Consider the following 48,124-nt stretch of genomic DNA (forward strand, 5'->3'; position numbering starts at 1 on the left):
GCAGGCACTAACGCAAGTCGAAATAAAGATCCAGCCCACCTTCACTCAAGGCCTGCAGCAGCCCATTCAGGACTGGCAGAAATCGGTCACGCAGGCCGTAGGCCAGGCAGATGCGATATTGCCGTTCCAGGATATTTTCAAGCAATGGGGAGCGGTGTGGGCCAAGGCACAGGACAAGGACGCACCAGCCAAGACAGGTGGTCGCAATGCCGGCTGAGCAACGCACCGCCCTGGTCACGGGCGGCAACGGTGGCCTGGGCGAGGCCATCGCCCGGGCCTTACACGATGCTGGCCATACCGTGATCGTCGTCCACTCGCCAGGCGGGCCACTGTCGGCTTATTGTGCGCAGCGCACTCGGCCGTGGCAATTTCCCGTCACTCCTTGTGTGCAAGTGACTAGGTTGCGCCCGCCCTTCTTCGACTCGTAGAGCGCCTTGTCGGCACGTGCGACAAGGCTTGCCTCGGTATCCCCAAGCATCCAGGCGGCCACGCCAAAGCTGCACGTCACCTTGCCCACGGAAGGAATGTCCGAACTTGCAATCAGGTTTCTGAGCTTCTCCGCAGCGGCCATGGCAGCCTCGCAATCGTCGTCCCTGAGAAGCAGAACGAACTCTTCGCCACCCCAGCGGCCGAAGAAGTCTGTGACGCGAACCTCAGTGCTGACGAGATTAGCCAATGCCTTCAGCACCTCGTCGCCAACATTGTGTCCGTAGGTATCATTGATGCGTTTGAAATGGTCGACATCGAACATGACCAGCGCCATCGGCGTGTTGGTCCGGCGCTTCCTTTCTGCCTCATCCCCGAGCACCTTGGCGAACCGCAACCGGTTGTTGACGCCGGTCAGAGGGTCGGTAGTCGCCAAGTAGTCCTTCTCCTTCAACAATCGCTCTGCGATGTCGAGCAACTGATTGAAGCTCCGTGAGATGCGACCGATTTCATCCGGCGTGTCGGCAGGGATGCGAATTTGAAAATCCTGGCTGGCAGCGATGAGCTCCATGCTTCCCAGTGCGCGATCCAGTGCGCGTAGCAAGGCAACGGTCGCCGATATGGCCATGATGACGACGGCAAGACCAATCCCCAGCGTAATGATCACTCCTAAACGCATGGAGCTTCGAAGTTGCGTGAGTTCGAGTTCCGCTTTTTTCTCGATTAACTCTAGCGAATAGTCCTCGACGACCTTCAGACGATCAACCGCCACGGTTGCCATTGACCACCAGGCTTGCACATCGAGCGTCTGCGGAAGCTTGCCAGCGGCGGCGATTTGCGCCAGTGTCTCCAGCGTCTGTGCAACTTCCAGTCCCGAGAACTCCTGGGCAAGCCTTTCGCGTAGTTCAGGCGACGCATCCAGTCCGAACTTGCGCAGTTCCTCCTCTTGGAGACTCTTGAGACGGAATAGTCTATTGAGCACGACGGAATCGTCGCTCTTGTGTTCGGTCCAGTAGCCCAGAGTTGCCCGAATCTGTCCGAGATTCTCCTTTACTGCCATTAGGTGCGTATGCGCAACCATGTCGGTCTTGGCAACGGCTGCTTCGGGCTCACTGGTAAGTCGATCCATTTCGTCGGCGAGACGCTGGAGCAGCTTGCTGTAGCTGTCTAGGATCGCCAGGGGCGTTATCCTCCCCGTCGCCGCTTCCGTCCGCAGTTGGGTAAGAGCCATGCCAAGACTGGCGATGTCGCCACGGATTCCGGCTAGAGCCGCATCGGTATGCCGAACTTGTTCGGCGAGCGCTTGGGCATTTGTTTTGGAATGGTTGATGGCCGTCATGCCGCGCTCTCTCTGCAACTCGTGCGCAGCATGGGAAAGAGCGACGACAGCGCTGACGTTTCGCACCACTGCCTCGATAGCTTGGGACTGCGTTAGGTAAGCCTTGTATTGGAGCCACAGGGCGAGGAACATGCCCGAGACGGCCACTAACCCAAGCAGCAGGATTTTTTGTCGCAGTGTCATTCTATGCCCGTAACTGCCCTAGGCAGGGTCTGAAAGCAGGGCATTTTATGTCGAAACCAAGCGGACGGCTGGCTGCTTGTGGCCGGTAGCACCCACCAGTCTCTGCGTCACAATGCGGAGCTTCAAAAATAACGGATGGTTGGAGCATCTATCTAGGAATATCTACCTCTTGACAAACAACTCTCGCCGGCAAAACTGTTTAGAACTTCTACCAAAATGCCATGCCGCGACCCCGATCCCCACAGAGCGACCACGATTTCCTGGCCCGCGAAATTGCCGCCTTGACCCAAGGCCAATCCCGCTCGTGGGCGCACATCGGTTATTTACTGGATCGTATCGACCAAACTGATTACTGGCGAAATGAGGCCAAGTCCTTCACCGAATGGCTGAAAGGCCACGCTGAAAGCCTGGGACTCAAGGAATCAACGCTCTGGCGCTACCTGACCGCTGGCCGCTACTACATCAAGTTACGCGAGGCGCTCACAGGGCGCGGCGTTTCCTGCCCCCCACTGGGGGAACTTCCTGACAAGGTAAGCCCTGAGAACCTCGAACTTCTTTCCAAGTTGGCTCGGGTCGCCCCGGATAACGCCCTGCAACGCCTGGCTGAACAGGTAATCTCGGGTGGCATTACCCGTGCGGAACTACGCACGGTATGGCAAGCCTATCGTCCTGCGCTTGGCGGGCGGACCGCCCGCGGCCTTGGTGTTCCGCCACCACGTATCAACTTGCGCAACCGTGAGCAGTTCGAGAGCCTAACCGAAGCCATGGTCTTGACGTCGTTGGCTTCAGGAGATCCAAGTTGGTCCGGGATTCGGAATCCCGATCTCTACGAACTCTTTATGCACATTAGCCCAGAAAGTGATGGTGCAACCCCTCGCCGCTACATATTCGACGCCGTTGCCGTTATTAGGGATCGCAAGAGTGATCCACTACAAATCCACGGCATCGAGATAGCGGGTGGATTTCATGTGAACTGGTCAGGGAAACTGGAAGGGATGGCGCCGTATTTCAATTTCCTCTGGATTGCCGTTCCAGAGCAGGCGGAGCGGATTGAGAAACTGACCGTCCCCGACTTCGTGGGCATCCTGCGGGTGATGAGCGGTCATGTCGTTGTTGAACGCCCGCCACGGCAATCCGATCTGCTAGGAGGCCGTGTTCTGGAAATGACCAAGGGGCTGCTGCTGAAATCCCTCAAGCGGTGATTTTTTTGAGAACAATAATCTAGCCGGCTAATCCTATGCCGAACAGGAGATTGCCCATGAAACAGATTCGTGACGTGCTGCGGCTTGCCCTCGAGAACGGGTTGAGCCAGCGGCAAATCAGCGCCTGCCTCGGAATCGCCCGCGGTTCCGTCAAGGATTACCTGACCCGTTCTGCGGCGGCAGGACTATCTTGGCCGCTACCCATCGACATTGATGACGCAGCCCTGGAGCGGCGACTGTTTCCGCCATTGTCGGTCTTGGAGAATGGCCGTAAGCCCGAACCGGACTGGGCCGAGATTCACGAAGCCATGAAACTCAAGGGTGCAACCCTGCAAGGGGTTCACTTGGAATATCTGGCCTGCCACCCTGATGGGCTTGCTTACAGTTCGTTCTGTCAGGTTTACCGAGACTTCAAGCAGACCCTCAAACGCTACATGCGCCAGACGCACGCTGCCGGCGACAAGGTATTTGTCGATTATGCCGGGCCGACGCTACCCGTCATTGATCCCAAGACCGATGAGAAAAGGATGGCGCAAATATTTGTCGGCGTGCTGGGAGCATCCAGCTACATCTATGCCGAAGCGGTTTGGAGCCAGCAACTGCCCAACTGGATCGCATCCCATGTCCGAATGTTCGAGCATTTCGGCGGCGTGCCGCAGGTCGTCGTCTGCGACAACCTGAAATCGGCAGTAACCAGGGCCAGCCGGACGGATCCTGATGTTCATCCGACCTACCTGGATATGGCATCCCATTACGGCACCGTAATCTTCCCCGCGCGGCCCTACAAGCCAAAGGACAAGTCCAAGGCGGAAAACGGTGTGCTGATCGTTGAACGCTGGATCATGTTCCGTCTGCGCAAACGGGTCTTTACCAGCCTGGCGGAACTCAACCGGGCGATTTCGGATTTGCTGACCGATGCAAACAGCCGCCCTTTCCAGAAACTCAAGGGCTGTCGCCGTGAGGCATTTGAGAAGCTGGATCGCCCGGCATTAAAGCCGTTGCCGCAGACGCGCTACGCCTTCACCGAGTTCCTGCGACTACGAGTCGGACTCGATTACCACATCGAAATTGCCGCCCACCATTACAGTGTCCCGTGTGTCCTGGTTCGTCAGGCGGTGGATGTCCGGCTGACGGCTGACACGGTGGAGGTGCTGCACGGCGGCCGGCGAGTGGCCAGCCATGCTCGCGGCCATGGCCCCGGAAGGACCACGGACCCCCTGCACATGGATCCTGCTCACCGACATCTGGAGACCTGGACCATCGAGGACGAATTGGACTGGGCCATTTCAGTCGGGCCGAACACCCACATGTTCCTGCAAGGAATGTTCGCTCGGAAGGTGCGCCGGGACATGGCCTACCGTTCGGTGGCGGCCCTGAAATCCGTGGCGCGGGAGGTGGGGCCGGAACGTCTGGAAGCCGCCTGCACGCGCGCCCTGCAAATCGGTGCGACGGAGATCCACAACGTGAAATCCATCCTGCGCACGAACATGGATCGCATGGCGTTGCCGGAGCCAGCCCATGAGGAGGCGACCTTCGATCATCCCAACGTGCGCGGCGCCGGCTATTACTGCCATTGATCCAAGACGACTTTTTTAGGAGACGACGATGTTGATTCAGCAAACCTTGACCAAGCTTCACTCCCTCAAACTCTCCGGCATGGCGCAAGGGTTTGAGGAGCAATTGTCCAACGCCGCCGCCCATAGCCTAGCCTTCGAGGATAGGTTTGCCATGCTAGTCGACCACGAGGCGACTCATCGGGAGAACCAGCGGCTGCGGCGCTTGCTCAAGACGGCGAAGTTGAAGGTGGCGGCCTGCGTCGAGGACATCGACTATCGTCACAACCGTGGTCTGGACAAAAGCATGATGGCGTCCCTCCTGACCTGTCAGTGGATCGAGCGTGGTCTGAATATGATTCTGACAGGGCCGACCGGTTGCGGGAAGACTTGGCTGGCCTGCGCCTTCGGCAATCAGGCGTGCCGAATCGGCAAAACAGTCTTGTTTCATCGCCTGCCGCTGCTGCTGGAGGACTTGCAGATCGGCCATGCCGACGGCAGTTTCCATAGGCGCTTGGCGTTGCTGGCCAAGGCAGATTTGCTGGTTCTTGACGATTTCGGGCTGGCGGCACTGAATGCTCAGGGGCGAACGGATCTGCTTGAAGTGGTCGACGCGCGAAGTGGTGGGCGCTCGACGATCATCACGAGCCAGTTGCCGGTGGATAAATGGCATGACTACTTGGGTAGCGCAAATCCGACCGTCGCCGATGCCATTCTGGATCGGCTGACAAGCGGTGCGGTGCGTCTGCCGATGCGTGGCGAGTCGATGCGAAAAGTGCGGGCGCGAGAAACTGGGACGGCCTGATGTTCTGGCCTACTTTGACCCATTACGGGTGGGCAGTTTCAATCAGAACAGCCGGCCAGTTTGTGGCATTACAGGTGGACAGTTTCCATCATAACGGGTGGCGATATTGGGTCAGAATACGCAGTTCTCTGCCGCCACGGCGGCGGCCACCGGGTGGCCGGAATAGGTAAAGCCGTGGTTGAAATCGCCGGCTTCGATCAGCACCTTGGCCACCTGGTCGTGCACCAGCACGCCGCCAATCGGCAGATAGCCCGAGGACAAGCCCTTGGCGATGGTCATCAGGTGCGGGCGGATGCCAAAGTATTGGCTGCCAAACCATTCGCCAGTGCGGCCAAAGCCGCAAATCACTTCATCGGCCACCAGCAAAATGCCGTATTGGTCACAGATGCGCTGGATTTCCGGCCAGTAGGTGGACGGCGGAATAATAATGCCGCCAGCGCCCTGAATCGGCTCGCCAATAAACGCCGCGACATTCTCGGCGCCCAGCTCGAGGATTTTGGCTTCCAGCGCACGCGCGGCTTTCAGTCCGTATTCTTCCGGGCTCAAGTCGCCGCCATTGGCGTACCAATACGGCTGTTCGATATGGGCAATGCCGGGAATCGGCAAATCACCCTGCTCGTGCATATAAGTCATGCCGCCCAGCGAGGCGCCGCCGATGGTGGAGCCGTGGTAGCCGTTTTCGCGGGCAATGATGGTTTTGCGCTGCGGCTGACCCTGGCTGGCCCAGTAGTGGCGCACCATGCGGATCACCGTGTCGTTCCCCTCCGAGCCGGAGTTGGTGTAGAACACATGGTTAAAGCCTTCCGGCGCGACCTCGGCCAGCAGCGCCGACAGCTCAGCCACTTGCGGGTGGGTGGTCTTGAAGAAGGTGTTGTAATAGGCCAGCTCGTTCATCTGGCGGGCGGCGGTCTCGGCCAGCTCCTTGCGGCCATAGCCGATGTTCACGCACCACAGGCCGGACATGCCGTCAAAAATCTTGTTGCCGTCGCTGTCCCACAGATACACGCCTTCGGCGTGGCTGATCACCCGCGCGCCTTGCGCATTCAGCGCGGCGGCGTCAGAAAACGGGTGCAGATGATGGGCGGCGTCCAGCGCCTGCCATTCGCGCGTGCTGCGGCGGCTGGCGGTGCGTTGCACGGCTTGACGGGCTTCGATCACCATCGGGGCTAAAGACATGACACTCTCCTTGTCTGGCGCCGGACGCGGCGGGCGTCCGGCAAAAATTCAGGGCTTGGCGCACTGGGCTGCGCCGGGCAATCCTGGCCTGTCGCCGCCTTGCGGCGGCAGGCCAGTTAAGTGCTGCTTACACGTGCAGTAACAAGTAGCGGCGCTCCCACGGACTGATCACCCGCGCGTATTCCACGTATTCCGCTTCTTTCACCGCGCAGAAGGCGCTGACAAAGCGCTCGCCCAGCACGCTGGCCACCGGCGTGCACTGGCGCAGCAGGCCAATTGCTTCGTCCAGGCCACGGGCAAAGGCAAACGGCAGGCCGTAGGCGTCGCCGGTTTGCGGCTCGCTGGGCTGGCATTTTTCCGTCAGGCCCAGGTAGGCGCAGGCCAGGGTGGCGGCCAGGGCGATATACGGGTTGCAGTCCACGCCTGGCAGACGGTTTTCAATGCGGCGGGCTTCGGGTTTGGAGTAGGGCACGCGGATGCCGCAGGTGCGGTTGTCGTAGCCCCATTGCACATTGATCGGCGCGGCGTTAAAGCGCACCAGGCGGCGGTAGCTGTTCACAAACGGGGCAAACAGGGCAATCACCTGCGGCAGGTATTTCTGCATGCCGCCGATGGCGTGCAAAAACGCCTCGCTGGGGCTGCCGTCCGGGTTGGAAAACACATTCTTGCCGGTTTGCCGGTCTTTCAGGCTCATGTGGATGTGCATGGCCGAGCCCGGCTCGTTTTCCATCGGCTTGGCCATGAAGGTGGCGTACATATTGTGGCGGATGGCCGCCTCGCGCACCGTGCGCTTGAACAAGAACACCTGGTCGGCCAGATCCAGCGCGTCGCCATGCAGGAAGTTGATTTCCATCTGGCAGGCGCCCACTTCGTGAATCAGCGTGTCGATGGCCAGATTTTGTGCGTCGCAGTAGTCGTAGATGTCCTCGAACATATCGTCGTACTCGTTCACCGCGTCGATCGAGTAGGCCTTGCGTCCGGTTTCCGGGCGGCCGGTGCGGCCCAGCGGCGGTTGCAGCGGCAGGTCGGGGTCGCGGTTGACGTCAACGATGTAGAACTCCATCTCCGGCGCCACCACCGGCTCCCAGCCCATGTCCTCGTACAGCTTGAGCACGCGGCGCAGCACATAGCGCGGCGACAAGTCCACCGGCGTGCCGTCGCTGTTGTAGCAATCGTGAATCACCTGCGCCACCGGGTCTTTCGCCCAGGGCACCAGGCGGATGCTGTTGGGGTCGGGCAGCAGAATCATGTCCGGGTCGGTGGCCGGGGTGACGTTGTCGGCAAATTCGCCGGTCACGGTTTGCACCAGCACCGCCTCGGGCAGGCGCATGCCTTCATCGGCGCTGAATTTTTCGCGCGGCACGATCTTGCCGCGGGCAATGCCGGTGAAATCCGGCGTCACGCATTCCACTTCGGTGATTTGATGCTGTTTCAGCCATTCGCTCAGTTGGGTCATGGTGCGTCCTCGTGGGTGGGTTTTCTGTCAGAAACCCTCACAGAATGCGACTGCTGTATTGCGCCGCATTGTGTGAGCGCTTCTCCGCCCTGACCCTGGTGGAGTCAGGGCGCGGGGTTTACGCCGCCAAGCGGGCGGCGCGACGCTGGCGACAGGCGTCGCCAAAGGCGGTGAACAGTGCGCGCGACAGCGGATGCGCGTCGATGCGCCATTCCGGATGCCATTGCACCGCCACAGCAAAACTCTTGGCCTCGGCCACGCTAAAGGCCTCGATCAGCCCATCCGGCGCCCAGGCTTCGGCGCGTAGGCCAGCGCCCAGGGTGCGGATGCCCTGGCCATGCAGGGAATTCACTTCGGCGTGGGTGGCGCCCAGCGCCTGGTGCAACACACCGCCTTCGGCCAGGGTCAGCGGGTGGGCCAGGCCATATTGCGCGTCCAGCGTGTCGCCTTGCTCGCGGTGGTCGCGCATGCCGGGCAGGGCATGCACTTGGCCGTGCAGGCTGCCGCCGAGAGCGACGTTGATTTCTTGCAGGCCGCGACAAATGCCCAGCAGCGGCACGCCGGCGTCCAGCGCGGCGCGCACCAGCGGCAGGGTGGTGGCGTCGCGCTCGGGGTCGTTGAAATCGCCTTCACGGCGGGCTTCGCCGTAGTGGTGCGGCTCGATATTGGATGGGCTGCCGGTGAACAGCAGGCCGTCCACCATGTCCAGCCACTGCGCCAGCGGCGCCTCTTCGCCCAAGGCCGGCAAGAGGATGGGCGCGCCGCCGGCCCAGGTGGCAGCGCGCAGGTATTTCTCGCCCACCAGGTGGAAAAACTGGCTGTCTTTCAGCCACCAGCGGCAGCAGGGCAAACCGATTACAGGAAGCGTCATCGCAGGTCTCTCACAATCACATCCGCGCCATCATGCATATGGAGTGTTGCATGGCATGGCTTAAGTTCGTGTATCCAGTCTAGCAACGTTAAAAATAATTGATAACAGGCGTTAAAAATATTTTGATATGGGCTGTGGCGACCAGAGACACTCGCTCGAAAATAGTGCCGCACTGCAACATAATGGTGCGGAAATACAGGGAATCCCGGGAAATCGGGTATACTCAAGCGACGGCGGCAGCCCCGCTGATTTCGTCAACTATTCTTTACAGCGAGCGTCAATTATTATGAACACACAAGGGTTGCCATGGACATAGGTGTACGCCTCAAACTGGTGCGCGAGCGCTTTGGCCTGTCGCAGCGCGAGCTGGCCAAGCGCGCTGGCGTGACCAATGCCTCGATCTCTTTGATCGAGCAAAATCGGGTCAGCCCGTCGGTGAGCTCGCTCACCAAACTGCTGGAAAGCATCCCGATCACCTTGTCCGAGTTTTTTGCTTTTGATGAACCGCCCAGGGTGAATCCGCACATTTTCCGTCCGGACAATCAGCCGGCGTTTCTGAGCAGCGATGGCTTGCGCTTTCTGGTGATTGGCGCTTCAGCGCCCAACCGGCAAATGCGCATGCTGCGCGAGTTGTACGCCCCCGGCGCGCACACTGGCGACGAGCCTATCGTGCACAAAGAGGGCGAAGAATGCGGGTTTGTGGTGCGCGGCACCATTGAACTCACCATTGATGGCCAGGCCAATATCCTGAGCGCGGGGGACGGGTATTACTTTCCCAGCACCCTGCCGCACCGCTTTCGCAATATTGGCCCGGAAGAAGCGGAAATTATCAGCGCCAACACCCCGGCCAGCTTCTAGCTGGCTGCGCCGCCCGGCAAACCGGGCTGGCGCGCTGGCCGGCAGCCGGGGGATGGCCGCCCACACAGGAGATTCGCCATGACTCAACCGACTCTTGCCGACTGGCAAGCGCGCGCCGCCGCCCTGACCTTGGAAGGGCGCGCCTTCATCAACGGCCAGTACGTCAGCGCCGCCAGCGGTCGGGTGTTCGCCACCCGCAACCCGGCCACCCGCCAGGTGCTGTGCCAGGTGGCCGAATGCGGCGCCGATGAAGTCAACGCCGCCGTCAGCGCCGCCCGCGCCGCCTTTACTGCTGGCGTCTGGGCCGAGATGGCGCCGATGCTGCGCAAGCGCACCCTGCTGCGCTTTGCTGATCTATTGCGCGCCAACCGCGACGAACTGGCCCTGCTGGAAACCCTGGACACCGGCAAGCCCATCAGCGACGCCCGCGCGGTGGACGTGGCCGGCGCGGCGTATTGCGTGCAGTGGTTTGCCGAAACAGTAGACAAAATCGGCGGCGAAGTGGCCCCGCTGGCCAGCAATCTGCTGGGCACCGTCACCCGCGAGCCGCTGGGCGTGGTGGCCGCCGTGGTGCCGTGGAACTTTCCGCTGTTGATGGCCAGCTGGAAATTCGCCCCGGCGCTGGCCGCCGGCAACTCGGTGATCCTGAAACCTTCCGAAAAATCCCCGCTCACCGCCATCCGCATCGCCGCGCTGGCGCACGAGGCCGGCATCCCGGCCGGGGTGTTCCAGGTGCTGCCGGGCGATGGTGAAGTGGGCAAGCTGTTGAGCCTGCACATGGACGTGGACTGCCTGGCCTTTACCGGCTCCACCGCCGTGGGCAAGCGCATCATGGGCTACGCGGCAGAATCCAACCTCAAGCGCGTCTGGCTGGAGCTGGGCGGCAAATCGCCCAATATCGTGCTGGCCGACTGCCCGGACATCACCGCCGCCGCCCGCGCCGCCGCCGGCGGGATTTATTTCAATCAGGGCGAAATGTGCTCGGCCGGCTCGCGCGTACTGGTGCACAACAGCATTTACAACGAATTTGTCGCCGCCTTCAAAGAAGCCGCCCGCGCCTACGCGCCGGGCAACCCGCTGGACCCGGCCACCCGCATGGGCGCGATTGTGGATGAAGTGCAGTACGAGCGCGTGCTGGGCTATATCCAGCAAGGCCGCAACGAAGGCCGCTGCCTGATGGGCGGCAACGGTGTGATGACCGAGCAGGGTTATTTCATCACCCCGACGCTGTTCGAGGCCAGCCCGCACAGCCGCATTGCCCGCGAAGAAATCTTTGGCCCGGTGTGCACGCTGATCGGCTTTGACGACGACGACGAAGCCATCGCCATCGCCAACGACAGCGAATACGGCCTGGCCGCCGCGCTGTGGACCCGCGACGTCAGCCGCGCCCACCGCCTGTCGCGCCGCCTGCGCGCCGGCACGGTGTGGGTGAACTGCTACGACGAAGGCGGCGACATGAGCCTGCCGTTTGGCGGCTACAAACAATCCGGCAACGGCCGCGATAAATCGCTGCACGCGCTGGAAAAATATACCGAGCTGAAAACCACGCTGCTGAAACTGGGCTGAGAGCGGCGAACAAAACCCTCCTGGCGTTGTTGCACGACCTTGCCGTACGACTCGTACTGTCTGCGGTCGCGCGCCTGGCCAGGACCGTTGCGCTGGGTTTTGTTAGCCGTTCTACAACTTACCGCAGCGCAGCAGATCAAGTTAGGGGATTGCCCGTCACGCGCCAGGGAGGCCGTGACGGGTTTTTTTGCGTCAATATACCCATCACCAATTCCTCCGCGCACCGCGCACGCAGGTAAAACGCGTCACCCAATCCCTCCACGCAAGCAGCGGTTCTGCACAAGAAATACGTATTATTACCATGGTATTTTCACGAATTGATATGGATTGCCCAAGTTAGTAGCATGATCCACTCAAATCAAGCCAAATTAGGAAAGAACATGACAAGTAAAGTGGGTTCTGAAGGTAATGATATTTTTAATATGGGTTCTCTGCAGATGAGCCCCGGTGAAACCGCACACAGCTACGACGCCCTCGGTGGCGACGACATCGTGTACGGCAGCAGCTATGTGGACTTCATCCATGGCGGTGCGGGCAATGATCAGTTGTTTGGCTATGGTGGCGATGACGCACTGTTGGGTTGGTCTGGCAATGACACCCTGCAAGGCGGTGACGGCAACGATCTGCTGCATGGCGGCGATGGTGATGATGTGCTGTACGGTGGGGCCGGCGCCGATGCCTTGCTGGGCGGCTTTGGTGATGATTTTTATGTGCAATACATCGGCTATGGCAATGGCCGGGACACCATCAATGATGGCGTGACTGCCAGCTACACCCCTGGCTATGGCGGCGGCAATGGCGACACTCTGTACCTGCCCAATGTGCTGCTTAGCCAGGTTTATGTGGCACGACAAGCCGACAATCTGTGGCTCTCCAGTATGGCCGATGCCAGCGATGGTCAGATCACCGAGGGGGTTGTCATCACCAATTTCTTCCAGGGTGGCATTTACACCATTGAATACCTGAGAACCCAAGATGCTGTCATCAGCCTGTCGGGCGCTTTCGGTGTAGTTTGACCTTGCTGCGGGCAAGCTCGCGCTTACCTTGGCCTTGCCCGCACGTTTGTACACACCCGCTCATGTTTAACCTCATGGAGGTCATATGCAAGTCAATACCAGCGCTTCGGCCATGCTGCCCACCATCAAAAAAGCCACTCATGCAGAGGATGATGGCAAACTTGTTGCCAATTCTCGTGGTGAATTTGGCATGGCATTCACTTTTGATCCTGAGTTGGCAGATACCGTACATAACGGAGTTCGTTATTTTATGCCGCCATCGCATCTCGTAGAAAAAGGAGATGCAGAAACTTTATTGAAAAAACATCTTAGCCCAGAGGCTTGGGCTGGTGTTAAAAGGATGTTGGACGATGTAGCAACAGGGCGAGATAAGCTTTCGCCAGAAGAATATGATCCTGTAAACTATGAAAAGCAACTGCAAACGCAGGTTGACAGTATCTTCCGTGGCCCGGCGGGCAATATTTTGGCCGTGGTGTACAAGGATGGCTCGGCTGAGACACACGCCAATATCGATTTGTCGGCTTTGGCCGCATCAGCCAAAGGCTTGAGTGAGCATGAATACCGTGCAGCCATGCGCAATGGTGTGGCTGCTGCTTTGGGTAGTCGTGCCGTAGCCAGTTACTACGACTACCATAAGCCTGCCCCCACCATGAAAGACATCATTCGAGAAGAGCAGGCTTTTAATAGCCGTGTTGCGAGCCGTTAACAAAACGCAAGGAAGCGCGCCTGGCTGGTAGGCGTGCGGCCGCAGGCTGTACCGGTGGTACGGCAAGACCGCACAACAACGCCAGGGGCTTGGTCGTTTTTCACTGTATTCTGCATGATTTTCCCACCGCGCAGGCAAGATAGCGCCTCGACTATCTGATTGTGTGCGTCACTTGGCAATTTTGCGGGCAGCCCACACGCTTCGGTGGCGCTGCCCGTCTCCCCGCATGCCGTTACAATATTTCGTTACGCTCGCCGTTTGGTCATGTGCGTCAGTGTCTCGCTGGTGAGCCGCTCTTATTCCGGCGCGCCAACAATCACCCCGCCGCCCAGGCACAGGCTGCCGTCGTACAGCACGGCGGATTGGCCGGGGGTGATGGCCCATTGTGGCTGGTCGAAGGTCAGCACGGCGCGGCCGTTGGCGTCGTAGTCCAGCGTGCAGGCGGCGTCTTGCATGCGGTAGCGGTTTTTGGCGGCGTAGCGGCCGGGCGCCGGCGGCTCGCCCAGCGTCCAGGACAATTGGTCGGCGCACAGCGCCGGGCTGTAAAGCAACGGGTGGTCGTGGCCTTGCACCACCAGCAGCTGGTTGGCGTCGCGCTGCTTGCCAGCCACAAACCACGGCTCGCCCGGCCCGCCGATGCCCAGGCCCTGACGCTGGCCGAGGGTGTAATACATCAGGCCCTGATGCTGACCCACCACCTTGCCTTCCGGGGTGACCATCTCACCGGGCTGGGTGGGCAGGTAGCGCTGCAAGAATTCGCGGAACGGCCGCTCGCCGATAAAGCAGATGCCGGTGCTGTCTTTTTTGCGGGCGTTGGGCAGCTTGATCTGGCTGGCGATCTCGCGCACCTGCGGCTTGTGCAGTTCGCCCAGCGGAAACAGCGCCGGGCGCAGCTGGTGCGGTTGCAGCCGGTATAAAAAATAGCTTTGGTCTTTGTTGGGGTCTGCGCCTTTGTGCAGTTCGGCGCCGCGCGGGCTGTCCACCCGGCAGGCGTAGTGGCCGGTGGCGATGGCTTCGGCGCCCAGGCTGACGGCGTAATCCAGAAACGCCTTGAACTTGATTTCGGCATTGCACAGCACGTCCGGGTTGGGGGTGCGGCCGGCGGCGTATTCTTCCAGAAAATAGCGAAACACCCGGTCTTTGTATTCGCCGGCAAAGTTCACCACTTCCATGTCGATGCCGATGATGTCGGCCACCGCCATGGCGTCCAGCGCGTCCTGCTTGATCGAGCAGTATTCGTCGTTGTTGTCGTCTTCCCAGTTTTGCATGAACACCCCGATCACTTCATGGCCTTGCTGCTTGAGCAGCCAGGCGGTGACCGAAGAATCCACGCCGCCGGATAAACCGACGACAATGCGTTGCGGGCGGGTCATTGCGGAGAAAATCCTTTGTTCCAATCCGGCAGCGGCAGCACCGCCGCCGGGTGGCCGTGATCAAAAAACCAGGCGTCTACGGCATAGCGCAGGCCGTCTTTCAGGTCTTCAATCACGGCGGCGTAATGTAAGTCCACCAGCCACGGCGCGCGCCAGGCGGGCTCCAGCACCCGATGAAAGCGCAGCCAGCCGTGCTCCAGCAGATAGTGCAGATAGGTGGTGGCGTTGCGGCTGTGGTCAATGCAATCCTGGCTGCCGTCGCCGCTGTCCTGAACATTGCCGCCCCGGTCGGCGGCAATCGGCGTGGTGCGCGCGGCGATCTGGTTCATCAGCCCGATGGCCTGGCCCACGGCGGCGCGTTCGCCTTCGGCGTCGGGTTGGTCCAGCAGGCTGGCCAGTTGGTCATTGTCCAGCGGGCCCAGCACCGCTTCGCCACGCTGCTTGCAGCCGTAGTTGTAGCAGATGGGCAGAGTTTCGCTGTGCGCCGGCCATTCGGCGGCCAGCGGCAGCAGCAGAGCAAGACACAGGCCAAGATGGCGCAAGGCAGGCATGACATTCTCCGGCGCTCAGCGCCGGGCAGGGTCAGCCCGCCGGCACGGCGCGAATCAAGTCCAGCGGGTAACGCTGGCCAGACAGATAATCTTCAATACAGCGAGACACCATGGGGCTGCGCAGCCGGGCTGGATCGGCCAGCGCCGCATCGCGGCTGAGCCACCGGGCAGCGATAATACCGGCATCCAGCGCGCGCTGGCTATCGTGGCCGGTGATCTGGCCGACAAAGGCAAAGCGCAGGTAAACCACTTCGCTGTCCGGGCGCGGGCTGACATACACGCCCAGCAGCGCGGTGGGCTCAAAGTGATAGCCGGTTTCTTCCAGGGTTTCCCGCCGCACGGCGTCCAGGATGGATTCGCCGTGTTCCCAATGGCCGGCTGGCTGATTCAGCCGCACGCCGGCTTCGGTGTGCTCTTCCACCAGCAAAAACTCGCCGTCGCGCTCGACAACGGCGGCGACGGTGGCGTTGGGCTTCCATTGCAATTCTCGGACCATCTGTCTTGTATCCTTCTGGGGGGCGGCGCGTGGCAAATCCGACACACTGCCGTCAGGCGCCAGGCATGGGCGGGCTTGCCTGTAAATTAAATAAATCAAATCAGTATCTTGGCAAAAATCCTGGTTCAGCAGCATCTGGCGTGATTTATGCTGGATGGCGAGTGAAGGCTGCGTAGGTTTGTCTACGCACAGAAATATTGACAACTATTCTCGTTTATTGGATAGTTGCGATACGTTCTCATTCACCAAGTGGGCCAGCGCGCCCGCCCCGCTTCAGGAGCCATGCCGTGTACGTCTGCGTTTGCCATGCCGTGACCGATAGCCAGGTTCGTCAAGCCGTGCACAACGGCGTTACCCTGATGCGCGAGCTGCGCGAAGAGCTGAATGTCGCCAGTAGCTGCGGCCGTTGCGCCTGCTGCGCCCGCGACATTCTGCGCAACACCCTGAAAGAAATCGGCGAGCGCGAAGACTTCGCCCAGGCTGCCTGATCGGGTTTTGATGGTTTTTTGGGCAAGGCGCTCAGGCGGCGCCGGGCCGCCTGAGCTGGCGCCGGCGCTTAACGCTTGCCGGTGCTGCCAAATCCCCCCTCGCCGCGCTCACTGGCGGCAAACTCTTCCACCACATTGAACTGTGCCTGCACCACCGGCACGATCACCAGCTGCGCCATGCGCTCCAGCGGCGCCAGATTAAACGGCGCGTCACTGCGGTTCCACACGGACACGAACAGCTGCCCCTGGTAGTCCGAATCAATCAGCCCCACCAGATTGCCCAGCACAATGCCGTGCTTATGCCCCAGCCCCGAGCGCGGCAGGATGATGGCCGCGTAGCCGGGGTCGGCCAGGTGAATGGCCAGGCCGGTGGGCACCAGATGGGTTTCGCCTGGCTGAATCAGCAAATCGGCGTCGATGGCGGCGCGCAGGTCCAGACCGGCCGAGCCGGGGGTGGCGTAGGCCGGCGGGTGGTCGTGCAGGCGGGGGTCGAGAATTTTAACGTCAACGTTCATGACAAAGTCCGGGTCAAGCAGAATGGGGGATGCGTTGCGCCAGGCGCAACGCGAGGGCGCCAGCGGGGCAAGGTAGCCCGCGCCAGGCAAGACAGCGCGCCCGCATCGGGCGCGCGGGGTTCAGCGGATCGGCAGCATGCCAGCCAGGTGGGCCACAATGGCCCGCGCCGCGCCAGTTTTGTCCATGCGCGGCAGCGGGTGCTGGCCGTGGTCGTCCAGCAGCACGATTTCATTGTCATCGGCGCCCATGGCGTGTTGCGCCAGGTTGGCCACCAGCAGCGGCACGCGCTTGCGCTCGCGCTTAGCCTGGGCGTGCGCCAGCAGATTATGGCTTTCGGCGGCAAAGCCCACGCAGAACGGCGCGCGGGGCAGGGCGGCCACGCTGGCCAGGATGTCGGGGTTTTCCGTCAGGGTCAGCGTTGGCGCCTGGCCGGGGGTTTTTTTGAGTTTTTCGGCGCTGGCGTTGGCCACCCGATAATCGGCCACCGCCGCCACGGCGATAAACACATCATGGTGCGGTACGGCTTCCATCACCGCCGCGTGCATGGATAGCGCACTGCCGGCAGCAATAAAGTGCACCTCAGCCGGGCGCGGCAGCGCGGTGGGGCCAGAAATCAGCGTGACCTCGGCGCCTGCGTCGCGGCAGGCGCGCGCCAGCGCGTAGCCCATCTTGCCACTGGACAGATTGGTGATGCCACGCACCGGGTCGATTGGCTCAAAGGTGGGGCCGGCGGTCAGCAGCACGCGGCGGCCGACCAGCGTTTTGGCTTGGGTCAGTCCGGTCAGCAGGTCGAATAGTTGCTCGGGCTCCAGCATGCGGCCGTCGCCCACCTCGCCGCAGGCTTGCTCGCCATGGCCGGGGCCAAACACCGTCACGCCATCGGCGCGCAGCTGGGCGATATTGCGCTGATTGGGCGGGTTGTCCCACATCTGTTTATTCATGGCCGGCGCCACCGCCAGCGGGCAGGTGCGCGCAGCGGCCAGGGTGGTGATCAGGTCGTCACAGTGGCCATGCGCCAGCCGCGCCAGCACATCGGCAGTGGCCGGCGCAATCAGAAAGCAATCGGCCCGGCGAGTGAGCTCGATATGCGCCATATTGTTGTCAGGACGTGCATCCCACAAATCCACATACACCGGCCGGCCAGACAGCGCCTGGAAGGTGACCGGGGTGACAAAGCGGGTGGCAGATTCGCTCATCGCCACGTCCACGGTGTGGCCCGCCTTGACCAGCAGGCGAACGAGTTCGGCGGATTTATAGGCGGCCACGCCGCCCGTGATGCCAAGCAGGATGTGCTGAGCGGTCATGGTCTTGTCTTATCAATCGGTAAAAATACGCGGTGTTAGCGCCGCTTACAAAACCCTCCTGGCATCGTTGCGTGGCCTGGCCATACTGCTTGTACTGTCTGCGGCCGCACGCCTAGCCAGGACCACTGCGCTGGGTTTTGTGAGTGACTCTGTAAAGCACAGTATTGTGCCACGACTTCACGCGTGCACCGCAATCACTGTGCGTGTGCGCGACATTGCTGGTCGCATCAGCGACATCACACTGTAGTTTGTCTGGGTATGCTCCGAAACAGGGTGCTATCACCATAAAGTTGCCGAAATCACCGAGTGTCCGCTTGGTGTGAGGCTGGTGCGACACAGTGTGCCAAACCTTCAGGCGGATTCGCGCTGAGTGCGCATAGGCAGAGCTTCACAACGATTCATAGTTTGCTATATTTATCTAGGTAGTTCTACGAATTGACAAGCGCAACATATAAATAATTTGCACTGTTTGGCCGCTTCAATCCGCACACCCTACCGGGTGGATGGCGGTTGCCCCCTAAATAAAAAAGCGCACCAACAGTGCGCACGAGAAAGCGACTCATCATGATGAATTCACTGCGCCATCGTCTGGTGTTTTTTGTATTGCTGGTGGTGACTGTATTGGCCGCCGTGTTGACCACGGTGGCCTATCAGCACACCTATGCCGGCGCCGAAGCCGGCGTGCGGCAAAATATTGCCGCCACCACCGCCAACAAGGTGGCCTTCATCAACGAGTGGGTGCATTCGCGCCAGCGCGTGGTCGGCTCGGTGCTGCCGCGCTTTGGCCATGGTGAGCTCAAGCCGGTGCTGGATCAGGCGCTGGAAGCCGGTGGTTTTGACGATATGTATGTCGGCCAGCCGGACAAGACCATGACCCAGTTCAGCAAGGCCACCCTGGTGCCGGCCGGCTACGACCCCACCGTGCGGCCCTGGTATGTGGCCGCTGCCGCCACCGAAGGCTCGATTGCCTCGCCGCCGTATATTGACGCCTCCACCAAGCAACCGATCATCACCTTTGCCCAGGGCCTGCGCCGCAATGGCCAACTGGTGGCGGTGGCTGGCGGCGATGTCACCCTCAAGCGCGTGGTGGAAGAAGTCACCGCCGCCCAACTGCCGGGCAACGGCTATGCTTTTCTGATTACCCAGGACGGTGCGGTGATTGCCCACCCGGCGGCGGATTCGGCACTGAAAAAAATCAGCGAGGTGGTGCCCGGCCTGACGCCAGACAGCGTGCCGCGCGATGGCGCCATCCACAACACCACACTGAATGGCGTGAAATATTTCATGGTACTGCAACCCGTGGGCAAAACCGGCTGGCTGATGGGCGCGCTGGTGCCGCATGACGCCGCGCTGGCGCCGGTGCAGCATATGCTTTACACCCTGCTGGGTGTGCTGGCCGCCTGTATCGCCCTGGCCTCGGTGGCCGCCTGGCTGGGCATTGCCCAACTGATGCGCGGCCTGGCCAGCATGCGCGACGCCATGCGCAGCGTGGCCAGCGGCAGCGGCGACCTGACCCTGCGCCTGCCGGTGAAGGGCAACGATGAGCTGGCGGAAATCGCCCAGGCGTTTAACCAGTTTGTTGCCGCCTTGCAGCAGATGTTCACCCAGGTGCGCCAATACGCCGAATCGCTGGCCGACACCGCCGAACAGCTGGACCGCACCGCCGGCCAGATTGCCGAGGATTCACGCAGCCAGGCCAGCGAGCTGGCCAACACCGCCGCCACCATCGAGCAGGTGACGGTCAGCATCAACCATATTGCCGAGCACGTGGGCGAAACCGAAGCACTGGTCACCCGCTCGCGCCAGGGCTCGATCAGCTCGCAAGACGGTATGGAAGCCGTCGCCCAGGAAATGCACGCCGTGGTGGGCGCCATTGCCTCGCTGCGCTCGGTGATGGATGGGCTGTCCAGCAAGTCGGAAGAAATTCGCGGCATCGTCAACACCATTCATGACATTGCCGACCAGACCAATCTGCTGGCGCTGAACGCCGCCATCGAAGCCGCCCGCGCGGGCGAGCAAGGCCGTGGCTTTGCCGTGGTGGCGGACGAAGTGCGCAAGCTGGCCGAGCGCACCTCGTCGGCCACCGTGCAGATTGCCGGCATCATGGATCAGGTGATCGACCAGACCGGCGACGCCGCCGAGCACGTGGGCGCTACCCAGCAACGGGTGACGCAAAGCATGCGCCACACCGAAGAAGCCGCCGGCCGGGTGGCGCGCGTGCGCGAGCACACCGACGACATCGCCCAGCGCATGGCCAATATCAAGATGGCCACCACCGAGCAAGGCAGCGCCACCCACGATATGGCGCGCAGCGCTGAGCGGGTGAACGCCAAAACCCAGCAAACCGATGGCAATCTGCAACAGGTGCTGGGCACGCTGCACGGCCTGGCGCAGTGCGGTGAAGCGCTCAAGGCGCTGGTGTCGCGCTTCAAGCTCTGAGGCGGTTCTCACCGACGCAAAAAAGCCGATGCATCTGCATGCATCGGCTTTTTTGTGGTCTGACACTTGGCGCTGAGGCTTATTCCACCTTGGCTTGCTGCTTGAGCTTGCTCAGGTAAGCGTCCAGTTGTGCGCCCTGGATGCGCTGCGCCAGTTGCGGCTTGAGCTCGTCAAACGACGGGCCTTGCTGGGTGCGGGCATCCACCAGCTGGATGATGTGCCAGCCAAACTGGGTTTTCACCGGATTGGCAGTGACCTGGCCCGGGGTGAGCTTGGTCAGCGCTTCGCTGAATTCCTTCACGTAGGCTTCGGCCGGAGCCCAGCCCAGTTCGCCGCCCTTGTCCTTGCTGCCGGTATCCTTGGAAACTTCCTTGGCGATGGCGGTGAAAGCCTTGCCTTTTTTCAGGTCTTCCAGAATCTTGCGCGCGTCGGCTTCGTTTTCCACCAGGATGTGGCGGGCGCTGTATTCCTTGCGGGCCAGCTGAGCCACCAGCTTGTCGTATTCCGCGCGCAGCTGAGCGTCGCTGACCGGGTTGGCGCGCATCCAGTCGCGCACGTAGAAGTTGGCCAGCAGACGGGCGGCGTAGGCGTCCATCTCGGACTTGTATTCAGCCGACTTGTCCAGGCCCTTTTTCTGGGCTTCCTGGCGCAGCAGCTCGGTCAGCACCAGCTGATCACGCACCATGGCGCGCAGCTGCGGGGAGTCTTGCTGGCCTTGCTGTTGCAGTTGTTGCACCATGGCGTCAACGCGCGCCTGGGACACGGCCTGGCCATTGACCGAAAACGCCGGCTTGTCGGCCATGGCCGGCAAGGTCAGCACCGCGGCGATCAGGCCGCACAAAAGCTTGGTACGCATGAAATCGGTTTCCTGAATGGGTTACTGAATCTTGGCTTTGTTGCGCAGTTCGACCAGGGTTTTTTCGATCTGGGCGTTTTGCATCTGGCGAGCCAGTTGCTGCTTGGCTTCGTCAAAGCTCGGCACTTTCACGTCGCGCGCTTCTTCGATCTTGAACACATGAAAGCCCAGCTCGGTCTTGAACGGCTGTGCCGAAATCTGGCCCTTGGCGATGGATTTCAGCTCGTCGGCCAGCGGCTTGGGCATCATGCCCAGATTGCCCCAGCCCATGTCGCCGCCGGTTTGCTTGGCGGCCGGGTCTTTGGACTTGGCGCGGGCGACATCTTCAAACTTGCCGCCTTTTTTCAGTTGGGCGATGACTTGCTTGGCTTCTTCTTCGCTGCCCACGACGATCTGGCGGGCGTGCACTTCTTTCTGGCCCACGGTTTGCGCCTTCAGGCGATCGTACTCAGCCTTCACCTGGGCGTCAGTCACCGGGTTGGCGCGGGCGATGTCTTCAAACAGAGCCTGTTGCAAGAGGTCGTTGCGGATGTCTTCCAGGCGATCTTTGAACTGGGCGCTCTTGTCCAGGCTGCGACGGCTGGCTTCTTGCAGGATGATCTGGCGGTTGATCAGCTGCTGCTTGAGCTCGGCGCGCAGCTCCGGGCTGTCCTTCACGCGGCCATTGCTGCCCTTGACCACCGAGTCGGTCAGTTGATCCAGCTCGCTTTGCGGAATGGACGCGCCGTTGACCACGGCCACGGTCTTGTCTGCTGCTTGTGCGCCAGCGGCCAGCGACAAAGTCAGCAGGATGGCGGCGATGTGGTTCAAACGCATGATGAATACTCCAGAATGAATAAGGTCGGCGCGCTGCTTACAGCTCGCCCGGCGCATAAGCGCGCAGGCTCAGCGCATGAATGCGGGAAGGAATCAGGTCGCCCAGCGCCTGATACACCAGGCGGTGGCGGGCTACGGCATTGACGCCGGCAAAGACCGGCGACACCAGGGTGAGTTCAAAATGACCGCCGCCGCTGGCAGCGCCAGCGTGGCCAGCGTGCGCGGCGCTGTCGTCGTGCAGGTGGATTTCCTGCGGGTTCAACGCGGCCAGGCGCTGATGAATCAGTGCGTCCAGCGACAAGGCTTCGCTCACGTCAGAACACCTGCTTGAACGGCAGGATGTCCACGCGGGCGTACACGCCAGCGGCCACATACGGGTCGGCGTCGGCCCAGGCGCGCGCATCCTGCAGCGAATCAAAGTCAGCGACAATCACGCTGCCCACAAAACCGGCCGGGCCGGGGTCAGCGCTGTCGATGGCCGGGCAGGGGCCGGCCAGGGTCAGGCGACCGGCGTCGCGCAGGGCGGTCAGCCGGGCCAGGTGTTCCGGGCGGGCGGCCAGACGTTGCTCGAGAGAATTCGGCACATCGTGGCCGATGATGACGTAACGCATCAGTCAGAGTCTTCCATATAGCGGGCGAGCACGACGCTTTGTCCAAGCACGAACAACAACATCAGGCCCATGCCGCCAAACAGTTTGAAATTGACCCACACTTCCTCGCTGAAAGTGAAGGCGACGTATAAGTTAAGCGCGCCCATCCCGGCAAAAAACGCCACCCACGCCAGACTCAGGCGTCGCCAGACAGCTTCTGGCAGGGTGAGCTGCTTGCCCATCAGGGATTTCAGCGGCTGCTTGCCCATGGCCTGGCTGACCAGCAAACCCACGCCCATCAGCCAGTACAGCACGGTGGGCTTCCACATGATGAAGGATTTGTCGTGTAGCAAGAGCGTGGCGCCGCCCAGCACGACAATCAGCCCGAGCGACACCCATTGCATGGTGTCAACCTTGCGATGCTTGAACCAGCTGAACGCCACTTGGCCAACCGTGGCCGCCATGGCCACCGCCGTGGCGAGGTAGATGTCGCGGGTGAGGGAAAACGCGGCAAAAAACAGGATGACCGGAAACAGGTCGAAGAGAAATTTCATGCGGCTGATTATGCAGCCAAGCTGGGTGGCTGGCAAGCCGACCACTGGCGGGCTTGACGCTCAGCCCATGGCCGTGGCGCAGGCGCGACAGTGGGCGTCGCGCCTATCGGCGGTGTTGGCGTTTGGCTCGCCCTGCGGCGGGTGATGTCAGCGCCTGCCGTGGCGCCACCCCGTGCCAATTCACCTTGCGCGCAGCGCAAGGCCTACGACTGTCGGGGCGGCAGCACAAACTGCCGGGGCTGGCGGCGCAGCCTGTGCCCCAGCGCGCGCAAAATCGGCCAGACATCGCCAATTTGCGCATCACGCGCGCGCAGCGCCGTGCGCAAGGCCAGGGCAAAACTCACCGCCAGATTCACCGCACCAATCGCCAACACGCCAAATACCGCCCAGGCAATCTGCGCCGCACCCAGCTGAAACTCCAGCCCGGCCAGCGCATACCCCAGATTGGCCGACGAGAAGGCAATATGGCGGATATCCAGCGGCAAACCCAAAATCGCCCCGACCACGCCGGTCGAACCCAGCATGCAGCCAAACAGAAAATTGCCCATGATGCCGCCCAGATGCGCCTGCACATACAGGCCCACGCGCGCGGCGCGGCGGGCGCCCAGCAGGCGATTCAGCCCCGGATGCTGCGCCAGCCGGGCGCCGATGTCGTCATAGGCGGCCTGGTTGGCGAAAAACCCGGTGATCAGCCCGGACAAAAACAGATAAAACCCGGCAATCGCCGCGTGCGGCAGCGCCCAGCTCAAGGGGTCAAGATCGGCCAGCAAGTGCTGCGCCTTGGCCATGTCCACTGGCGGCGCACCGCGCCAGGCGGTGAACAGCGCGCTCAGCAGCAGCGCCATCGGCGCGGCGACCAGCACATTGCCCAAAATCGCAGCCAGCTGGCTGCGCGACACAGCTGCGGCCACATCCACCAGCCGTTCGACTTCCGCCTGGCGATTGGGGCGCAGCTCGGCCAGTTGGGCGGCCAGGGTTTGCGCGGTCATCGCCGGCTGCTTGGTGGCCACGGTCAGGCCGAGCAGATAAATCAGCACAAAGCCCAGGCCATAAATCAGGCTGTACAGCAGCGCCTCGACAAACAAGGGCGCATGCAGGCCGGCCGCGCCGATTTTCAGCAGCGCCATCAGGCCAATCAACACACCCGCGCCCCCCGCCGAGCGCCACATCTGCCGGTATTCGTCGCGGTTGGCGCAAATATAGTGCTCGCCGGTTTCCGCGGCGTGGCTGGTCACTCGCATGGCCAGCAGGGCGGACAATTGCTGAAGATAGTGGCGCAGGCTGTTGCGGCGGTTTTCGGCAATAAAGGCATTGCGGGTAAAGCGCGCGCGAAACTGGCGGGCGTCGTCGCGCCGGGCGGGGTCAAGGTCGGCGGTGAGCACCGCCACCAGCTCGCGCAGCCTTTCCAGGCTTTGCTGGCCTCGGGTGAGCTGGTAAATCAGCCGCAGGCTGGCGCCGTGGCTGCGCGCGCGCTTGCGGATGCGCTCCAGGGTGTCTTCGCACTGCGCCACCATCACCATCAGTTGCGCCTGGGCGTCGGCCAGGCCGGCGGCATCTTGCTGGCGATAGCAGCGCGCCCAGGCCAGCGCCTCGGCCGACAGCGCGGTAAAGCGCGGGATGTGCCGTTCCAGATCCGGGGTGGCGCGCATCAGTTCGCTGTCCACGCCCAGCCCGCTGATGCGGTGCGCCAGCAACAGCACGGCGTCCAGCAATTGGGTGTGAATGCCGCGCCAATCCACCTCGGCCGGCGCGCCCGGCCCGGCCAGGATGGCCCAAAAGCGGTCGGCCAGCTCGGGCGGCACGGCCTCTAGCCAGCGCCAGTCGTTGGGGTGGTGGTAAATCAGCCGCAGGCAGTCGTTCAGCCGGTGGGTGTCGGCACGCGCCGGCAGCAGGCGGTGGCCCAGAATGCGCAGCCATTCAGAAAAAAACCCGCTGTCGGGCAGGATGCCGCTGTCAGTAAAAAAGGTCAGCAGCTGGCGGCTGGCAAACAGCGCCAGCAAACGCTGGCGAAACGCCTGACGCAAGCCGGCGTCCGCCTCCAGCGTGTCCAGCATGGTGTGATAGCGCGTCAGATAAGCCTGATCGCCGCGCCGCTGTGGGCGTAGACAATCCACCAGCTCACGCGCCAGGTGCAGGGGGTCGGCGCGTGGGTCATGAAAACGCGCCAGCACGGCCGGCAGGCGGCGGGCGGCGCGGCGCTCGGGGCGCAGCCAGTCGGTCAGTGTGGTGAGCCATGCTCGCATGAAAACTCCTTGCCGAGGTTCGCCGCCTGCCTCGCCTGACGGCAGGCAAGCGGCCTGGATGTCTTGTCCGACCGGGTAGCCGCCGACAAAGTGCCCCATGCGCACGGCCATCCCGCTATGCAATATAAGCCATTGTCCTGACTGGGTGGATGCCGCCACCGCCTGAAAGCCGTCTGAAAGCACCGACGCCGTATGCTGCATGCAGCGCCAATAGGGCATTTTCTGCCGTTTTAAGCGTGGGTTTACCGGGTTATCAGGGTTTTCCACTACGGGTTTTCCGCGATTGTTGCCCGGCGCGGCGCGCACTACCCTGCGCCTGGGCGTCAGGCAAGGGCATGACATCCTACCATCACCGGCATCCGCCGACAGAAGCGGAGCCATTCACGAGGGGAGTAACACCATGAAAATCGGAGTCAAGCTGGCGCTGGCTCAGAGCCTGCTATTGCTGGCGCTGGGCCTGGCCTTTGCCATGGCGGTGTCGATGCAGTTGGGCGAGCGCTTGCGCGCGCGCAGCGACGCGGTGCAAGACAGGGTGGTGGAAGACGCGCTGGGCATGCTGGACGCCTATAACCAGGCGCTGAAAAGCAGCGTGGACCAATACGCGCGCATGTTTGAATCCGAGCTGATTGGCCAGTTCAGCCTGGATACCCAGCGCACCATGCCGCTGGGTCAGGCGCAAGTGGGCATCTTGCGGCTGGACAACACCGTGCTGAACCAGCGGGTGGACGAGGTGGACCGCTTTACCGCCCGCACCGGCGCAGTGGCCACGGTATTTGCCCGCGCCGGCGAGCAATTGCTGCGGGTGACCACCTCGCTGCGCCAGCAGGATGGCCAGCGCGCGCTGGGCACAGCGCTGGACCCGGAGAGCCCGGCCTATAAAAACCTGATGGCCGGCTTGCCGTATATCGGCAAGGCGCGCTTGTTTGGCCGCGATTACATGGCGCGCTACACCGCGCTGGAAAACAGCCAGGGCCAGGTGATTGGCGCCACGTTTGTGGGCGTGGACATCACCCAGGACATGGTCAACCTGCGCGCGCGGCTGGCCAAGGTCAAGGTGGGCGACAGCGGCCATGTGCATGTGCTGGCGCTGGCCGGCGCCGAGCGCGGCCAGTGGCTGCTGCACCCCGAGCACAGCGGCCGCCCGGCCGCCGCCCAGCGCGATGCGCATGATCAACCCGCCTACGCGGCGCTGCTGGCCGGCGCGGCCGGCGCCCAGGCCGTGTCATTGGCTGACGGCGAGCATCTGCTGCGCTATGCGCCTTACCCGGACTGGCAATGGCTGCTGGTCAGCGACGAATTGGCGGACGAAGCCAATGCCGAGAATCGCCATATTCTGCTGTGGCTGCTGGGCGGGGTGGGCGTGCTTCTGGTGTGCCTGGTGGCGGCGATGGCGCTGACCACCCATCGCCTGGTCAGCCGACCCTTGGGCGAAGCCGCTGGCGCGCTGCGCCGCATCAGCCAGGCGCGCGACCTCACCGCCCGGCTGCCCACGCGCGGCCGCGATGAAATCAGCGCGCTGGCGCAGGCGTTTAATGGCCTGCAAGACGCGCTGCAACACGCGCTGTGCGCCACCCATGACGGCGCCCAGCAAGTGGACACCGCCGCGCGCGGCGTCAGCGACAGCGCCCGCCAGGTGGCGCTGGATTCGCACCGGCAAAGCCAGGCGGCGCAGAGCATGGCCGGTGAAATCGACCAGCTCACCCAGGCGATTGCCGACATTGCCCACGACACCCGACAAGCGCACGCCTTGAGCGCGCAAGCCGCCCAGCGCGCCAGCCACAGCCAGCAGGCGGTGGCCAGCGCCATTGAGCAGGTGGGCGAAGTGGCCAGCACATTGTCCGGCGCCGCCAGCACCCTGGGCGCCGCCCGCCAGCAGGCCGAGCAGATTTCCGCCATTGTCAATGTGATTGACGACATCGCCGAACAAACCAATCTCTTGGCCTTGAACGCCGCCATCGAAGCCGCCCGCGCTGGCGAGCAGGGCCGGGGTTTTGCCGTGGTGGCCGACGAAGTGCGCAAGCTGGCCGAGCGCACCCAGGGCGCCACCCATGAAATCAGCGACATGATCTCCGGCATGCAGCAAAGCAGCCGCCACGCCGCCAGCGCCATGCAGGCGGCGGTCAGCCGGGTGGACCAGGGCGTGGCCGCCACCCGCCAGGTGGGCGAGGTGATTGGCGAGCTGCAACACGGCGCCGAGCACGCCGCCCGGCTGATGAGCGCGGTCAGCGCCCGGCTGGATGCCGAAAGCGACGCCGCCAGCGGCATTGGCCAGCACACCCACCACGTGGTGGACATGGCCGACGCCAACCAGGCCGCCGCCCAACACGCCGCCACCGCCGCCAGCCAGATGACGCAAATGGCCGCTCTGCTGCGGCAGGAAGTCGAGCGTTTTCGGGTGGAGTAAGCGCCGCTTACCAAACCCTCCAAACGTCGTGGCGCGCGCCCGTACTGCCTGGGGCCGCGCGCCTGCGTGGTCAGCCTGCGCACCCGATAAGCGACGGCGGTGTGGCAAAAACCGACAGCCGCGCTGCCGTCCTGTCGTGGCTCGGTTACAATCTTGAACTCCTGTTTGAACCAGAGCCCCCGCTGCCGTCATGAATCTTCGCACCCGTTTTACCCTGTTATGCACTGCGCTGGCCTTGGCCGCCTGTGCCACGCGCGCGCCAGCCCCCACTGCGCCTGCACGCCCTCCGGTCAGCAGCAAACCCACGCCCTTGCCCAGCGCCAGCCGTCCGGCCGGCCCGGTGGTGAAGGCGCCGATTCCGGCCAGCGATGCCGACGCCAAGTACATTCCCGTCACCTGGGCGGCCTTGCCGGGCTGGCGCGAGGCCAATCTGGCCGAAGGTTTCAGCGGACTGTTGGAAAGCTGCAAGGCGCTGGGCAAGCGCGCCGGCTGGCGGCCCAGCTGCGAGGCGGCGGCCCAGATCGACCCGAATCACAGCGAAGCGGTGCGCGCCTTTTACGAAACCCGCTTTACCCCCTACCGCCTCAGCGACGGCGACAAAATGCTGGGCTTGGTCACCGGCTATTACGAGCCACTGTTGCGCGGCGATACCCAGCGCAGCGAGCGCGGCCGTTACCCGGTGTATGCGCCGCCGCCGGATTTGCTGACCATCGACATGGCCAGTATGTATCCCGAGCTGAAAAACCTGCGCCTGCGCGGCCGGGTTCAGGGCAATAAGGTGGTGCCATACTGGACACGCACCGACATCGAAAGCGGCCGTGGTGTCGAGCGCGCCGAGGTGCTGGCCTGGGTGGAAGATCCGATTGAGCTGTTTTTCCTGCAAGTGCAGGGTTCCGGCCGCATTGAGCTGCCCAGTGGTGAGCTGCTGCGGGTGGGCTACGCCGACCAGAACGGCTATCCATACAAATCCATTGGCAAATGGCTGATCGACAAAGGCGAGCTGACCGCCGGCCAGGCCACCATGCAGGGCATTCAAGCCTGGGCGCAGGCCAACCCGGCGCGGCTGACCGAGCTATTGAACAGCAACCCCAGCTATGTGTTCTTCCGTCGGCTCAACAACAACCAGGGCGGCCCGCTGGGCGCGTTGGGTGTGCCGCTGACCGATGGTTACAGCATTGCCGTGGATGCCCGCTATACCCCGCTGGGCGCGCCGGTGTGGCTGTCCACCAGTTTTCCGCTGGGCAATCAGCCACTGCAACGGCTGATGCACGCGCAGGATACGGGCGGCGCCATTCGTGGTGCAGTGCGGGCAGACTTTTTCTGGGGCTTTGGCCGTGAAGCCGGTGAGGTGGCCGGGCGGATGAAGCAGGCCGGGGAAATGTGGATTCTGCTGCCCAAGGGCATGAGCCCCAGCCAGGCGCTGGCTGGAGGCAAGACGAGCGGTTAGCAAAACCTGCCTGACCCACCCCTTTTGCGGCGGTACGCTTGCCAGGGCGACTTAGCGTCGCTCACAAAACCCGCCTGGCGTTTTTGCGCGGCCTTGTCGTTGCTTGTACTGTCTGCGGCCGCGTGCCTAGCCAGGCGCGCTTCGCTGAGTTTTGTGAGCGGCTCTTAACCGGCCTGAGAGCAGGGCTGAGCGCCACGGGCTGGATTGAGCGGATAGCGCCTGTGGCCTGTGGTTCAGCGCGGCGCTGCCGCCCGCCGCGCCTCACGGCGTTCTTCGCGCTCGGCGTATTTCAGCGCGGCCTGAGCAATCGCCACGCAATACGCCGGCAGCCGCTCGCGGCCTTCGGCGTGCAGCACCGCCGCCGCCAGTTTGCGCGCTGCCTGCGGCGACAGGCTGACATTGGCGCGCGGGCACAAGGCGTGGCTGATGGCCGCCTGGCGGGCGTGCACCAGCGCAGGGTGATTGAGGTTGAGCACGCGCACGCTGTTGCGCCCGGCCTCGCTCAGCCCAAGCACACGGCCATCGCCATGAAAGGCAAAATGGCTGGCGGCATCGGCTGACAAGGGCGAGACAAAGGCTTGGCCAGCCGGGTCGTAGGCGGCTTTGTGCTGTGCGCCGTAGCCGCAATACACGCCCGGCATGCTGGGCGGATGGCAGGCCAGCATATTGCGGTAATCAATGCTCTCGGCGGCAATCTGGCGCGCCTGCGGCAAAAAGTGCTCGATATGGCAGGCAAAGCCGGTGTGCCAACCGCGCCGCTCGCACTGCTTGGCGGTGAGCAGGGCTTGCATGGTGTAGGCGCATAAATGGCGCTGCTCCAGCAGCAAGGCGCGGCGCACCGCCTCGCGCGGAAAACCGATGCCGTCGTAGCGCAGATGGCGCGGGGTGGCGGCGTTGCGCGCCTTCCAGGCGCTCAGCTCGGCCGGTTCTGGCCCCTTGTCGATGCTTCTCACGCCGGGTCGTCCTCCAGCCAGCGCAAGGTGTCGATGGCGCTTTGCGCGCCGACCACCTCAGGAATCTGCCCCACCTCATCGGCCAGAGTGTCCAGCCTGGTTTGCGCGTCGCCGATATGGTCGGCGTCGATCAGCTGGTCAATTTCGCGCAACGCCTCGTCGATGCGCGGATTGCGCGGCGCGCTGTCCATCAATTGTTCCAGCACCTGATTGCTGCTCAGCCCCAGCGCATGCTCGGGATGGCCCAGCGCCTGGTTGTCGCGCATCAGCCAGATTTCATCAAACGGCAGCTCGCCGATCATCTGCGGCGAATGCGAGGCGGCAATAAACTGCACGCGCGGAAACGCCCGCTTCAACACCCCCGGCAAGCGGCGTTGCCAGGCCGGGTGCAGGTGCAAATCCAGTTCGTCGATCAACACCACGCCGGGCGTGTCGCTCAGCACCGCGTCGCCCAGCTGCGGGTTAAGCAGGCACATGCGCCGGGCAATATCGGCCAGCAAGGCCACCATGCCGCGCTGGCCATCGCTGAGCGTGTCAAACGGCGCGCACGCCGCCTGCGCCCAATCCAGCATCAACTGCCGGTATTTCACATCAAAGCGCAAACCGCGCGCGCCCGGCATCGCCAGCCGAATCACCTGGTTCACCCGCTCCAGCTCATCCGCCGCCGCCGTCGGCTCGCCCATGGCCACCGCCTCCAGCCGCTCCAGGGTTTTGCCAATCACCCAGCTTTCCAGTCCGCGCGTGTCGGCGGCGGCGTCGCGCCAATCCTGATAGCCATGCAAACGCGACTCCTGCTGGCGCATGGCGCTGTCTGCCGACACCTGCGGCAAACGCCAATGCCGGTCGGCCGGATAACAGGCAATCAGCGGCAAAGTACGCGCCTCGCGCACCCAACTGGCCAAATCCGGCGCCTCGCCGCTGTCCTGCCAGGCACAGCCCGGCCCGCTCATCTCCAGCGCCCACGCGCACGCCGCACCGGCCAGCTCAGCCGCCAGGCTCAAGCGCACCGGATAACACCGCTCATGCCGCACCCGCCCGCCGCTCTCCAACAACGCCACCCGCGCCTGTGGCTGACACGCCGCCGGCGCCGCCACATGGCGCAACAAAGGCTGCAAACCCACTGCCAAGGCTTGCAGCAAAGAACTCTTGCCACTGCCATTCACCCCGACCAACAAGTTAAACCCCGGCGAAAAACAAAACTCGCCGTGAACAAACCCGCAAAAATTATCGATGTCGATGCGGTCAATGCGCATGAAGGCACACTCCGGCCAATGCAGTCAGTCAGCAAACAGGGAAATGGAAAACCGCGCGCCAGCATGGCGGGCGAATGCAGCATAGCAAATCTGCGGAGCGGGAGGGGGCGCCGGCGGCGTCTAGTAGTCAGTCACCATGAAATGAACCGACTGGCCTGCGGTACGCTATGGATGCGTCTGGATTCCCGCCTGCGCGGGAATGACTCGGTGGGGTGCTGCGGGGGGAGAGGGACGGGCGGTGGCAAGGTAGAGGAGCTACACCACAAGCCCATGATCTTCAAAGAAGAATTAAACATTTTCCAAGCTAAAAATTACAAAAAACACAATATTTCAATGTCTTACTCGTCGCGCTTAGCCGCTTTACCTCCCCGTAAAGCGCGCCGAGCATCGCAGCCAGCCCGGGAGCAGTCCGGCCCGGCTAAGCGGCGGCGCAGCCGACGCGCCATTCCGGGACGGCCCGGGCTGGCGAGAAGCACAGGGCACCACCGACGCCGTAGGCGGCGGACAGGCGCGCGTCCCGGGGTCGCCTTTCTTTGCCTACTTTCTTTGGCGAAGCAAAGAAAGTAGGTCGGCCGCGGGACGAACTCCCGCCCAAAATCAAACCCCAGCAAACTCACAGGCAACCAGGGACGGCAACGCCGGACACAATCCGCCCACCCCCTACCTTGGCCGATGCCCCCGCTCAATCATCACCCCCACCCGCTTCACCCCCGGCAAAATCCCCAGCTTGGTCACCGCCACCTTCACCCACGGCGCGCCAAACTCCTCGCGCACCAAACGGGCAATCCGCTCAGCCAGCGCCTCGATCAACAAAAAATGCTCGGCCGCCAACAAGGCGCGCACCCGCTCCACCACCACGCCATAGTGGATAGTGTCGCCAATGTCGTCGCTGTGGCAGGGCTGCTCGCTGGGAATGCCGATATCCAGGTCAAGCTCGATGGTTTGCGGGGCGCGGCGCTCCCATTCGTAAACGCCGATCACGGTGTCGACGCGCACTTCGCGCAAGAAAATGATGTCCATGCTGATTCTATGTGGCGGTTTCGCGGCATGGTCAGGATGCCGTAGAATCCGAAACTTCGCATTGTAGTGAATCCACCATGACCACGATAGCCTTTATTGTTGCCGCCTACCTGATTGGTTCTTTGTCTTTTGCCGTGATTGTCAGCCGGGTGATGGGCCTGGCCGACCCGCGCACCTTTGGCTCGGGCAATCCCGGCGCCACCAATGTGTTGCGCACCGGCAAGAAAGCCGCCGCCGCCTTGACCTTGCTGGGTGATGGGGTGAAGGGCTGGGTGGCGGTGGTGTTGGCGCAGTGGCTGGGGCCGCGTTTTGGTCTGGCCGAGCCCGAGGTGGGGATGGTGGCGCTGGCGGTGATGGCCGGACATATCTGGCCCTTGTTTTTTGGTTTTCGCGGCGGCAAGGGTGTGGCCACTGGCGTGGGGGTGTTGGCGGGGTTTCATCCTTTGTTGGCGCTGGGCGCGGCCTTGATTTGGGCGGCGGTGGCGTTCAGCACCAAGATTTCGTCGTTGGCGGCGATTGTGGCGTCGTTTTTTGCGCCGTTTTTGGCGTTTTGGTTGTGCGGGCCGGGGGTGTATTTTGGTTCGACGGTGGTGATTGCTTTGTTGTTGATTCAGCGGCACAAGAAGAATATTTTGAATTTGCTGGCCGGGACGGAGGGGCGGATCGGGCAGAAGGCGAAGTAGGGGTGAGATAGGGTTGTAGGGTTGGGGGGGCCGCGCTGGCGCGCGGGTTTGCTGGGGCTGGATTGCATGCGGGAGTTCGTCCCGCCGCCGACCTACTTTCTTTGCTTCGCCAAAGAAAGTAGGCAAAGAAAGGCGACCCCGGGACGCGCGCCCGTCCGCCGCCTTCGGCGCCGGGGGTGCCCTGTGCTTCTCGAAAACCGGGGCCGCCCCGAACTTGCGCCGGCTGCGCCGTCGCTTCGAACATGCGGGGCGGACTACCCCCCGGTTTTCTGCGATGCTCGGCGCGCTTTACGGGGAGGTAAAGCGGCTAGGCGCAACCGACAGCGCTTTGAATAGTCAGGCGGCTTGGCGTCGTTTTTATTTTGATGCTGCCTAACCTTTCCACCCGACCCGTCCCGTACAGGCGAGAATTCGAGAATTCCAGACCTTGCCACCGCGCTCTGCCTTGACGCTTGCTGCGCACCGCTGATCACCGCTCACCCGCCTAGACTTACCCTGTTCCGCCCCCACCACCCGCCCAATTTCCCCCTCTGTCTTCCCGGAGTCTTGCCCATGGCCGATGCGCCGCACAGCCCGCCCACGCAGCGTATTGTCAAGGTGCGTCGGGATTACAACAGTTGGGTGGCGCAGGAGACGTTGGAGGATTACGCGTTGCGTTTTACTCCGCGCAGTTTTCGTAAGTGGTCGGTGTGGCGGGTGGCGCAGACGGCGTTTGGGGGGGCGGCGTCGTTTTTGGTGTTGGAGGCGATTGGCGCGACCATGTTGGTGCAGGCGGGGTTCGTCAATGCGTTCTGGGCGATTCTTGCTACCGGTTTGATCATCGCGCTGGCGGGGTGGCCGATCAGTGTGTATGCCGCGCGGTTTGGCGTGGATATGGATTTGCTCACTCGGGGCGCCGGGTTTGGTTATATTGGCTCGACCATTACTTCGCTGATTTACGCCTCGTTCACTTTTATCTTTTTTGCCCTGGAAGCGGCAATCATGGCTTATGCGCTGGAGATGAGCCTGGGTTTGCCGCCGTCGTGGGGGTATTTGCTGTGCGCCTTGGTGGTGATTCCGTTGGTGATGCACGGCATCACCGCCATCAGCCGGGTGCAGTTGTGGACCTTGCCGCTGTGGCTGGCTTTGCTGGTGCTGCCTTACGCAGTGGTGTTGACCCGCTATCCGCAGGCGCTGACGGGATTGTGGGCGTATGGCGGCGAGGGTGGGTTTCCGGCCGGGTTTGATTTGCAGCGCTTTGGCGCGGCCTTGACGGTGGGGGTGGCCTTGATCACCCAGATGGGCGAGCAGGCGGATTATTTGCGCTTTATGCCGGCGGCGGAGGGCGCGCGCAAGCGGCGTTGGTGGCTGGCGGTGGCGTTGGGCGGGCCGGGGTGGGTGTTGCCGGGGGTGGCCAAGATGCTGGGCGGCGCTTTGCTGGCCTGGTTGTTGTTGCGCGAGGGCATGGCGCCGGAGCGGGCGGTGGACCCCAATCAAATGTATCTGGCGGCGTTTGCCGAGGTGTTTCATTCGCCGGCGCTGGCGGTGTGGGTGACCGCGCTGTTTGTGATTTTGTCGCAGTTGAAAATCAACGTCACCAATGCCTATGCCGGCTCGCTGGCGTGGTCGAACTTTTTCTCGCGGCTGACCCACAGCCACCCCGGCCGGGTGGTGTGGATGGTGTTCAATATCCTGATTGCCCTGTTGCTGATGGAGCTGGAGGTGTTCCAGGCCATTGGCCAGGTGCTGGGGCTGTATTCCAATATCGCCATTTCCTGGTTTGCGGCGGTGGTGGCGGATTTGGTGATCAACAAACCCCTGGGGCTGAGCCCGGCCGGCATTGAGTTTCGCCGCGCCCATTTGTACGACATCAACCCGGTGGGGGTGGGGGCGATGGGTTTGGCCTCGGTGTTGTCGGTGGCGTGTTTTATCGGTGCCTTTGGCCCGGCCGCGCAGCCGTTTGCCCCGCTGATCGCCATGCTCACCGCGCTGCTGGCGGCGCCGCTGATTGCCTGGCGCACCCAGGGCCGCTATTACCTGGCGCGGCCGGAGGCGCAGCAGCGGCGCGGCCGTCAGTATTGCGTGGTGTGCGAGCAGCGCTACGAACCAGAAGAAATGAGCCATTGCCCGGCCTATCAGGGGCCGATTTGCTCGCTGTGCTGCTCGCTGGATGTGCGCTGCGACGACGCCTGCAAACCGCACGCCCGGCTGGCCAGCCAGTGGCACGCGCTGCTGGCGCGGGTGTTGCCGGCGCAGGTGCTGCCCTTATTGGCGCGCGGCTTGGGGCATTATCTGCTGCTGATGCTGGGCCTGGGGCTGACGCTGGCCTTGCTGATGGGCATGCTGTATTACCTGGAATGGCATAACCTGCCGCCCGGCGCCAGCCCGGCGGCGCTGCAAGCCAGCTTTGTGCGCATTTTTGCCGCGCTGTGGCTGGTGGGCGGCATTCTGGCCTGGTGGATGGCGCTGACCCACAAAAGCCGGCAAGTGGCGCAAGAAGAATCCAACCGCCAGACCGGGCTGTTATTGCAGGAAATCGAATCGCACCAGCGCACTGACCAACAACTGCAAAAAGCCCGCCAGGCCGCCGAGCAGGCCAACCAAGCCAAAAGCCGCTATATCTCGGCCATCAGCCACGAGTTGCGCACGCCGCTGAACAGCATTCTGGGCTATGCGCAGATTCTGGACGCCGACGAAAGCATCCCGGCCAACCGCCGCCAGGCGGTGCAGGTGATTCGCCGCAGCGGCGACCATTTGCTGTCCATCATCGACAGCACCATTGACGTGGCGCGCATCGAAAGCGGCAAGCTCACCCTGGACATCCGCCCGCTGGCCTTCCCGGATTTCATCAGCCAGATTGTCAGCATGGTCGAGCTGCAAGCGCGCAACAAGGGCTTGCGCTTTGACTACCAGCCCGAAGGCAAGCTGCCGATGGGGGTGCGCGCCGACGAAAAACGCCTGCGGCAAATCCTGCTGAATCTGCTGGGCAATGCGGTGAAATTCACCGACCATGGCAGCGTCAGCCTCAAGCTCAGCTACCGGCGAGAAATGGCAGTGTTTGAAATCCACGACACCGGCCCCGGCATTGCCGCCGACGAGCTGGCGCGGCTGTTCGAGCCGTTCGAGCGCGGCCGGCTGGCGCGCGGCGGTGGCTCGGGCCTGGGGCTGACCATCAGCAAGATGCTCACCGACCTGATGGGCGGCGAGCTGACCGTCAGCAGCGAGCCTGGCCAGGGCAGCGTATTTTGCGCCCGGCTCTACCTGCCCGAGCTGCGCGACGCCAGCCCCGGCAAGCCGGCCTTGCTGGAGCAGCGCATCGGCTATATGGGCGTGCGTCGGCGCATTTTGATTGTCGATAATGAAAAAATCGACCGCGAGCTGCTGGTCAGCGTGCTGGCCCCGCTGGGCTTTGAGCTGTTTCAGGCCGAATCCGGCGCCGAATGCCTGGCCGCGCTGCCGCATGTGCGCCCGCATTTATTGTTCATGGACCTGGCCATGCCCGGCATGAATGGCTGGGAAACCCTGCGCCGCATCCGCGAGCAACAGCTCACCGACGCGCGCATCGCCATTATCTCGGCCAACGCCTTCGAGCGCGGCCAGGATAACGAAGTGGGCATTCCGCCCGAGGATTTCATCCTCAAGCCGATTCTGGTGGAAGAACTGCTCGACTGGATTGGCCGCGCGCTGGCGCTGGAATGGGTGAGCGCGCCGCGCCCGCGCAGCGAGCCGCCGCCGCCCGCCGCGCCGCTGCGCTACCCGCCCGCCCATTGGCTGCGCCAACTGGACGAAGGCGTCAACCTGGGCTATATGCGCGGCATCCGCCGCACGCTGGACGAATTGGCCAGCGAAGCCCCGCATTGTGAAGAATTCATCCGTGTCGCCAGCGAGCATGTCCGCCACTTCCGGCTGGACGCGCTGAAAGCCATGCTGCGCCACGGCCTGGAAAGGACCGCCCCGCATGACCCTGAATGACGCCCCCGGCAAGGAAATCGTCCTGGTGGTGGACGACTTCCCGGAAAACCTCGCCCTGCTGTACGACGCGCTGGACGAAGCCGGCTACACCGTGCTGGTGGCCACCGACGGCGAATCCGCGCTCAGCCGTGCCCGCCTGTCGCTGCCCGACGTGATTTTGCTCGATGCGGTGATGCCCGGCATGGATGGTTTTGAAGTGGCCCGTTGCCTGAAAGCCGACTTTGCCACCCAGCACATCCCGGTGGTGTTCATGACCGGGCTGACCGAAACCGAGCACGTGGTGGCCGCCTTTGCCGCCGGCGGCGCCGACTACGTGACCAAACCGCTGCGCCCGCAAGAAGTGCTGGCCCGCATCGCCGCCCATATGCACAACGCCCGGCAGATGAAACAGGCGCGCACCGCGCTGGACGCCTTTGGCCAGGCCACCCTCGCCATCGCCGCCGCCAGCGGCAAGCTGGTGTGGCAAACCCCGCTGGCGCGCGACATCCTGCAACGCCACTTTGCCGAACCCGGCGACTACGCCCCCGAGCGCCTGCTGGCCTGGACCCGCGACGCCGAACGCGCCCGCCGCGCCGGCCAGGAAGCCCCCGCCCTGGTGCACACCCAGCAAGGCTGCCGCCTGCTGGCGTCTTTTCACGACCAGACCGGCGACGAAGAATGGCTGGTGGTGCTGCGCGAAGAAAACGACGACAGCACCCTGGAAGCCCTGATCAGCGCCTTTCGCCTCACCCGCCGCGAAGCGGAAGTGCTGCACTGGCTGACGCTGGGCAAAACCAATCGGGATATCGCCGAGATCCTCGGCGGCAGCCCGCGCACGGTGAACAAACACCTGGAGCATATTTTTGAAAAGCTCGGGGTGGAAACCCGCACGGCGGCGGCAACGCTGGCGGTGAATCGGCTGCGAGGCGGGTGAGACGCTGGCGTCCATCAGCTGACGCCTTCTCGCCAGTGAGCGCCGCGCTAAGAGTCGCTCACAAAACCCAGCGAAGCGGCCCTGGCTAGGCGTGTGCAGACAGTGCAAGCAGTACGGCAAGGTCGCACAACAACGCCAGGGGGTTTTGTGAGCGGCTCTTATTTGACCATGCAATTTTTTTCGAGCACACCATGATGGCTGAACACCACGCCGACATCCTATGGCTTCGCAACGGGCAGGACTTTTTAAACCAGCGCTACAGCAGAAAACATCTGCTGCGGTTTGACGGCGGCATCGAGGTGGCAGGGTCGTCGTCGCCGCATATTGTGCCCTTGCCGATGTCTGAGGCGGCGGCCATCGACCCGGAAGAGGCTTTTGTTGCCTCGCTGTCCAGCTGCCATATGCTGTGGTTTTTGTCGATTGCCGCTCAGCAGCGGTTTTGTGTTGACCGCTACGCCGATGCGGCCGTCGGGGAGATGGGGGTGAATGCAGAGGGCAAGACGGCGATGCTGAGGGTGACGCTGCGGCCGGAGGTGGTGTTTTCCGGCGCGCATCAGCCAAGCCCGGCCCAGATCGCGCAAATGCATCACGCCGCGCATGAGGCGTGTTTTATTGCCAATTCGGTCAAAACCGAAGTGTGCTGCCAGCCGGTCATGCACATGGGTCAGGCTTTGTCTTAAGAGCTGCTCACAAAATCTTCCGGGCGGGCGTGTCCAGCCTTGTCCTGTGATCAGGTGGGGTGAGTCACCGGATGGTGGGTTCCGCCAGGCTTTGCGCGTGGCCACAGGGGTAGTGAATCACATTGTGAAACACTGCCGGCACCTTTCCCTGATTGCGGTAGCCGTGTTCACGGTCGGCGGCAAAGCGCAGGGCCTGGCCTTGGGCCAGCGAGCGCCAGTCGCCGTCCAGCCAGACATCCATGACGCCCGCTGTCACCAAAATATATTCAATCACCCCCGTCGCGTGGGGTTCAGAACGGCGAGTGTAGCCGGGCAAAAGCGTCAGCTCGAATACTTCAAAACCCACTTGCGGATCATACGGAAACAACGGCGCCACCAGCATGGCGTCGCTGGCCGGTTGGCGGCGCAGGCTGGCGGCGTCGCGCAGCAGGGTGTCGGGCGGGGTGGGTGGCGGTTCCAGCAGTTGTGAGAGCGAGATATGCAGGCCGCCGGCCAGCTTCCACAGTGTGGCCACGGTGGGGCTGGATTCACCGCGTTCGATTTGACCCAGCATGGCTTTGCTGACGCCAGTGGCGGCGGCGGTTTGGTCCAGGCTCCAGCCGCGGGTTTTGCGCAGCGCGCGCAGGGTGTCGCCCAGTGGGGGCGGGGTAACGGTATTGGGCAACGTGGGTGGTGGCATGGCAAGCTTGTGCGTTATGGCGCACATCGGTTAGCATCCTCGCATCATAACAATCCATCTGTCGGTCTGTCATGCCGGGCGAGGGATAAAGGGGTTTGCATGCGTCGTTTTTTTCATCCGGCCCATATGTCAGCCGGGCTGATTGCCGTGGTGGTGGGCTACACCAGTTCGGCGGCGATTATTTTTCAGGCAGCCAGCGCGGTGGGCGCCACGCCGGCGCAAATCGGTTCGTGGCTATGGGCATTGGGCATCGGCATGGGGGTGACCAGTGCTGGCCTGGCCTGGTGGCATAAAACCCCGGTGTTGACGGCGTGGTCTACGCCGGGCGCAGCGCTGTTGGTCACGGCGCTGGCCGGGGTGTCGATGGGCGAGGCGGTGGGCGCGTTTTTGTTTGCTTCGGCGTTGGCGGTGCTGTGCGGGGTCACCGGTTGGTTTGACACGCTGATGCAGAAAGTGCCCAAGGCGATTGCCGCCGCCATGCTGGCTGGGGTGCTGCTGCGCTTTGGTCTGGGCGCGTTTACTGCCTTGCCGGCGCAACCGTGGCTGGTGGGCGGCATGTTGCTGGGCTTTTTGTTGCTGCGCCGCCACACGCCGCGCTTTGCCGTGCCGCTGACCCTGCTGATTGGTCTGGCACTGGCGGCGGCGCAGGGTTTGATTCATCTGGAAAAACTCACCGTCAGCCTGGCACAGCCGGTATGGATGGCGCCGGAATTTTCCTGGTCGGCGCTGATTGGCGTGGGGCTGCCGCTGTTTGTGGTGACCATGGCCTCGCAGAATATGCCTGGGGTGGCGGTGTTGCGCGCCAATGGTTATACGTTGCCGGTTTCGCCGCTGGTGGGCTGGACCGGGCTGGCCGGCGTGCTGCTGGCGCCGTTTGGCGGGTTTTCGTTTAATCTGGCCGCCATTACCGCCGCCATCTGCATGAGCCCGGACGCCGACCCCGACCCGGCCCAGCGCTATCGGGCGTCGATCTGGGCGGGCTTGTTTTATATTGCCACCGGCATGCTTGGCGCAACGGTGGTGGGCTTGTTCAGCGCCCTGCCACAAGCGCTGATTCTGGCGATTGCCGGCCTGGCGCTATTGGGCACCATTGGCAACGGTCTGGCCAGCGCGCTGGAGCACCCCGGCGAGCGCGACGCGGCCTTGATGACCTTTGTGGTGACGGCTTCGGGGATGTCGCTGTTTGGCATTGGCAGCGCATTCTGGGGGCTGGTGCTGGGCCTGCTGACCGCGCTGTTGCAGCGACGTGGCTGAGCGGCGCCCATGTGGTCATGCGGCTGACGCAGGATTACTCTATAGTCAGACCGGCGGTAGGGAAATTGCCATGATGTGTCCACGCCACCGGGAAGGAAGGCTGCATGTGGGTTCGTCGCAAGTTATCTGGGCTGGTGCTGGTGGTGCTGACCGTGGGGGCGGCCGCCCCGGCGGCTTTGTGGGCCTTGTGGGATGTGCAGGATACGCGCCTGCGCCTGTATCAGGCATTTGATCAGGATATCCGTCAGTTTCAGGGCAAGCTGGCGTCTGGCTTGCAAGCGCCGCTGTGGGATCTCAATCCCGAGCTGGCCACGCCCTTGCTGGATGCCCAGTTTCAGGATGCTCGTCTGGTCAGCCTGAGTGTGCTGACCGACACCCGTCAGTTGTTTTACCACCGTGACGAGTTGCGCCGCCGGGATGGCCACTGTGCGACCCGGTATTTTCCGGTGCTGCGGCAAGGTCGCGAGCTGGGGCATACCCTGGCGGAGTTTTGTGATGGCGTGGTGCAGGCGCAGATTGCCCGTGAGCGCGACGAGCGGTTGTGGCTGATCGGGACGCAGTTCGGGCTGACCCTGTTGCTGATTGTGGCCATGCTGCACTGGCGGCTGGTATTGCCGGTGCGTCAGTTGGTGGCACAGGCGCGTGCCCTGGCCGAGCGCCGGCTATTGCAGCCATTTTTGTGGCGGCGTCAGGATGAGCTGGGGCAATTGGGTAATGCACTGGAAACCACTCGCCAGGCACTGGCGCAGTTGTTTTCCCGACTGGAGCAGCAAAACCAGGCCCTGCTGGCTGAGCTGGGCCAGCGTGAGGCCATCAGCCAGGCGCTGGCGCACAGCCAGCGTCGTTATCAGGCGCTGGTGGATGAGGCGCCGGAAGGTATTGCCCTGCTGAATCCGGACAGCGGCCAATTTATTGAGGGCAATCCACAGGCTGCGCGTTTGCTGGGCTGCCGGCCGGATGCCCTGGCCCGCCATACCCCCTTTGATGCCGAACTGGTCGCCTTGCCAGATGCTCCAGCCTTGTGGCAGCAGCGCTGGCGACAGGCCTTGCGGGCGGCGGACGACGGGGCGCTTAGCCAGTTTCGCTGGCGTTTTCAGCCGCTGGATGGCCAGCCACAACGACATATCGATGTCCATCTGGGCCGGCTGGATACCGGCGGCGATCGGGCCATCCGTGCCACTTTGCTGGACGTGACGGCCCAGGTGACAGCCGAGCGCCAGTTGCATTTATTGCAACGCGCCATTGAGCAAAGCCACGATGGCATCGCCATTCTGGACAGTGAGCTGCGTCTGCGCAGTTGCAACCCGGGCTTTTACCGCTTGTTCAGCGACGAGCAGACCGGCCAGTTGCTGCCGGGCCTGAGCACCGATAACCCGGCGCTTTATCAGGCGCTGCTGACGCGACTGGACAGCGAAGGCAGCTGGCAGGATGCCATGTGGCTGAACACTCGCGCCGGCAGCCGCTATTGCCAGGTGCGCATCAGTCGTATCGTCAGCGAGGAAGACCCGGACAATCATATCTGTGTGGTGACGGACACCACGGAAAGCCATCAGCAGGAAGATCGCATCCGCTATCTGGCGCACCACGACCCGGTTACCGGGCTGACCAACCGGCATTTTTTGTATGGGCGGATGGCCGAGGCGATTCATCAATTGCCACCGCGCCCGTTTGCCCTGGGCTTTCTCGATCTGGATCGCTTCAAAACCATCAACGACACGCTGGGGCACGCCGCTGGCGATTGCCTGTTGCAGGCGGTGGCCCGGCGCTTGCAAACGCTGGTGCGTGCGGACGATCTGGTGTCACGCATCGGGGGCGACGAATTTGTCATCCTGGCCAGCGAGATGTGCTGCGCTGACGAGGCAGCCATGTTGTTTTCGCGGGTGCTGGCGGCGTTTCATGATCCATTCGAGCTGGAAGGCAAGTTGTTCCATATCAGCCCCAGCATTGGGGTGTGCTTTTTCCCGGCCGATGGCGATACGCCAGATATCCTGATGCGCAATGCCGATACGGCGATGTATGCGGCCAAGGCGGCCGGGCGCAATACGTATCAGCTGTTTGCCCAAGCCATGCACGCACAGAATGCCGAACGGCTGGATCTGGAGCGCGAGATGCGCAACGGTGTGCAGGCCCAGCAGTTTGTGGCCTATTACCAGCCCAAGGTCAACGCCGACGGCGAGCTGCTGTGTTGTGAGGCGCTGGTGCGCTGGCAGCATCCGGCACTCGGGGTGTTGTCTCCCGCCCGCTTTTTGCCACTGGCGGAAGAAACCGGCCTGATTGTCGCCATTGGCCGTCAGGTACTGCTGGCAGCTTGTCACGATTGCCTGCGCTGGCGGCAATCAGGCTATCCGGACATGCGGGTGGCGGTGAATGTATCCAGCCGCCAGTTCAGCCATGATGATCTGGCGGCGACCGTGCAGAGCTGTCTGGATGACAGCGGCCTGCCGCCCGATGCACTGGAGCTGGAAATCACCGAAAGCCTGCTGCTGGACAATCTGGATGCCGCCATCCGCCTGCTGCAAGCCTTGCGTGCGCTGGGGGTGAAGATTTCGCTGGATGATTTTGGCACCGGGTATTCCAGCCTGAGCTATTTGCAAAAACTGCCCATCGATACGCTGAAGATCGACCGCAGTTTCATTCAGCACATCGACAGCCGCAGCAGCGATGCGGCAATTACCCGCGCCATTATCACGCTGGCGCACGGGCTGGGGGTGCGCGTGGTGGCCGAAGGGGTGGAAACCGCCGGCCAGTGTGCGGTGCTGGTCGAAATGCAATGTGATCTGATGCAGGGCTTCTGGTTCAGCCGCCCGGTGCCGGCCCAGACGCTGGCAGCCATGCTGGGCCAGCGCCTGGGCGGTCAGTGTTTGCTTCCGGAAGAATCTGCCGCCGAAGACAGTTAAGCGCCGCTAACAAAACTCCCTGGCGTTGCTGCACGATCCCCGCACTGTCTCAGGAGCATTGCACTGAGTGTTGTTGGCGGTTTTTAGGGCGTGTCACCAATCAACCCCGACGTGATGAGCAGGTTTTAGCCGCTCATGCGAGCCAGACCATGGCAGCAGCAAGATACACCGCACCAAGGAAGTTACATGCAGTCTTGTCGTATCGCGTTGCAATCGCACGGTATTGCTTGAGACGTGCAAAGAAGTTTTCAATCAGATGCCGTGCCTTGTAAAGATCACGGTCATGCTCGCGTGGCTGCCTGTTCGTCACCCGTGAGGGAATCACTACGGTCTTGCCTTTGTCCAGCAGCGGCTTGATCAGCCGGGCATGTGCATCATAGGCCTTGTCGGCGATGACGGCCTGCGCCGGAGAGTCCTTGAGCAGGGCATCAGCACCCTGGAGATCATGGGCCTGTCCGGGCGTGAGCAAAAAACCTGTCGGGTTGCCCAAAGCATCGACAGTGGCGTGAATCTTTGTGCTCAGGCCGCCTCGGCTGCGTCCGAGGGCTTGCTTGTCTGGATCCCCCCTTTTGCACCAGCGCTGTGCTGGTGGGCGCGCACAATGGTCGAATCGATCATGGCGTACTCGTTGTCTGCATCCTGCGCCAGGGCCTCGAACACCCGCTGCCACACCCCCGTCCTGCTCCAGCGTGAGTGCCGGGTATGCACGACGCGAAAGTCGCCGAATCGCGCTGGCAGGTCGCGCCAGGGGATGCCTGCGCGGTAGCGGTACAGCACGGCATCGACGAACAGGCGGTTGTTCTTGGCTGTGGCTCCAGGCTGACCTGCCTGGCCGGGCAGCAAATCCTTGATGCGTTCCCACTGCGCATCGCTGAGGGCATATCTTTTACTCATGGCGCTCTACATTGGTGCCTGACCTGTGTCCTTCAACCCCTTCGGGTATTGATTGATGACACGCCCTAGTCCTGGCGTTTGAGCAGCACATAAAACTCGCGTTTCTCCGCCGGCCGGGCGCCACGCCACAGCATTTTCCACGGGCCTTCCGGCTGATAATTGGCTTCTGGTGTGCTGATCAAACGGTACCGACAACTGTGGCCCTGCACGGTTTCGCTATTGAGCAGCGGCAGATTGACATAGTAATACGCCATGGCGCGCGGCAGCTGGTTGCCCGGCGCACTGGCCACGCAGCTGTCCAGTTGTGCAGGCAGGCTGGCGCGCAGTGAGAGCATGACCATATGGTAGCCTTTCTGGGCATCCAGCCATGGCAGCCACAGGGTGCCGGCCAGACTCCACAGCAAGGTCATGCCCAGCGCCCAGTTGGTCACGGCCTGGCGTCCCATCAACCGGCGGCGCGTGACTGCCCAGCCCCAGGCCAGCGACATGGCCAGTGCCAGCAGCAAGGGCAGGACATGAATCTGGGCTTCATAACTGGGGCTGTATTTGACCGCTTTTGCGGCCAGTTTGGCAGGCCAGCCAAAATTCATCGCCGTCCAGCCCAGCCAGACCAGCACACCGGCCAGCCCCAGAGTGAAAATACCGAACCAGTTAAAGAACGCAGCGGCGCCACGTTTGAGGGTGTCCAGTTCCACGGCAGCCAGTACGGCCAGCGGCAGCAATAGCGGCAGTGCATAGACCGGGTTCTGACGGGGCGACAGCATCAGCATCAGCAGGTTCATCAGCACCAGCACCAGCGGCAGCTGATAGCGGGTGGACGACAGCCGCTCCCGACCACGCCAGACCGCCCAGGCGGCCAGCGGCCAGGCGGGCCAGGCAAACCATGGTAGCAGGCGCAGGTAGTAGCCAAAATCGTGCAGCAGGGCAAAGCGGCCAAAGCCATAAAACGGCCCCAGCGCCAGCGAATGCCACCACTGGGCAAACAGTTCCGGCTGATGTTTGGCCATCGACATCGGCCACATCAGCACCAAAGGCGCGCCCAGGGCCAAGGCAATGGTGATGGTTTTGACATACTGGCGGCTGCGCCAGCCACGAAACGCGGGCAGCATGGCGGCCGTCATCCACAGCAGCACCAGTTCCACCAGACTGGCCGACAGCATCAGGGCGGCACTGCCCAGCGCCAGCGCCAGCGCCCCGAGAAAACCACGGCGCAAGGCAAGTGTCAGCCCCAGCAGGCAGGCCGCTTCGGCGCACAGGATGGCTACGTCGGCGCTGAGCTGGTGACCGGTATCGATCAAACCCAGGCAGCCAATCAGGATCAACACGGCACTGCGGCCATGGCGGCGGCCGATCAGCTCGCGTGCGGTCATGCCGACAAACAGCAGGGTCAGCGACATGAACAAGGGAGTGGCCAGCCGCGCCGCGTCATGCAGCGGCAATAGCCATGGAGAAAATGCCCGGGCAAACAGCGCAGCCACCCAGTAATACAACGGCGGGGTGTCCAGATACGGTTCCCCGGCAATGCGTGGTGTCAGCCAGTCGCCGCTGTGCAGCATCCACTGCACGACACCAAGGGCATAAGGCTCATCAGGTTTCCACGGGCCATGGCCCAAAATGCCCGGCCACAGCCAGATAAAGCACAATAGCAGCAACAGCCAGGGCTTTTCTGTTGGCTTGGGCAGTTCGGGGTGCGAGGGCGGGGTATAGGTCAGCATAGACGCGTAGGCTTGGCAGGGTTGCCGACGTGGCAAAGGCGATATTGTGCGGGATTGCAGTCAACAAAAAAAGGCAGCCAAGGCTGCCTTTTTTTGTTGGGGGTTCGTCGATTAACGAGCGAACTTGCCGAACTTTTGCTTGAACTTGTCGATGCGGCCAGCGGTGTCCAGCACCTTTTGCTTGCCGGTGTAGAACGGGTGGCACTGCGAGCACACTTCCACGTGGAAGGCGTCTTTGCCCATGGTGGAACGGGTGACGAAGGTGTGGCCGCAGGAGCAGGTCACGTTCAAGTCTTTGTAATCCGGATGGATGCCAGCTTTCATGGTTTTTCCTTTGGGTCACGGGCGCAGGGGGTTTGCCTACGCTACTTTGCTGAAACCGGCATTATGCGCCATACGCAAATGCTTGACAAGCCGCGCGCCATGCCTGTTTGGGCAAGCAGGCTCGTGATGGTGCGTCGCAAGATTGACGGCGCGTGCGGGCACTGACCATGCTGCTGTTTTCCCCGCCCTGCTGGAGCCTGCTGTGAGCCAAATTTCTGTTGCCGATTTTCAGACTTTAATTGACGCCGAGTTGCCCTTGGTGGGCTTGTTTGGCATCCGCACCAGCGACATCGGCCATGGCCAGGCGCGCATGCGCATGCACTTCAACCCTGGTCTGATCCGTCCGGGCGGCACCATTGCCGGCCCGGCGCTGATGGCGCTGGCGGATGTCACCTTGTATGCCGTGGTGCTGGGCATGATCGGCAAGGTGGAGCTGGCAGTAACCACCAGCCTGAACATCAATTTTTTGCGCAAACCCGGCCAGAAGGACATCCTGGCCGAAGGCCGCATTCTCAAGTTGGGCCAGCGGCTGGCGGTGGGCGAAGTGCTGCTGTACACCGAGGGTGAAGCCGAGCCGGTGGCGCATGTCACCGGCACCTATTCCATTCCACCCCGGCGCTGACCCTGTCCGCTCAGGCCAGCAGCGCCACCACGGGCGGGATGGCTGCGCTGGCGGGTGGTGCTGACATGACCTTGCGCTGGGCAAACCAGTCCAGTGCCTCTTGCCACAACCGCTGTGAGCTGGGGCGGAAGTAACCCATATGCCCAATTGGCCCGGTATGGGCGTCTGGCTGGATGGTGTGCGCCTGCCAGTCAGCGTTGCGGTAGCCTTGCATGAAAGCATCGCGCGAGCGCGGCGAGGCCCAGGCGTCGTCCAGCGAGTTGGCGGCGACAATCGGCATGCGCACCTGGGCAAACGCCTCGTGCAGTTCCGGCCGTGCCGGGTCGTCAAAAAAGTAGCGTGGATAGCTGCACCAGCGCTTCCACTGTCGGTAGACATCCAACGGCAGGTTTTCGCCCATGCCCATGCGCTTGAACGGCAAATAACCTTTCCAGCGGGTGACCAGCGGGCCAACCAGATTCCATAGCAGCACAATGCGCAAGCGCTCCAGCGGCGGCATCCAGCCGTGCCAGCCCGAGCCGGTGCCAAACACATAAAACGCATCCAGCAGCTGGTGATTGGGCAGCACGCCCAGCGCATGGCCGCCGTAGGAATGACCCACCATGAACAAGGGGCGACTGGGGTCATGCATGAGGTTTACGGCAGCAGCGAGATCCAGCCGACCCCAATCAAGGTAGTCCATGCGAAAACCACGCAGCGATTTGGGGGCGGATTGGCCAATGCCGCGATAATCCAGCGTCAGCGTGTCATAGCCCTGTTGACGGGCAAATTCGGCAAAGCGGCGATAGAATTTTTGCGGCACGGCGGTGGCGCCGGCCATCACCAGATTGGCGCGAGCCGGCCCGGCCGGCGAAAAACGGTGGGCCGTCAGCGTATAGCCGTCGGCGGCTGTCAGGGTCAGGCGCTGGACAGCCGGTGCGCCTTGGGAAGCCGACATGGTGAACCTCATCAACAAGTTAGAGCCTGTTCTGAACTATCCCATAGCGGTAAAATCCAAGCCCCATGGAAAACCGCAAACCTTACCCATCCGATGTCAGCGACGAAGAATGGGC

Annotated in this window: 43 protein-coding genes and 1 pseudogene; 21 read left to right on the top strand and 23 right to left on the bottom strand. The window is 62.6% G+C overall.

What is annotated here, in order from left to right:
• Positions 1-217 (top strand): hypothetical protein (locus DFR34_RS14380; RefSeq protein WP_444544404.1); only part of this gene is annotated, 217 nt, incomplete at its 5' end.
• Entirely contained in the window at positions 207-428 is a 222-nt protein-coding gene (locus DFR34_RS17920) for an SDR family NAD(P)-dependent oxidoreductase (protein WP_373277977.1), read from the top strand. The genes DFR34_RS14380 and DFR34_RS17920, both read left to right, overlap by 11 nt.
• On the opposite strand, the gene DFR34_RS14390 is transcribed toward DFR34_RS17920, so the two are convergent.
• Positions 338-1,948 (bottom strand): diguanylate cyclase, encoded by a 1,611-nt coding sequence (locus DFR34_RS14390; RefSeq protein ID WP_110391854.1) that lies wholly within the window; start codon positions 1,946-1,948, stop codon positions 338-340. The genes DFR34_RS17920 and DFR34_RS14390 overlap by 91 nt on opposite strands.
• Positions 1,949-2,169: 221 nt before the next feature.
• On the opposite strand from DFR34_RS14390, the gene DFR34_RS14395 reads away from it, so the two are divergent.
• The 3 genes from DFR34_RS14395 to istB are packed head-to-tail and all read left to right on the top strand — an operon-like array spanning position 2,170 to position 5,508.
• Complete coding sequence (locus tag DFR34_RS14395; RefSeq protein WP_110391855.1) at positions 2,170-3,150, top strand: hypothetical protein; 981 nt, start codon at positions 2,170-2,172, stop codon at positions 3,148-3,150.
• A 56-nt stretch (positions 3,151-3,206) separates the two neighbouring features.
• A complete protein-coding gene (istA, locus tag DFR34_RS14400) occupies positions 3,207-4,727 on the top strand; it encodes an IS21 family transposase (RefSeq protein ID WP_110391889.1) in 1,521 nt (506 codons plus the stop codon).
• Between the two features lie 28 nt (positions 4,728-4,755).
• Positions 4,756-5,508, top strand: a complete 753-nt coding sequence (gene istB, locus DFR34_RS14405; protein WP_110391856.1) for an IS21-like element helper ATPase IstB — start codon at positions 4,756-4,758, stop codon at positions 5,506-5,508.
• Positions 5,509-5,631: 123 nt separating this feature from the next.
• Here istB and DFR34_RS14410 read toward each other — a convergent pair.
• From DFR34_RS14410 to DFR34_RS14420, 3 genes and pseudogenes are all read right to left on the bottom strand, one after another.
• A pseudogene (locus tag DFR34_RS14410) lies at positions 5,632-6,684 on the bottom strand (aminotransferase); the annotation flags it as partial.
• Between the two features lie 127 nt (positions 6,685-6,811).
• Positions 6,812-8,140, bottom strand: coding sequence for a glutamine synthetase family protein (locus DFR34_RS14415; RefSeq protein ID WP_110391857.1), 1,329 nt, complete (start codon positions 8,138-8,140; stop codon positions 6,812-6,814).
• 118 nt (positions 8,141-8,258) lie between these two features.
• Positions 8,259-9,011: a gamma-glutamyl-gamma-aminobutyrate hydrolase family protein gene (locus DFR34_RS14420; protein ID WP_110391858.1), complete on the bottom strand. Its 753-nt coding sequence runs from the start codon at positions 9,009-9,011 to the stop codon at positions 8,259-8,261.
• 306 nt (positions 9,012-9,317) lie between these two features.
• Between DFR34_RS14420 and DFR34_RS14425 the strand changes: the two genes are divergently transcribed.
• From DFR34_RS14425 to DFR34_RS16970, 4 genes are all read left to right on the top strand, one after another.
• On the top strand, positions 9,318-9,869 hold the full coding sequence (locus tag DFR34_RS14425; RefSeq protein ID WP_110391859.1) for a cupin domain-containing protein: 552 nt from the start codon (positions 9,318-9,320) through the stop codon (positions 9,867-9,869).
• Between the two features lie 78 nt (positions 9,870-9,947).
• Positions 9,948-11,435 (top strand): aldehyde dehydrogenase, encoded by a 1,488-nt coding sequence (locus DFR34_RS14430; protein ID WP_110391860.1) that lies wholly within the window; start codon positions 9,948-9,950, stop codon positions 11,433-11,435.
• 422 nt (positions 11,436-11,857) lie between these two features.
• Positions 11,858-12,451 (top strand): calcium-binding protein, encoded by a 594-nt coding sequence (locus DFR34_RS14435; protein ID WP_211309436.1) that lies wholly within the window; start codon positions 11,858-11,860, stop codon positions 12,449-12,451.
• Between the two features lie 85 nt (positions 12,452-12,536).
• The gene (locus DFR34_RS16970; RefSeq protein WP_146215162.1) at positions 12,537-13,157 is read left to right on the top strand and encodes a hypothetical protein; all 621 of its coding nucleotides are present in this window, start codon (positions 12,537-12,539) and stop codon (positions 13,155-13,157) included.
• Positions 13,158-13,453: 296 nt separating this feature from the next.
• Here DFR34_RS16970 and mnmA read toward each other — a convergent pair whose 3' ends face one another.
• From mnmA to DFR34_RS14455, 3 genes are read right to left on the bottom strand one after another with little or no spacing between them, the layout of a single operon-like run.
• A complete protein-coding gene (gene mnmA, locus DFR34_RS14445) occupies positions 13,454-14,530 on the bottom strand; it encodes a tRNA 2-thiouridine(34) synthase MnmA (RefSeq protein ID WP_110391863.1) in 1,077 nt (358 codons plus the stop codon).
• Entirely contained in the window at positions 14,527-15,081 is a 555-nt protein-coding gene (locus tag DFR34_RS14450; protein ID WP_245906903.1) for a hypothetical protein, read from the bottom strand. The genes mnmA and DFR34_RS14450 overlap by 4 nt, the downstream gene beginning before the upstream one ends.
• Before the next feature lie 31 nt (positions 15,082-15,112).
• Complete coding sequence (locus tag DFR34_RS14455) at positions 15,113-15,577, bottom strand: NUDIX hydrolase (protein ID WP_110391864.1); 465 nt, start codon at positions 15,575-15,577, stop codon at positions 15,113-15,115.
• A 287-nt stretch (positions 15,578-15,864) separates the two neighbouring features.
• Between DFR34_RS14455 and DFR34_RS14460 the strand changes: the two genes are divergently transcribed.
• Entirely contained in the window at positions 15,865-16,065 is a 201-nt protein-coding gene (locus DFR34_RS14460) for a bacterioferritin-associated ferredoxin (protein WP_110391865.1), read from the top strand.
• A 68-nt stretch (positions 16,066-16,133) separates the two neighbouring features.
• Here DFR34_RS14460 and dut read toward each other — a convergent pair whose 3' ends face one another.
• Entirely contained in the window at positions 16,134-16,580 is a 447-nt protein-coding gene (gene dut, locus DFR34_RS14465; RefSeq protein WP_110391866.1) for a dUTP diphosphatase, read from the bottom strand.
• A 120-nt stretch (positions 16,581-16,700) separates the two neighbouring features.
• Complete coding sequence (coaBC, locus tag DFR34_RS14470) at positions 16,701-17,885, bottom strand: bifunctional phosphopantothenoylcysteine decarboxylase/phosphopantothenate--cysteine ligase CoaBC (protein WP_110391867.1); 1,185 nt, start codon at positions 17,883-17,885, stop codon at positions 16,701-16,703.
• A gap of 564 nt (positions 17,886-18,449) precedes the next feature.
• Here coaBC and DFR34_RS14475 point away from each other — a divergent pair.
• Positions 18,450-20,324, top strand: coding sequence for a methyl-accepting chemotaxis protein (locus DFR34_RS14475; RefSeq protein ID WP_245906904.1), 1,875 nt, complete (start codon positions 18,450-18,452; stop codon positions 20,322-20,324).
• 79 nt (positions 20,325-20,403) lie between these two features.
• Here the strand turns inward: DFR34_RS14475 and DFR34_RS14480 are convergent, their stop codons facing one another.
• Genes DFR34_RS14480 through DFR34_RS14500 form a run of 5 tightly spaced genes read right to left on the bottom strand, consistent with a single transcriptional unit; the run spans position 20,404 to position 23,140 of the window.
• The gene (locus DFR34_RS14480; RefSeq protein ID WP_110391869.1) at positions 20,404-21,180 is read right to left on the bottom strand and encodes a peptidylprolyl isomerase; all 777 of its coding nucleotides are present in this window, start codon (positions 21,178-21,180) and stop codon (positions 20,404-20,406) included.
• 21 nt (positions 21,181-21,201) lie between these two features.
• On the bottom strand, positions 21,202-21,996 hold the full coding sequence (locus DFR34_RS14485) for a peptidylprolyl isomerase (protein WP_110391870.1): 795 nt from the start codon (positions 21,994-21,996) through the stop codon (positions 21,202-21,204).
• A gap of 37 nt (positions 21,997-22,033) precedes the next feature.
• Positions 22,034-22,309 carry a BolA family protein gene (locus DFR34_RS14490; RefSeq protein WP_245906905.1) on the bottom strand — a complete coding sequence of 92 codons (276 nt, stop codon included), beginning with the start codon at positions 22,307-22,309 and terminating at the stop codon, positions 22,034-22,036.
• A gap of 1 nt (position 22,310) precedes the next feature.
• A complete protein-coding gene (locus tag DFR34_RS14495) occupies positions 22,311-22,607 on the bottom strand; it encodes a YciI family protein (protein WP_110391871.1) in 297 nt (98 codons plus the stop codon).
• A complete protein-coding gene (locus tag DFR34_RS14500; RefSeq protein ID WP_110391872.1) occupies positions 22,607-23,140 on the bottom strand; it encodes a septation protein A in 534 nt (177 codons plus the stop codon). The genes DFR34_RS14495 and DFR34_RS14500 overlap by 1 nt, the downstream gene beginning before the upstream one ends.
• Between DFR34_RS14500 and DFR34_RS17225 the strand changes: the two genes are divergently transcribed.
• The gene (locus tag DFR34_RS17225) at positions 23,139-23,285 is read left to right on the top strand and encodes a hypothetical protein (RefSeq protein WP_158281848.1); all 147 of its coding nucleotides are present in this window, start codon (positions 23,139-23,141) and stop codon (positions 23,283-23,285) included. The two genes, DFR34_RS14500 and DFR34_RS17225, sit on opposite strands and share 2 nt — an antisense overlap.
• Positions 23,286-23,343: 58 nt before the next feature.
• Here DFR34_RS17225 and DFR34_RS14505 read toward each other — a convergent pair whose 3' ends face one another.
• The gene (locus tag DFR34_RS14505) at positions 23,344-25,383 is read right to left on the bottom strand and encodes a site-specific recombinase (RefSeq protein WP_158281849.1); all 2,040 of its coding nucleotides are present in this window, start codon (positions 25,381-25,383) and stop codon (positions 23,344-23,346) included.
• Between the two features lie 400 nt (positions 25,384-25,783).
• On the opposite strand from DFR34_RS14505, the gene DFR34_RS14510 reads away from it, so the two are divergent.
• On the top strand, positions 25,784-27,787 hold the full coding sequence (locus DFR34_RS14510; RefSeq protein ID WP_110391874.1) for a methyl-accepting chemotaxis protein: 2,004 nt from the start codon (positions 25,784-25,786) through the stop codon (positions 27,785-27,787).
• A gap of 190 nt (positions 27,788-27,977) precedes the next feature.
• Positions 27,978-29,234, top strand: coding sequence for a murein transglycosylase A (mltA, locus tag DFR34_RS14515; RefSeq protein WP_110391875.1), 1,257 nt, complete (start codon positions 27,978-27,980; stop codon positions 29,232-29,234).
• A 233-nt stretch (positions 29,235-29,467) separates the two neighbouring features.
• On the opposite strand, the gene DFR34_RS14520 is transcribed toward mltA, so the two are convergent.
• From DFR34_RS14520 to folB, 3 genes are all read right to left on the bottom strand, one after another.
• Positions 29,468-30,187, bottom strand: coding sequence for a hypothetical protein (locus DFR34_RS14520; protein WP_110391876.1), 720 nt, complete (start codon positions 30,185-30,187; stop codon positions 29,468-29,470).
• The gene (locus DFR34_RS14525; protein WP_110391877.1) at positions 30,184-31,440 is read right to left on the bottom strand and encodes an AAA family ATPase; all 1,257 of its coding nucleotides are present in this window, start codon (positions 31,438-31,440) and stop codon (positions 30,184-30,186) included. Before DFR34_RS14525 ends, DFR34_RS14520 begins: the two co-directional genes overlap by 4 nt.
• Positions 31,441-32,100: 660 nt before the next feature.
• Positions 32,101-32,460, bottom strand: coding sequence for a dihydroneopterin aldolase (folB, locus tag DFR34_RS14530; RefSeq protein WP_110391878.1), 360 nt, complete (start codon positions 32,458-32,460; stop codon positions 32,101-32,103).
• A 77-nt stretch (positions 32,461-32,537) separates the two neighbouring features.
• Here folB and plsY point away from each other — a divergent pair, with 77 nt between their 5' ends.
• The 4 genes from plsY (at position 32,538) to DFR34_RS14550 (ending at position 38,687) form a co-directional block, all read left to right on the top strand.
• The gene (gene plsY / locus DFR34_RS14535) at positions 32,538-33,143 is read left to right on the top strand and encodes a glycerol-3-phosphate 1-O-acyltransferase PlsY (protein WP_110391879.1); all 606 of its coding nucleotides are present in this window, start codon (positions 32,538-32,540) and stop codon (positions 33,141-33,143) included.
• Between the two features lie 552 nt (positions 33,144-33,695).
• Positions 33,696-37,094 (top strand): hybrid sensor histidine kinase/response regulator, encoded by a 3,399-nt coding sequence (locus DFR34_RS14540; RefSeq protein WP_110391880.1) that lies wholly within the window; start codon positions 33,696-33,698, stop codon positions 37,092-37,094.
• Positions 37,081-38,007: a response regulator transcription factor gene (locus DFR34_RS14545; protein WP_110391881.1), complete on the top strand. Its 927-nt coding sequence runs from the start codon at positions 37,081-37,083 to the stop codon at positions 38,005-38,007. Before DFR34_RS14540 ends, DFR34_RS14545 begins: the two co-directional genes overlap by 14 nt.
• A 191-nt stretch (positions 38,008-38,198) precedes the next feature.
• Positions 38,199-38,687, top strand: coding sequence for an OsmC family protein (locus DFR34_RS14550; RefSeq protein ID WP_245906906.1), 489 nt, complete (start codon positions 38,199-38,201; stop codon positions 38,685-38,687).
• A gap of 64 nt (positions 38,688-38,751) precedes the next feature.
• On the opposite strand, the gene DFR34_RS14555 is transcribed toward DFR34_RS14550, so the two are convergent.
• The gene (locus DFR34_RS14555; protein WP_110391882.1) at positions 38,752-39,366 is read right to left on the bottom strand and encodes a helix-turn-helix domain-containing protein; all 615 of its coding nucleotides are present in this window, start codon (positions 39,364-39,366) and stop codon (positions 38,752-38,754) included.
• Positions 39,367-39,465: 99 nt separating this feature from the next.
• Here DFR34_RS14555 and DFR34_RS14560 point away from each other — a divergent pair, with 99 nt between their 5' ends.
• The gene (locus DFR34_RS14560) at positions 39,466-40,620 is read left to right on the top strand and encodes a benzoate/H(+) symporter BenE family transporter (RefSeq protein WP_110391883.1); all 1,155 of its coding nucleotides are present in this window, start codon (positions 39,466-39,468) and stop codon (positions 40,618-40,620) included.
• 104 nt (positions 40,621-40,724) lie between these two features.
• Entirely contained in the window at positions 40,725-43,517 is a 2,793-nt protein-coding gene (locus tag DFR34_RS14565) for an EAL domain-containing protein (protein ID WP_110391884.1), read from the top strand.
• 133 nt (positions 43,518-43,650) lie between these two features.
• On the opposite strand, the gene DFR34_RS14570 is transcribed toward DFR34_RS14565, so the two are convergent.
• The 3 genes from DFR34_RS14570 to rpmE all read right to left on the bottom strand — a co-directional run bounded on the left by DFR34_RS14570 (position 43,651) and on the right by rpmE (position 46,450).
• A protein-coding gene (locus tag DFR34_RS14570; RefSeq protein WP_373277978.1) for an IS5 family transposase occupies positions 43,651-44,411 on the bottom strand; the annotation gives its coding sequence in 2 pieces (ribosomal slippage) (positions 43,651-44,087 and positions 44,087-44,411; 762 coding nt in all).
• A gap of 65 nt (positions 44,412-44,476) precedes the next feature.
• Complete coding sequence (locus DFR34_RS14575) at positions 44,477-46,126, bottom strand: ArnT family glycosyltransferase (RefSeq protein WP_110391885.1); 1,650 nt, start codon at positions 46,124-46,126, stop codon at positions 44,477-44,479.
• A 111-nt stretch (positions 46,127-46,237) separates the two neighbouring features.
• Positions 46,238-46,450, bottom strand: a complete 213-nt coding sequence (gene rpmE, locus DFR34_RS14580; RefSeq protein ID WP_110391886.1) for a 50S ribosomal protein L31 — start codon at positions 46,448-46,450, stop codon at positions 46,238-46,240.
• Between the two features lie 202 nt (positions 46,451-46,652).
• Between rpmE and DFR34_RS14585 the strand changes: the two genes are divergently transcribed.
• The gene (locus tag DFR34_RS14585; RefSeq protein ID WP_110391887.1) at positions 46,653-47,072 is read left to right on the top strand and encodes a PaaI family thioesterase; all 420 of its coding nucleotides are present in this window, start codon (positions 46,653-46,655) and stop codon (positions 47,070-47,072) included.
• A gap of 10 nt (positions 47,073-47,082) precedes the next feature.
• On the opposite strand, the gene DFR34_RS14590 is transcribed toward DFR34_RS14585, so the two are convergent.
• Positions 47,083-48,009, bottom strand: a complete 927-nt coding sequence (locus DFR34_RS14590) for an alpha/beta hydrolase family protein (RefSeq protein ID WP_110391888.1) — start codon at positions 48,007-48,009, stop codon at positions 47,083-47,085.
• Positions 48,010-48,124 lie beyond the last annotated feature (115 nt).

The sequence above is a fragment of the Rivihabitans pingtungensis genome (assembly GCF_003201855.1).
Taxonomy (GTDB): Bacteria; Pseudomonadota; Gammaproteobacteria; order Burkholderiales; family Aquaspirillaceae; genus Rivihabitans; species Rivihabitans pingtungensis.

Excerpts from the sequence above, each read along its gene's own strand:
- DFR34_RS14435 (WP_211309436.1), top strand. The coding sequence starts at position 11,858 with ATGGGTTCTCTGCAGATGAGCCCCGGTGAAACCGCACACAGCTACGAC.
- DFR34_RS14475 (WP_245906904.1), top strand. The coding sequence starts at position 18,450 with ATGATGAATTCACTGCGCCATCGTCTGGTGTTTTTTGTATTGCTGGTG.
- DFR34_RS14510 (WP_110391874.1), top strand. The coding sequence starts at position 25,784 with ATGAAAATCGGAGTCAAGCTGGCGCTGGCTCAGAGCCTGCTATTGCTG.
- DFR34_RS14525 (WP_110391877.1), bottom strand. The coding sequence starts at position 31,440 with ATGCGCATTGACCGCATCGACATCGATAATTTTTGCGGGTTTGTTCAC.
- DFR34_RS14505 (WP_158281849.1), bottom strand. The coding sequence starts at position 25,383 with ATGCGAGCATGGCTCACCACACTGACCGACTGGCTGCGCCCCGAGCGC.
- DFR34_RS14565 (WP_110391884.1), top strand. The coding sequence starts at position 40,725 with ATGTGGGTTCGTCGCAAGTTATCTGGGCTGGTGCTGGTGGTGCTGACC.
- folB (WP_110391878.1), bottom strand. The coding sequence starts at position 32,460 with ATGGACATCATTTTCTTGCGCGAAGTGCGCGTCGACACCGTGATCGGC.
- DFR34_RS17920 (WP_373277977.1), top strand. The coding sequence starts at position 207 with ATGCCGGCTGAGCAACGCACCGCCCTGGTCACGGGCGGCAACGGTGGC.
- DFR34_RS14425 (WP_110391859.1), top strand. The coding sequence starts at position 9,318 with ATGGACATAGGTGTACGCCTCAAACTGGTGCGCGAGCGCTTTGGCCTG.
- DFR34_RS14455 (WP_110391864.1), bottom strand. The coding sequence starts at position 15,577 with ATGGTCCGAGAATTGCAATGGAAGCCCAACGCCACCGTCGCCGCCGTT.
- DFR34_RS16970 (WP_146215162.1), top strand. The coding sequence starts at position 12,537 with ATGCAAGTCAATACCAGCGCTTCGGCCATGCTGCCCACCATCAAAAAA.
- DFR34_RS14575 (WP_110391885.1), bottom strand. The coding sequence starts at position 46,126 with ATGCTGACCTATACCCCGCCCTCGCACCCCGAACTGCCCAAGCCAACA.
- istA (WP_110391889.1), top strand. The coding sequence starts at position 3,207 with ATGAAACAGATTCGTGACGTGCTGCGGCTTGCCCTCGAGAACGGGTTG.
- DFR34_RS14480 (WP_110391869.1), bottom strand. The coding sequence starts at position 21,180 with ATGCGTACCAAGCTTTTGTGCGGCCTGATCGCCGCGGTGCTGACCTTG.
- DFR34_RS14450 (WP_245906903.1), bottom strand. The coding sequence starts at position 15,081 with ATGCCTGCCTTGCGCCATCTTGGCCTGTGTCTTGCTCTGCTGCTGCCG.
- DFR34_RS14590 (WP_110391888.1), bottom strand. The coding sequence starts at position 48,009 with ATGTCGGCTTCCCAAGGCGCACCGGCTGTCCAGCGCCTGACCCTGACA.
- DFR34_RS14485 (WP_110391870.1), bottom strand. The coding sequence starts at position 21,996 with ATGCGTTTGAACCACATCGCCGCCATCCTGCTGACTTTGTCGCTGGCC.
- plsY (WP_110391879.1), top strand. The coding sequence starts at position 32,538 with ATGACCACGATAGCCTTTATTGTTGCCGCCTACCTGATTGGTTCTTTG.
- DFR34_RS14555 (WP_110391882.1), bottom strand. The coding sequence starts at position 39,366 with ATGCCACCACCCACGTTGCCCAATACCGTTACCCCGCCCCCACTGGGC.
- rpmE (WP_110391886.1), bottom strand. The coding sequence starts at position 46,450 with ATGAAAGCTGGCATCCATCCGGATTACAAAGACTTGAACGTGACCTGC.
- DFR34_RS14415 (WP_110391857.1), bottom strand. The coding sequence starts at position 8,140 with ATGACCCAACTGAGCGAATGGCTGAAACAGCATCAAATCACCGAAGTG.
- mnmA (WP_110391863.1), bottom strand. The coding sequence starts at position 14,530 with ATGACCCGCCCGCAACGCATTGTCGTCGGTTTATCCGGCGGCGTGGAT.
- DFR34_RS14390 (WP_110391854.1), bottom strand. The coding sequence starts at position 1,948 with ATGACACTGCGACAAAAAATCCTGCTGCTTGGGTTAGTGGCCGTCTCG.
- DFR34_RS14545 (WP_110391881.1), top strand. The coding sequence starts at position 37,081 with ATGACCCTGAATGACGCCCCCGGCAAGGAAATCGTCCTGGTGGTGGAC.
- coaBC (WP_110391867.1), bottom strand. The coding sequence starts at position 17,885 with ATGACCGCTCAGCACATCCTGCTTGGCATCACGGGCGGCGTGGCCGCC.
- DFR34_RS14550 (WP_245906906.1), top strand. The coding sequence starts at position 38,199 with ATGATGGCTGAACACCACGCCGACATCCTATGGCTTCGCAACGGGCAG.
- DFR34_RS14560 (WP_110391883.1), top strand. The coding sequence starts at position 39,466 with ATGCGTCGTTTTTTTCATCCGGCCCATATGTCAGCCGGGCTGATTGCC.
- DFR34_RS14395 (WP_110391855.1), top strand. The coding sequence starts at position 2,170 with ATGCCGCGACCCCGATCCCCACAGAGCGACCACGATTTCCTGGCCCGC.
- DFR34_RS14495 (WP_110391871.1), bottom strand. The coding sequence starts at position 22,607 with ATGCGTTACGTCATCATCGGCCACGATGTGCCGAATTCTCTCGAGCAA.
- DFR34_RS14500 (WP_110391872.1), bottom strand. The coding sequence starts at position 23,140 with ATGAAATTTCTCTTCGACCTGTTTCCGGTCATCCTGTTTTTTGCCGCG.
- dut (WP_110391866.1), bottom strand. The coding sequence starts at position 16,580 with ATGAACGTTGACGTTAAAATTCTCGACCCCCGCCTGCACGACCACCCG.
- DFR34_RS17225 (WP_158281848.1), top strand. The coding sequence starts at position 23,139 with ATGCGGCTGATTATGCAGCCAAGCTGGGTGGCTGGCAAGCCGACCACT.
- DFR34_RS14420 (WP_110391858.1), bottom strand. The coding sequence starts at position 9,011 with ATGACGCTTCCTGTAATCGGTTTGCCCTGCTGCCGCTGGTGGCTGAAA.
- DFR34_RS14430 (WP_110391860.1), top strand. The coding sequence starts at position 9,948 with ATGACTCAACCGACTCTTGCCGACTGGCAAGCGCGCGCCGCCGCCCTG.
- istB (WP_110391856.1), top strand. The coding sequence starts at position 4,756 with ATGTTGATTCAGCAAACCTTGACCAAGCTTCACTCCCTCAAACTCTCC.
- DFR34_RS14540 (WP_110391880.1), top strand. The coding sequence starts at position 33,696 with ATGGCCGATGCGCCGCACAGCCCGCCCACGCAGCGTATTGTCAAGGTG.
- mltA (WP_110391875.1), top strand. The coding sequence starts at position 27,978 with ATGAATCTTCGCACCCGTTTTACCCTGTTATGCACTGCGCTGGCCTTG.